Source organism: Vibrio rhodolitus (assembly GCF_003350325.1).
GTDB lineage: Bacteria > Pseudomonadota > Gammaproteobacteria > Enterobacterales > Vibrionaceae > Vibrio > Vibrio rhodolitus.
Genome location: NZ_QLYZ01000019.1, coordinates 1 through 57,671 on the forward strand (window position 1 = coordinate 1; position 57,671 = coordinate 57,671).

Annotated in this window: 51 protein-coding genes, 2 tRNA genes, 1 other RNA gene and 1 pseudogene (1 of these 55 running past the window's edge); 42 read left to right on the forward strand and 13 right to left on the reverse strand. The window is 46.5% G+C overall.

The features are described 5' to 3' along the window. Positions 1-160: pseudogene (locus tag DPF93_RS16165) on the reverse strand (IS3 family transposase); the annotation flags it as partial. Positions 161-260: 100 nt separating this feature from the next. Then, complete coding sequence (gene shyC, locus DPF93_RS16170) at positions 261-1,547, reverse strand: peptidoglycan DD-endopeptidase ShyC (RefSeq protein ID WP_114767155.1); 1,287 nt, start codon at positions 1,545-1,547, stop codon at positions 261-263. 128 nt (positions 1,548-1,675) lie between these two features. Here shyC and tyrS point away from each other — a divergent pair, with 128 nt between their 5' ends. Together tyrS and DPF93_RS16180 are read left to right on the forward strand one after the other, a co-directional pair. Continuing rightward, a complete protein-coding gene (tyrS, locus tag DPF93_RS16175) occupies positions 1,676-2,863 on the forward strand; it encodes a tyrosine--tRNA ligase (protein WP_114767156.1) in 1,188 nt (395 codons plus the stop codon). Positions 2,864-3,270: 407 nt separating this feature from the next. Then, on the forward strand, positions 3,271-4,116 hold the full coding sequence (locus DPF93_RS16180; RefSeq protein WP_114767157.1) for a magnesium transporter: 846 nt from the start codon (positions 3,271-3,273) through the stop codon (positions 4,114-4,116). On the opposite strand, the gene dacB is transcribed toward DPF93_RS16180, so the two are convergent. Both dacB and DPF93_RS16190 read right to left on the reverse strand, forming a co-directional pair. Next, complete coding sequence (gene dacB, locus DPF93_RS16185) at positions 4,095-5,528, reverse strand: serine-type D-Ala-D-Ala carboxypeptidase (protein ID WP_114767158.1); 1,434 nt, start codon at positions 5,526-5,528, stop codon at positions 4,095-4,097. The two genes, DPF93_RS16180 and dacB, sit on opposite strands and share 22 nt — an antisense overlap. A 100-nt stretch (positions 5,529-5,628) precedes the next feature. Continuing rightward, the gene (locus DPF93_RS16190) at positions 5,629-6,690 is read right to left on the reverse strand and encodes a porin (protein WP_114767159.1); all 1,062 of its coding nucleotides are present in this window, start codon (positions 6,688-6,690) and stop codon (positions 5,629-5,631) included. Positions 6,691-7,216: 526 nt separating this feature from the next. On the opposite strand from DPF93_RS16190, the gene greA reads away from it, so the two are divergent. Next, positions 7,217-7,690, forward strand: a complete 474-nt coding sequence (gene greA / locus DPF93_RS16195) for a transcription elongation factor GreA (RefSeq protein WP_114767160.1) — start codon at positions 7,217-7,219, stop codon at positions 7,688-7,690. A 68-nt stretch (positions 7,691-7,758) separates the two neighbouring features. Here greA and yhbY read toward each other — a convergent pair whose 3' ends face one another. Then, positions 7,759-8,055, reverse strand: coding sequence for a ribosome assembly RNA-binding protein YhbY (yhbY, locus tag DPF93_RS16200; RefSeq protein ID WP_114767161.1), 297 nt, complete (start codon positions 8,053-8,055; stop codon positions 7,759-7,761). Positions 8,056-8,194: 139 nt separating this feature from the next. Here yhbY and rlmE point away from each other — a divergent pair, with 139 nt between their 5' ends. From rlmE to truB, 12 genes are all read left to right on the forward strand, one after another. Beyond that, complete coding sequence (gene rlmE / locus DPF93_RS16205; RefSeq protein WP_114767162.1) at positions 8,195-8,824, forward strand: 23S rRNA (uridine(2552)-2'-O)-methyltransferase RlmE; 630 nt, start codon at positions 8,195-8,197, stop codon at positions 8,822-8,824. 107 nt (positions 8,825-8,931) lie between these two features. Then, positions 8,932-10,905: an ATP-dependent zinc metalloprotease FtsH gene (ftsH, locus tag DPF93_RS16210; RefSeq protein WP_164675383.1), complete on the forward strand. Its 1,974-nt coding sequence runs from the start codon at positions 8,932-8,934 to the stop codon at positions 10,903-10,905. A 63-nt stretch (positions 10,906-10,968) separates the two neighbouring features. Further along, positions 10,969-11,799 carry a dihydropteroate synthase gene (gene folP / locus DPF93_RS16215; protein WP_114767164.1) on the forward strand — a complete coding sequence of 277 codons (831 nt, stop codon included), beginning with the start codon at positions 10,969-10,971 and terminating at the stop codon, positions 11,797-11,799. A gap of 19 nt (positions 11,800-11,818) precedes the next feature. Next, positions 11,819-13,159: a phosphoglucosamine mutase gene (glmM, locus tag DPF93_RS16220; protein WP_114767165.1), complete on the forward strand. Its 1,341-nt coding sequence runs from the start codon at positions 11,819-11,821 to the stop codon at positions 13,157-13,159. A gap of 242 nt (positions 13,160-13,401) precedes the next feature. Further along, positions 13,402-13,740 carry a preprotein translocase subunit SecG gene (gene secG, locus DPF93_RS16230; protein ID WP_075649439.1) on the forward strand — a complete coding sequence of 113 codons (339 nt, stop codon included), beginning with the start codon at positions 13,402-13,404 and terminating at the stop codon, positions 13,738-13,740. An 11-nt stretch (positions 13,741-13,751) separates the two neighbouring features. Beyond that, positions 13,752-13,835: transfer RNA gene (locus DPF93_RS16235), tRNA-Leu, on the forward strand. Between the two features lie 56 nt (positions 13,836-13,891). After that, positions 13,892-13,968, forward strand: a tRNA-Met gene (locus tag DPF93_RS16240). Between the two features lie 209 nt (positions 13,969-14,177). Then, a complete protein-coding gene (gene rimP, locus DPF93_RS16245) occupies positions 14,178-14,633 on the forward strand; it encodes a ribosome maturation factor RimP (RefSeq protein WP_114767167.1) in 456 nt (151 codons plus the stop codon). A 35-nt stretch (positions 14,634-14,668) separates the two neighbouring features. Further along, positions 14,669-16,156: a transcription termination factor NusA gene (gene nusA / locus DPF93_RS16250; RefSeq protein WP_114767168.1), complete on the forward strand. Its 1,488-nt coding sequence runs from the start codon at positions 14,669-14,671 to the stop codon at positions 16,154-16,156. A gap of 23 nt (positions 16,157-16,179) precedes the next feature. Next, positions 16,180-18,855, forward strand: coding sequence for a translation initiation factor IF-2 (gene infB / locus DPF93_RS16255; RefSeq protein ID WP_114767169.1), 2,676 nt, complete (start codon positions 16,180-16,182; stop codon positions 18,853-18,855). 97 nt (positions 18,856-18,952) lie between these two features. Then, the gene (gene rbfA, locus DPF93_RS16260; RefSeq protein WP_075649319.1) at positions 18,953-19,348 is read left to right on the forward strand and encodes a 30S ribosome-binding factor RbfA; all 396 of its coding nucleotides are present in this window, start codon (positions 18,953-18,955) and stop codon (positions 19,346-19,348) included. Next, entirely contained in the window at positions 19,348-20,292 is a 945-nt protein-coding gene (gene truB / locus DPF93_RS16265) for a tRNA pseudouridine(55) synthase TruB (protein ID WP_114767170.1), read from the forward strand. The genes rbfA and truB overlap by 1 nt, the downstream gene beginning before the upstream one ends. A 71-nt stretch (positions 20,293-20,363) precedes the next feature. Here the strand turns inward: truB and tolC are convergent, their stop codons facing one another. Further along, positions 20,364-21,686: an outer membrane channel protein TolC gene (gene tolC, locus DPF93_RS16270; protein ID WP_114767171.1), complete on the reverse strand. Its 1,323-nt coding sequence runs from the start codon at positions 21,684-21,686 to the stop codon at positions 20,364-20,366. A 233-nt stretch (positions 21,687-21,919) separates the two neighbouring features. Here tolC and nudF point away from each other — a divergent pair, with 233 nt between their 5' ends. The 6 genes from nudF (at position 21,920) to parC (ending at position 28,883) form a co-directional block, all read left to right on the forward strand. Beyond that, positions 21,920-22,546: an ADP-ribose diphosphatase gene (nudF, locus tag DPF93_RS16275; RefSeq protein ID WP_114767172.1), complete on the forward strand. Its 627-nt coding sequence runs from the start codon at positions 21,920-21,922 to the stop codon at positions 22,544-22,546. Then, positions 22,537-22,977: a DUF1249 family protein gene (locus tag DPF93_RS16280; protein WP_114767173.1), complete on the forward strand. Its 441-nt coding sequence runs from the start codon at positions 22,537-22,539 to the stop codon at positions 22,975-22,977. The genes nudF and DPF93_RS16280 overlap by 10 nt, the downstream gene beginning before the upstream one ends. Before the next feature lie 9 nt (positions 22,978-22,986). Next, positions 22,987-23,808: a 3',5'-cyclic-AMP phosphodiesterase gene (gene cpdA / locus DPF93_RS16285; protein ID WP_114767174.1), complete on the forward strand. Its 822-nt coding sequence runs from the start codon at positions 22,987-22,989 to the stop codon at positions 23,806-23,808. 73 nt (positions 23,809-23,881) lie between these two features. Continuing rightward, positions 23,882-24,463, forward strand: a complete 582-nt coding sequence (yqiA, locus tag DPF93_RS16290; RefSeq protein WP_114767175.1) for an esterase YqiA — start codon at positions 23,882-23,884, stop codon at positions 24,461-24,463. 256 nt (positions 24,464-24,719) lie between these two features. Next, positions 24,720-26,600, forward strand: coding sequence for a DNA topoisomerase IV subunit B (gene parE / locus DPF93_RS16295; RefSeq protein ID WP_114767176.1), 1,881 nt, complete (start codon positions 24,720-24,722; stop codon positions 26,598-26,600). Positions 26,601-26,603: 3 nt separating this feature from the next. Continuing rightward, positions 26,604-28,883, forward strand: a complete 2,280-nt coding sequence (gene parC, locus DPF93_RS16300; protein WP_114767177.1) for a DNA topoisomerase IV subunit A — start codon at positions 26,604-26,606, stop codon at positions 28,881-28,883. A gap of 101 nt (positions 28,884-28,984) precedes the next feature. On the opposite strand, the gene degS is transcribed toward parC, so the two are convergent. From degS to zapG, 3 genes are all read right to left on the reverse strand, one after another. Continuing rightward, on the reverse strand, positions 28,985-30,049 hold the full coding sequence (gene degS / locus DPF93_RS16305) for an outer membrane-stress sensor serine endopeptidase DegS (protein ID WP_114767178.1): 1,065 nt from the start codon (positions 30,047-30,049) through the stop codon (positions 28,985-28,987). 111 nt (positions 30,050-30,160) lie between these two features. Continuing rightward, on the reverse strand, positions 30,161-31,528 hold the full coding sequence (locus DPF93_RS16310; protein WP_114767179.1) for a DegQ family serine endoprotease: 1,368 nt from the start codon (positions 31,526-31,528) through the stop codon (positions 30,161-30,163). Positions 31,529-31,711: 183 nt separating this feature from the next. Continuing rightward, positions 31,712-32,158 carry a Z-ring associated protein ZapG gene (gene zapG, locus DPF93_RS16315; protein ID WP_114767180.1) on the reverse strand — a complete coding sequence of 149 codons (447 nt, stop codon included), beginning with the start codon at positions 32,156-32,158 and terminating at the stop codon, positions 31,712-31,714. 191 nt (positions 32,159-32,349) lie between these two features. Here zapG and zapE point away from each other — a divergent pair, with 191 nt between their 5' ends. The 8 genes from zapE (at position 32,350) to sspB (ending at position 38,681) form a co-directional block, all read left to right on the forward strand. Further along, on the forward strand, positions 32,350-33,453 hold the full coding sequence (zapE, locus tag DPF93_RS16320) for a cell division protein ZapE (RefSeq protein ID WP_114767181.1): 1,104 nt from the start codon (positions 32,350-32,352) through the stop codon (positions 33,451-33,453). A 246-nt stretch (positions 33,454-33,699) separates the two neighbouring features. Further along, complete coding sequence (rplM, locus tag DPF93_RS16325; protein WP_114767182.1) at positions 33,700-34,128, forward strand: 50S ribosomal protein L13; 429 nt, start codon at positions 33,700-33,702, stop codon at positions 34,126-34,128. A 15-nt stretch (positions 34,129-34,143) separates the two neighbouring features. Then, the gene (gene rpsI / locus DPF93_RS16330) at positions 34,144-34,536 is read left to right on the forward strand and encodes a 30S ribosomal protein S9 (RefSeq protein ID WP_038866232.1); all 393 of its coding nucleotides are present in this window, start codon (positions 34,144-34,146) and stop codon (positions 34,534-34,536) included. 322 nt (positions 34,537-34,858) lie between these two features. Then, a complete protein-coding gene (petA, locus tag DPF93_RS16335) occupies positions 34,859-35,452 on the forward strand; it encodes a ubiquinol-cytochrome c reductase iron-sulfur subunit (RefSeq protein ID WP_114767183.1) in 594 nt (197 codons plus the stop codon). After that, positions 35,452-36,717: a cytochrome b gene (locus tag DPF93_RS16340; protein WP_114767184.1), complete on the forward strand. Its 1,266-nt coding sequence runs from the start codon at positions 35,452-35,454 to the stop codon at positions 36,715-36,717. Before petA ends, DPF93_RS16340 begins: the two co-directional genes overlap by 1 nt. Further along, positions 36,714-37,451, forward strand: a complete 738-nt coding sequence (locus tag DPF93_RS16345; protein ID WP_114767185.1) for a cytochrome c1 — start codon at positions 36,714-36,716, stop codon at positions 37,449-37,451. The genes DPF93_RS16340 and DPF93_RS16345 overlap by 4 nt, the downstream gene beginning before the upstream one ends. A 98-nt stretch (positions 37,452-37,549) precedes the next feature. Then, positions 37,550-38,185: a stringent starvation protein SspA gene (gene sspA, locus DPF93_RS16350; protein ID WP_114767186.1), complete on the forward strand. Its 636-nt coding sequence runs from the start codon at positions 37,550-37,552 to the stop codon at positions 38,183-38,185. Between the two features lie 10 nt (positions 38,186-38,195). After that, a complete protein-coding gene (sspB, locus tag DPF93_RS16355) occupies positions 38,196-38,681 on the forward strand; it encodes a ClpXP protease specificity-enhancing factor (RefSeq protein ID WP_114767187.1) in 486 nt (161 codons plus the stop codon). 67 nt (positions 38,682-38,748) lie between these two features. Here sspB and DPF93_RS16360 read toward each other — a convergent pair whose 3' ends face one another. From DPF93_RS16360 to DPF93_RS16375, 4 genes are read right to left on the reverse strand one after another with little or no spacing between them, the layout of a single operon-like run. Then, positions 38,749-39,318: a BON domain-containing protein gene (locus tag DPF93_RS16360; RefSeq protein ID WP_114767188.1), complete on the reverse strand. Its 570-nt coding sequence runs from the start codon at positions 39,316-39,318 to the stop codon at positions 38,749-38,751. Between the two features lie 4 nt (positions 39,319-39,322). Then, complete coding sequence (locus DPF93_RS16365; protein ID WP_075649299.1) at positions 39,323-39,913, reverse strand: phosphoheptose isomerase; 591 nt, start codon at positions 39,911-39,913, stop codon at positions 39,323-39,325. 3 nt (positions 39,914-39,916) lie between these two features. Further along, positions 39,917-40,285, reverse strand: coding sequence for a YraN family protein (locus tag DPF93_RS16370; RefSeq protein ID WP_114767189.1), 369 nt, complete (start codon positions 40,283-40,285; stop codon positions 39,917-39,919). Then, a complete protein-coding gene (locus tag DPF93_RS16375; protein WP_114767190.1) occupies positions 40,260-42,083 on the reverse strand; it encodes a penicillin-binding protein activator in 1,824 nt (607 codons plus the stop codon). The genes DPF93_RS16370 and DPF93_RS16375 overlap by 26 nt, the downstream gene beginning before the upstream one ends. Positions 42,084-42,146: 63 nt before the next feature. Here DPF93_RS16375 and rsmI point away from each other — a divergent pair, with 63 nt between their 5' ends. From rsmI to DPF93_RS16445, 13 genes are all read left to right on the forward strand, one after another. Next, entirely contained in the window at positions 42,147-43,010 is an 864-nt protein-coding gene (rsmI, locus tag DPF93_RS16380; RefSeq protein WP_114767191.1) for a 16S rRNA (cytidine(1402)-2'-O)-methyltransferase, read from the forward strand. Positions 43,011-43,478: 468 nt separating this feature from the next. Then, an RNA gene (gene rnpB / locus DPF93_RS16390) (RNase P RNA component class A) lies at positions 43,479-43,908 on the forward strand. Positions 43,909-44,637: 729 nt separating this feature from the next. Continuing rightward, a complete protein-coding gene (rsmH, locus tag DPF93_RS16395) occupies positions 44,638-45,588 on the forward strand; it encodes a 16S rRNA (cytosine(1402)-N(4))-methyltransferase RsmH (RefSeq protein ID WP_114767193.1) in 951 nt (316 codons plus the stop codon). Between the two features lie 6 nt (positions 45,589-45,594). Next, positions 45,595-45,912: a cell division protein FtsL gene (ftsL, locus tag DPF93_RS16400; protein ID WP_114767194.1), complete on the forward strand. Its 318-nt coding sequence runs from the start codon at positions 45,595-45,597 to the stop codon at positions 45,910-45,912. Further along, a complete protein-coding gene (locus DPF93_RS16405; protein WP_114767195.1) occupies positions 45,909-47,639 on the forward strand; it encodes a penicillin-binding transpeptidase domain-containing protein in 1,731 nt (576 codons plus the stop codon). Before ftsL ends, DPF93_RS16405 begins: the two co-directional genes overlap by 4 nt. A 15-nt stretch (positions 47,640-47,654) precedes the next feature. Next, on the forward strand, positions 47,655-49,136 hold the full coding sequence (gene murE / locus DPF93_RS16410) for a UDP-N-acetylmuramoyl-L-alanyl-D-glutamate--2,6-diaminopimelate ligase (protein ID WP_114767196.1): 1,482 nt from the start codon (positions 47,655-47,657) through the stop codon (positions 49,134-49,136). Beyond that, positions 49,133-50,491 (forward strand): UDP-N-acetylmuramoyl-tripeptide--D-alanyl-D-alanine ligase, encoded by a 1,359-nt coding sequence (gene murF / locus DPF93_RS16415; RefSeq protein WP_114767197.1) that lies wholly within the window; start codon positions 49,133-49,135, stop codon positions 50,489-50,491. The genes murE and murF overlap by 4 nt, the downstream gene beginning before the upstream one ends. Next, positions 50,488-51,570 (forward strand): phospho-N-acetylmuramoyl-pentapeptide-transferase, encoded by a 1,083-nt coding sequence (mraY, locus tag DPF93_RS16420; RefSeq protein ID WP_114767198.1) that lies wholly within the window; start codon positions 50,488-50,490, stop codon positions 51,568-51,570. The genes murF and mraY overlap by 4 nt, the downstream gene beginning before the upstream one ends. A gap of 13 nt (positions 51,571-51,583) precedes the next feature. Continuing rightward, on the forward strand, positions 51,584-52,906 hold the full coding sequence (gene murD, locus DPF93_RS16425; protein WP_164675384.1) for a UDP-N-acetylmuramoyl-L-alanine--D-glutamate ligase: 1,323 nt from the start codon (positions 51,584-51,586) through the stop codon (positions 52,904-52,906). Between the two features lie 111 nt (positions 52,907-53,017). Next, a complete protein-coding gene (ftsW, locus tag DPF93_RS16430) occupies positions 53,018-54,208 on the forward strand; it encodes a cell division protein FtsW (protein ID WP_114767199.1) in 1,191 nt (396 codons plus the stop codon). Next, positions 54,198-55,259, forward strand: a complete 1,062-nt coding sequence (gene murG, locus DPF93_RS16435) for an undecaprenyldiphospho-muramoylpentapeptide beta-N-acetylglucosaminyltransferase (protein ID WP_114767200.1) — start codon at positions 54,198-54,200, stop codon at positions 55,257-55,259. Before ftsW ends, murG begins: the two co-directional genes overlap by 11 nt. Positions 55,260-55,270: 11 nt before the next feature. Then, the gene (gene murC, locus DPF93_RS16440; RefSeq protein ID WP_114767201.1) at positions 55,271-56,728 is read left to right on the forward strand and encodes a UDP-N-acetylmuramate--L-alanine ligase; all 1,458 of its coding nucleotides are present in this window, start codon (positions 55,271-55,273) and stop codon (positions 56,726-56,728) included. Positions 56,729-56,901: 173 nt separating this feature from the next. Continuing rightward, positions 56,902-57,671 carry the 5' portion of a cell division protein FtsQ/DivIB gene (locus DPF93_RS16445; protein WP_114767202.1) on the forward strand. 22 nt of this gene lie beyond the right edge of the window, so 770 of the gene's 792 nt are visible here — the first part of the coding sequence; the start codon lies at positions 56,902-56,904; its stop codon lies off the right edge, out of view.

Below are 57,671 nucleotides of genomic sequence, written 5' to 3' on the forward strand. Positions count from 1 at the left end.
CGTGTTTTCGGAGCCACACTAATACTGTAGAACAACCTTGTATGCCGTACTTCTCTTGAGCCTGTTTATAAGTCAGTTCACCTCTTTCAACTTGGTCAACGACATCCAATTTAAAAGCGAGTGAATAGTCACGTTGGGTTCGTCTAGCTGCTGATTTCATAACACTCTCCAATTTTCTGATTGGGTTGTGTCAACCTTATTTAGGACGGGTCATTACCAATAAAAAAAGCGCTGATTAATCAGCGCTTTTTCTTTGGGTTTTAGTTGTAAGCCAGTAGTTCTCGGTAGCGTTCAAGCTTTTTCAAACGTATCTCTGCGTTCGCCATAAAGGTTTGTTTGGCTTTGCCGGTCAGAGATTTCGATTGCGGCAATTTTACTGTGCGAGCATTTTTATGTACGCCATTTACCAAAAACTCGTAGTGCAAGTGTGGTCCGGTTACGCGACCTGTACCGCCGAGCGTGCCGATAGTTTGCCCTTGTTTCACTCGTTGCCCGGTTTTAACCATGCGGCGTTGTAAGTGCAGGTACTTGGTAATGTAGGTATTGCTGTGTTTAATAAATACATAATTCCCGTTGAACTGGTTGTAACTCGATTTTTGTACAATACCGTCACCAGCTGCCCAAATCGGTGTGCCGACTGGCGCTGCGTAATCGGTGCCACGGTGTGCACGCACTTTACCTGTTACTGGGTGGCGGCGAGTTGGGTTGAAGTTTGATGTTACGCGACGAAAATCCAATGGTGAGCGCAAGAAGGCTTTTTTCATCGCGCGACCATTTTCGTCGTAGTAGTTACCAGTTTTATCATCCAAAATCGCTTTAAAGGTGTCACCTTGGTTGGTAAATATCGCAGCGATGATTTGCCCACGATCAACCACTTCACCTTCGACCAATTTCTCTTGATATAAAATCTTAAAACTGTCGCCTTCACGAATATCGAGCGCAAAGTCGATATCCCAGCCAAAAATGCCCGCAAGCTCCATAATTTGGTTGGCGGTTAAGCCTGCGCTAATCGCTGCATTCCAAAAGTTAGAGGTAATTGATGCTTCAGCATAGTTGTACTGGTAGTCAATGTCTTTGGACTGCATTTCACCTTGGTAGTCATCACCCACTTTAGTGATGACATAGGCTTGATAAGAACTCATTGGGCGTTTGATTTGCACCAATTGATTTTCAGCATCAAAGCCAAACTCCAAAATGTCGCCGGGACGCAATTTCGTCAGTTGGTCTTTGATTTCTTTACCTGAGGTCGTCAGTTGGTAGAGCAGGCGTGATGACAGTCCAGCACGTTGAAAGACAATCGCGGCACTTTCGCCAGCGCCGACAGTGAATTTTTGCCAACTAAGTTGTGCCAAAGGAGAGCTAGGCTTGTCAGCGCTTAAGTTAGCAGGATTGATGTTCAGAGAATAAGCTTTGCCTACCTCATAGACACTCTTCTCTTGACGTAAAGAGGCTGGGTCAGGCAGTGCAAGCGCAATAGCGATTAGGACGGTAAAAAGGATAATTAAAGCTCGATGAATCCTTGGTAGCCGAGCAAAAAGAGACAACATCGTATGTCCGTATTAAAAATTCGACAAAAAAAGCTAGCTGACTAGTCTAACTGGTTTCAAAAAGCATCGCTATTCAAGTAAGATGTAAAATTATCAAATTTTTGCCAAATCTGTGGGAGTGAACAAGAATGGCGAGTATTGAAGCAGCACTGGCCGAGATTAAGCGCGGTGTAGAAGAACTGATCCCTGAAGATGAACTGATTGCAAAGCTTAAAGAGGGTCGTCCTCTGCGTATTAAGCTAGGTGCCGATCCAACAGCACCAGATATCCATCTAGGTCACACAGTGATTTTTAACAAACTGCGCACGTTCCAAGAACTTGGACACGAAGTTACTTTCCTTATTGGTGACTTTACGGCAATGGTTGGTGACCCGTCTGGTAAAAATACCACTCGTCCACCACTAAGCCGTGAGCAAGTACTGCAAAACGCAGAAACGTACAAAGAGCAGGTGTTCAAAATTCTTGATCCTGCGAAAACCACTATTTCATTCAACTCTGAGTGGCTATCTGAACTAGGCGCTGAGGGTATGATTCGTTTAGCATCGAACCAAACTGTGGCGCGTATGCTAGAACGTGACGACTTTAAAAAGCGTTACGCTGGTGGTCAGCCAATTGCTATTCATGAGTTTATGTATCCGCTGCTTCAAGGTTATGACTCAGTTGCAATGGAAACTGACGTAGAGCTTGGTGGTACTGACCAGAAGTTCAACCTGCTAATGGGGCGTGAGCTGCAAAAAGCTAATGGTCAAAAACCACAGGCAGTACTGATGATGCCTCTTCTTGTTGGTCTAGACGGCGAGAAGAAAATGTCTAAGTCAGCCAACAACTACATCGGTATTAGCGAAGCACCAAGCGAGATGTTTGGTAAGATCATGTCAATCTCTGACGATCTAATGTGGAGCTACTACGAGCTACTATCATTCCGTCCACTGGGCGAGATTGAGCAGTTTAAAGCGGATGTAGCTGAAGGTAAAAACCCACGCGACATCAAGATCCTGCTGGCTAAAGAGATCATCGCTCGCTTCCATACTGAAGCGGATGCAGATGCTGCGGAGCAAGAGTTCATCAACCGTTTCGCTAAAAACCAAATTCCTGATGATATGCCAGAGTTTGAGTTTGCAGCAGAAACGCCAGTGGCAAACCTACTGAAAGAAGCGGGTCTATGTGCTTCAACTTCTGATGCAATGCGCATGGTTAAGCAAGGCGCGGCTAAGATGGATGGTGAAAAGGTTGCTGACGCGAAATTTGCACCAGCAGCAGGCACTTACGTATTCCAAGTTGGTAAGCGTAAATTTGCTCGCATCACTATCAAATAATGATGCTTGAACCGCGATAGATAGAGCGCCGTTATCGGCGCTTTTTTTATACTTAAAATGCCTGTAATTACAGCAAACTTTTGTTATTATGCGCGCGCTGCGAGCTACGCAGCGATTTTGGAGACTTTTATGAACAATACCGACCATCCCCCTAGTATGAGGGGAGAAAAATAACCCGCTTCGGTATTGGCGTTTCCACGTTTCTACCCATCGGGTAGAGCATCTTTTTGATCCCTCTTTGATTTTTCTCCTCTCTTTTCTAGATTCCAATATAGCTATCGCAATGTTGCGAGGGTGCTTTCGTGCGCATTTTTGAATTATCTTTTTCAGCGCGCTTGTATCTAACTCATTGCTATAAATAGATATATTTGATGGTCGTTACCTTAAGCTAATCGGGAGATTCGCCCATGACGGTAATGAATAACATCTATATGGAAAACTCACCAAACTTCTCTGCGGAGGAGATTGGCGCGGCACGGAATGCCTTTTTGAAATATGAACAAACCCAGCAAGTGCATCTTTTGACTGTGATGCCACTTGAAGAAGCGGTCGCGATCTTACAGCACTGCTCTTTGGGTTATGTGCAGCAATTGATCTCTCAGCTTGAAGTCAATGGTCAAGATAAATTGGCGCGTCACTACGCACACCAGTTGGGTTTGATTTACTCTGAGGTAATGCCAAGTCAAAGTTATCTTGCGACACCGGTTATCGAGCATGTTAGACAGCGTATTGGCTGGATCATTGGTTTGGCGCTAATGGGGATCTTATCTGGGCTGATTATTGCGCAGTATGAAGATACCTTGAGTCAGCTGGTACTACTGGCGGTTTATATGCCAGTGATTGCTGCTGCAGGTGGTAATACCGGCACTCAGGCGGCGACTTTAGTCATTCGAGCCTTAGCAACGGGTGAGCTGCGTAAACGGCAATGGCTATCGGTGCTGTGGAAAGAGAGTCGGGTGGCGATCTGCCTCGCTCTGGCTATCTCAGCGGTGATTGTTGCACGAGTAATGCTTTTTAGTGAGCTAGGTAGTGCGGGCGGTTTTGAGCTTGAAACGGTAGCATTAGCCATTGCTGTCGCACTGTTTGTGCAAGTGACACTTTCTACCACGCTTGGTGGCGTGCTACCGATCTTAGCGAGAGTATGCAAACTGGACCCTGCGGTACTTGTGAGCCCAGTTTTAGCATCGATTGTGGATATTTCAGGAATGTGGATCTACTTCAGTGTGGTCAATTATTTCTTAGGACTAAACTGACTGTATTTCAGTACATCCTGATAGAACATCTGTTCGAACTGAGTAATAGGGGCGATGGTCGGTTTCTCATCGCCCTTTTGGTTTGGTAGGTAGTCGGCGACAAATTGGACAAACAAGGTCGTCGGTTGACCGGATTTATCCAGGCCAAACCCTGCCATATTGTAACTGCCGTAGACCGATCCACTCTTTGCTACTAACTGCCCTTTGATTGGCGCATTGCGCATACTGCTACGGTATTTTAATGTGCCGTTTTCACCGGATGTCGGCATCAATTGAATCAAATCTAACTTATCATCGTTTTGCCAGATGTAGCGCAGCACTGCACTCATATCTTCACTGGTAAAGCGGTTATTACGCGACAGTCCAGAGCCATCAGTGATCTTGTTGCGCTCTAAATTGATCCCCGTATTTTCCAAAATAACTTGTTTGATCGCTTCTGTGCCGTTGCTGTAACTCCCCGGTAGAGAGAAGTAGCGAGCACCGAGTGCTTTAGTTAGGTTATCGGCGATTAAGTTGTCTGACTTGCGTAGCATGACGCTAAGTAGCTCTGGCAGTTTTGCCGAGTAGTGGCTTGCTACTGGGGTAAAGTTTGATGTCCTTGAATTTGGACTGCCAACACGAATGCGTCCATCGAGTTTGATATCGAGTTGGTTTAGTAAGCTGTGTAAGGTGCGCTGGGTGTAGAGCGCAGGATCTTGTACCGCGAATTTAAGTGGTAGCGGCTTGCTGCGTTCAACTAAGCAGCCCTGGAGCTGATAGTGGTTATCTGGTGACACTTGCAATTCTAAATCACAGCGGCTTGTCTTTTGCTGCTGCTTAGAAACCGCTTTAGCGCTTGAGCTGACATAAATAGGAAAGTGCTCGGGCGCATAAACACGAGTCGAGCCATCTTTGTTGGTGTAGATGGAGGCATTAACACAGTTTTCATCCAAGCTAATAGCCGATGACGGGGCGCTATAGCAAACACCGATGATATCCCAAGGCCAGCCAATTGCACGCTCATAGCCGGTAAAAGCGCTATTATCGAGCCATAAGTCGCCACGAATATGCGTCATGCCTTGCTGTTTAGCCTGTAAGAGCAGCTGTTTTAAATCGGCTCGGGCTAAGGTCGGGTCACCACTAAAACTCACTAGCCAATCGCGCTGGTTGGTTTGCAATTGGGTTTTAAATTGAAACTCATCACCAAGGGCTAATTTTGCCGCAAGAGCGGTAACAATTTTTAGCGTGCTGGCAGGGGGAAAAAACTGCTCTCGATTTGAGGTGGTTAAATAGGGCGTATCACTATTGAGTGGTTCGATAGCAATCGCCACACGGCTCCCTTGCGGCAAGTAATCGAGCGGCGCATAAGCGTGAGATTGCAAAGAGAATATACTCGCGATGCCAGCAAGTAGGAGTGAGCGAGGTAAAAACATAACAGAACTAATTAGCCAATTGACGAGTTGTGTTTTGAGTATATAAAAAAAACGCCTGCAAGCGAGCAGGCGTTTAATGTTTGTGACTGAAAGTCAGCAATTAGAAGTCGTAACGTAGACCTAGTGCTAGTTCGTCTTCTGCATCAGCTTTAGTGATGCCTTTAGCTGCATCTTCGTCTAGCAGGTTAAAGTTGTATGATACGTAACCGCGGAAGTTTGGCTTGAAGTAGTAAGTTGCATCGATAGCGATATTGTCTGCTGCATCGTGCTTGTCGCCAGTTGTTTTGTCTTTCGCTTCTAGGTAGTTATAAGTAGTGGTAAACACAGTTTGGTTCATAGTGTACGCTGCTGCGAATTCGTAACCAGTGTTATCTACTTTTTCACCTGTTGCTTTGTCTTTATCTTGACCATCAACAAAAGTACCTGCGAAGTATAGGTCGTTGATTGAGTAAGATGCCGCTAGCATGTATTCGCTACGATCTAGTAGTAAAGTGTAGTCAGTGTCATTTGGATTGGCTTTAACAGCTTGGTTGCCGTCTGCGTAACCAGCACCTAGTTTAACGCCAGTGTCACCCAGTGCGTAGATAGCTGATAGTGAGTAACCGTCAGCATCATTATCTGTGTAACCGCCAGTTTGAGTATCGTCAATGCGGTCAGCAAAGCGGTAGCTTGCTTTTACGCCAAGGTCAGCAAATTGACCTTTGTATGAAATCATGTTGTCAGAACGGTCTGCAATAGCAATTTTGTATGCTGCAGAGTTACCGTGGTATGCCATGATATCAGTGAAGTCTGTGATTACGCCTAGTGCGCCATCGTTTTTACCGTAAGTGATTTCACCAAATGCACCGCCAAGACCAGCGTATGCGTAACGGTTAGTTAGATTGTTTGCATCTGTGTCAGTTGCGCGACCGTCGTCAGACGTTGTGAATTCACCTTCGTAGAAACCCACACCGTATAGACCATCAGTGATTTGAGCTTTACCTAGGAAGTTTAGACGTACGCGAGATTTGTCGTCAGCTTTACCATCTTTAAGAGATAGACGCGCTTCTGCACGACCACCCATTTCGATAGAGTTACCATCTTGGTTGTAGATTTCAGCAGCGTTAGCACCAGTAGCAATTGCAGCAGCTGATACTGCTAGGGCAATCAGAGTTTTGTTCATCTTTATAAATCCTAATTTATTGTCCATAAATCGTGTTATTTAGAAATGAAGCTGCATTGTCCATTAAGCTTCAATTTCTCTACTTAGTGCCACGCATACGTTTGATATTTTATAAATCAATGCGTTGTTGCCGTGGCATTTCGTGAGTCAAGTTTTACCGCCAAAGTTCCCGAGCGAGTTAGTAAAACGATATAAATTTGGATTATGAACGCTGTTTTATTGTTGGTTTTGTTTTCTTAAGTTTATGTTTTTATTGTGTATTAATGGTTTTGTTTTTAGGTTGATATATCTGGTCGGATTTTGTTTTTTTTAGTCTTTTTGAGTTAACAAAAGGCTAAGGTTTACATCTTGAGCATGGAGAAATGTGACGGAAAGTAAGAACAAAACAGACACCAATGGAATTAAGATGATTTAGCAGGCAAGTTTGTTTACACTAGAATAAATTGATGAGCGTATCGACTACCTAGTTCCTTGGAGCTGGGTAGTTTTATTTTGTCCAAAGCATGCTTTGGCTTAGAGGTATATGATGGAAAAGGTTCCAATGACAGTTGCTGGCGAGCAAAAGCTGCGCCTAGAACTTGATAGACTATTAAAGTTGCGTCCAAAAATTTCTGAAGCAATTGCTGAAGCTCGTGAACTGGGTGATCTGAAAGAAAACGCAGAATACCACGCAGCTCGTGAAGAGCAGGGCATTTGTGAAGCGCAAATTCGTGACATCGAATACAAGCTATCAGTTGCGCAAGTTATTGACGTAACGCAAATGGAAAACAGCGGTAAAATCATCTTCGGTTCGACAGTGACTTTGATCGATTGCGATACAGAAGAAGAGAAGACTTACCAAATCGTTGGTGATGACGAGGCAGATATCAAGAGCGGTCGTATTTCAGTAAGCTCGCCAATCGCTCGTGGTCTGATCGGCAAGATGGAAGGCGATGAAGTGATCATCTCAACCCCTGGTGGTGAGCGTGACTTCGAAATCGATCGCGTAGAGTACATCTAATTAATCGATATTTTACCATGCAAAAAGGTCGCCTAGGCGACCTTTTTTATTGCGGTTTAATCAAGCGATTACTTACGTGGTAGCTCGATTTTGCGCTCTTCAGTTTGACGGAAAAGAATAAGTGTTTTACCAATCACTTGTACTTTTTCTGCGCCTGTTTCACGAACGATAGCGTCAACGATCAAAACTTTTGTTTCGCGATCTTCTGATGCAATCTTAACTTTAATAAGTTCGTGGTGATCCAGTGCGATTTCAATTTCCGCTAGAACAGCTTCCGTTAGTCCGTTTGCGCCTAGAAGCACGACAGGTTTTAAGCTGTGCGCTAGGCCTTTTAGGTGCTGCTTTTGTTTGGTGCTTAGGTTCATTACGCGGCCAATTTTCTATAGAATAAGGGTTGAAAAAAGCTATTTTAACGCCATCTAATGGCAAAGACTATAATTTATTGAGCTATAGGCGCTGCCTATTACAACAATAGCTCCATATTTGTCCCTTGTTGAGATTAAAATGAGTAAACAAAAACATTCGGCCAGTTCTGGTCGTTGGTTGAAGGAACACTTCGATGATAAGTACGCGAACGAAGCCCGTAAGAAAGGCTACCGCTCACGCGCTTATTTCAAAATCGAAGAGATCCAAGCTAAAGATAAATTGTTGAAATCTGGGATGACTGTCGTCGATTTAGGTGCTGCTCCAGGTGGTTGGTCTCAATATGCTGCTAAAATAGTAGGAGAGGAAGGGCAAATCATTGCATGTGACCTTCTTCCAATGGACCCAATTGCCGGTGTGAGCTTTCTACAAGGCGACTTCCGAGACGATGCAGTACTAGAAGCACTTCTAGATAGGATCCAACCAGCAATGGTGGACGTAGTAATGTCAGACATGGCACCAAATATTGCGGGTAACAACTCGGTAGACCAGCCAAGAGCTATGTATTTAGTTGAACTAGCATTGGATATGTGTCGACAAGTTCTAGCCACAAATGGTAGCTTTGTCGTAAAAGTCTTTCAGGGAGAAGGATTTGATCAATACGTGAAAGAAGTTCGTGACATGTTTACGACTGTTAAAGTTCGTAAACCTGACTCTTCGAGAGCTCGCTCCCGAGAAGTCTTTATCGTAGCCACTGGTTACAAAGGTTAACTATTTGCTTATACAAGCAGTCGTTAACACTATAGCTACAGTCTACGAACTGTAGTACCCTACCTTTAATTACAATTAGTTATCGCGAGGCTGACACCTTGAGTGACATGGCAAAAAATTTAATTCTGTGGCTTGTTATCGCCGTAGTGTTGATGTCGGTTTTCCAGAGCTTTGGGCCAAGTGAAAACAGCGGCAGAGCGGTTGATTACACTACATTCGTACAGGAAGTTGGCCAAGGCCAGATTCAGGAAGCAACTTTTAAAGACGGCGAGATCTCATTCGTTCGTCGTGGCGGCGGTGCTAAATATGTTACCTACATGCCAGTTTACGACCAGAAGCTTCTTGATGACCTAATCAATCAAAATGTGAAAGTACAGGGCACTCCACCAGAAGAGCAAAGCCTACTTGGTACTATCTTCATCTCTTGGTTCCCAATGATCTTACTGATTGGTGTATGGATTTTCTTCATGCGTCAAATGCAAGGCGGCGGCGGTAAAGGCGCGATGTCGTTTGGTAAGAGCAAAGCTCGTATGATGAGCGAAGAGCAAATCAAAACCACGTTTGCTGACGTTGCAGGTTGTGACGAAGCAAAAGAAGACGTGAAAGAGTTGGTGGACTACCTACGCGATCCAAGCCGTTTCCAAAAGCTGGGCGGTAAGATCCCAACAGGTGTGTTGATGGTCGGTCCTCCAGGTACGGGTAAAACGCTACTTGCAAAAGCGATTGCTGGTGAAGCGAAAGTACCATTTTTCACTATTTCAGGTTCTGACTTCGTAGAAATGTTCGTCGGTGTGGGTGCATCTCGTGTGCGTGACATGTTCGAACAAGCGAAGAAAGCGGCTCCTTGTATCATCTTTATCGATGAAATCGATGCTGTAGGTCGTCAACGTGGCGCTGGTGTTGGTGGTGGTCACGATGAACGTGAGCAAACACTAAACCAAATGCTGGTTGAGATGGATGGTTTCGAAGGTAACGAAGGTATTATCGTTATCGCGGCAACCAACCGTCCAGACGTACTAGACCCTGCACTACTTCGTCCTGGTCGTTTTGACCGTCAAGTTGTGGTTGGTCTACCAGATGTTCGTGGTCGTGAGCAGATCCTTAAAGTTCACATGCGTAAAGTACCGCTAGCGGGTGATGTAGAGCCTTCTCTAATTGCACGTGGTACACCTGGTTTCTCTGGTGCTGATCTAGCTAACCTAGTAAACGAAGCGGCACTGTTTGCTGCACGTGGTAACAAGCGCAACGTTTCTATGGTTGAGTTTGAGCTAGCTAAAGACAAGATCATGATGGGTGCAGAGCGTCGTTCGATGGTTCTTTCTGAAGAAACCAAAGAATCAACGGCTTACCACGAAGCGGGTCACGCTATCGTTGGCCGTTTAGTGCCAGAGCACGATCCTGTGTACAAGGTATCTATCATCCCACGTGGTCGTGCGTTGGGTGTGACTATGTACCTACCAGAGCAAGACCGCGTAAGTATGTCTCGTCAACACCTAGAGTCGATGATTTCAAGCCTATACGGTGGTCGACTTGCTGAAGAGCTAATCTATGGTGCAGACAAAGTATCGACAGGTGCTTCAAACGATATCGAACGTGCAACTGATATTGCTCGTAAGATGGTGACGCAGTGGGGCTTCTCTGAAAAATTGGGCCCGCTACTTTACGCAGAAGACGAAGGTGAAGTGTTCTTAGGTCGCAGCGTTACGCAAACTAAGCACGTATCTGACGATACAGCTAAGTTAATCGATGATGAAGTTCGTAAGATCATCGACCGCAACTATGACCGTGCGAAGAAAATCCTAGAAGAAAACATGGATATCATGCACGCGATGAAAGATGCGCTAGTGAAATACGAAACCATCGATGCAGGTCAAATCGATGATCTGATGGAGCGTAAGGCAGACATTCGTGAACCTGCGGGTTGGGCTGACAGTCTAAGCAACAAAGATGACGACAAGCCTCAAGCGAAGCCAGAAGTGAAAGCAGAAGAAAAACCTCAGCAGCCAGAAGAGACTGTTGAGCAACCAACTTCTCAAGAAAGCACTTCAGCAGAAGCGACAGAAAAAAAAGACTCTGAATAATTCGTGACTTTTAAACAAACCCCGGGGCAACTCGGGGTTTTTGCATTTATAGCCAAGTAAGCAATGAAAATTACAGCCAACAATAAATCTCTTGATCTGACCCAAGTACATGTAATGGGCATTCTTAATGTCACTCCCGATTCATTTTCCGATGGCGGCAAGTTCAACACGATTGAAAACGCGTTACAACAAGCAGAAAAAATGATCGCAGCAGGGGTGTCGATCATCGATATTGGCGGTGAATCGACTCGACCTGGTGCGCCGGATGTCTCTTTACAAGATGAGTTAGAGCGCGTTATTCCGGTTATCAAAGCGATTCGCCAGCAGCATGATGTGTGGATCTCAATCGATACCAGTAAAGCGGAAGTGATGCGTCAAGCCGTTGAGGCCGGAGCCGATCTAATTAACGACGTGCGTTCACTGCGTGAGCCCGGCGCACTTGAGGTTGCAGCACAAGCAGGTGTACCTATCTGCCTAATGCATATGCAGGGGCAGCCAAGAACCATGCAAAGTAATCCTCACTATGACGATCTAATGCAAGAAGTGTCTGACTTTCTCCAAGAGCGCATAACCGCTTGCGAAGAAGTGGGGATTAAGCGCGAGCAGTTGATCCTCGACCCGGGCTTTGGTTTTGGTAAAACCTTGCAGCATAACTACCAGATGTTAGCTAATCTTGAAGCATTCCATCAATTTGGTTTACCTGTGCTGGCGGGGATGTCGCGCAAATCAATGTTGTTTAAGCTGTTAGATAAAACACCAGCAGAATGTGTTGCAGCCAGTGTAAGTTGCGCTACCATAGCAGCGATGAAAGGCGCGCAGATCATTCGTGTGCACGATTTTGAACAAACGCTTGATGCAGTAAAAGTAGTGAGCGCTACTTTAAACAATCAATAATTAAAACAAAGGAACCCTCATGTCTGACAAAAGACGTTATTTTGGTACCGACGGAGTTCGTGGCAAAGTTGGACAGTACCCTATTACTCCTGATTTCGTACTAAAGCTTGGCTGGGCTGCTGGTCGTGTGCTGGCAAAGCAAGGCACCAAAAAAGTAATCATCGGTAAAGATACTCGTATCTCTGGCTACATGTTGGAATCAGCTCTAGAAGCCGGTCTTGCGGCTGCGGGCTTAAAAGCGACCTTTACCGGTCCAATGCCAACACCAGCAGTGGCTTACTTAACGCAAACATTCCGTGCTGAAGCAGGGATTGTGATTTCGGCTTCACATAACCCTTACTACGACAACGGTATTAAATTCTTCTCATCAGAAGGCACTAAGCTACCAGATGAGGTTGAGCTAGCGATTGAAGCGGAACTAGACAAAGATATCGAATGTGTTGAATCCGCGCTTTTAGGTAAAGCAACGCGTCTAAACGATGCGGCTGGTCGTTATATCGAATTTTGTAAAAGTACCTTCCCTTCAGAGCTAAGCCTTGCTGGTCTTAAAATTGTTGTCGATTGTGCTCACGGCGCAACCTACCACATTGCTCCATCAGTATTCTCTGAGCTAGGCGCGGAAGTCATCGCAATGGGTGTTGAGCCAAACGGTCTTAACATCAACGACGAAGTAGGCGCGACAGATGTGCGTGCACTACAAAAACGTGTAGTTGAAGAGCAAGCTCACCTAGGTTTAGCATTTGATGGTGACGGTGACCGCATCATCATGGTTGACCACTTAGGTAACAAGGTGGATGGCGACCAAATTGCTTACATCATTGCGCGTGATGCCCTGCGTCGTGGTGAACTAAAAGGCGGTGTTGTTGGTACGCTAATGACCAACCTTGGTATGGAAAATGGTCTTAAGCAATTAGGTATTCCATTTATTCGTGCAGCGGTAGGTGACCGTTATGTAATGGAAAAACTGCTTGAGAAAGGTTGGAAGATCGGTGCTGAAAACTCAGGTCACGTGATTTTACTGGATAAAGTGACCACTGGCGATGCCATCGTTGCTGCGCTGCAAGTGCTTGCTTCGGTTGTGGGCAGTGAACTTTCACTTAACGAGCTTTCGCAAGGCATGACGCTATACCCGCAAGTACTAGAAAACGTACGTTTTAGTGGTGATTCAAACCCACTTGAAGCGCAAGCGGTAAAAGACTCTGTCATTCAAGTTGAAGCAGAACTTGGCGAGAAAGGTCGCGTGTTGCTGCGTAAGTCAGGTACTGAGCCTTTGATCCGTGTGATGGTAGAAGGCGAAGATGCAGAGCTTGTGCAAAGCTCGGCACTAAAAATTGCTGATGCAGTAAAAGCGAGCTTTTAAGCAATCGCGGGATAAGTAAGAGAGAAGTGAAGGCTTCTCTCTTGTTTTTTTGATTGAAGATTTACGAATTGCCCCTTTTTTGACCGTTTGAATCTCAAGTTGTGCTTTTTTGTCAATTTTCTCTTGTCAGTATCAGTTGGTTTCGCTAGTATTGCTCCGCCTTCATTAAGGAGGTCGCTAGCCTTGTTCTGGAGTAAACTAGAGCGGCGCTGGCCTAACAATTTGGAACATAGGTGGACAACATGTTTTCAGTTCTACTTGTGATTTACCTGTTGGCAGCGGTTGGTGTAATCGGCCTCGTGTTGATTCAACAAGGTAAAGGCGCAGATATGGGAGCCTCATTCGGTGCAGGCGCATCAAACACAGTGTTTGGCGCAAGCGGCTCAGGTAATTTCCTAACTCGAATGACTGCAATTTTTGCAACAGTATTTTTTGTTATCAGCCTAGTACTAGGTAACATGTCAACTCATAAAACTGAGTCTCAGTGGGTTGACCCGACTCAAGGTCAAGTTATCGAACAAACAGCTGATGATGTAGCGAGTGATGTTCCAGCCCCTGTAGGCGAGGAAATCCCGCAATAAGCGATTACGCTGCCGAGATGGTGAAATTGGTAGACACGCTAGCATGAGGTGCTAGTGCCTTAGGTGTGAGGGTTCGAGTCCCTCTCTCGGCACCATTGATTTACAAACTTGTAAAACCTTTGTTTGAGCGTATAATGCTCAACAAGTCGGACGCGGGGTGGAGCAGCTTGGTAGCTCGTCGGGCTCATAACCCGAAGGTCGTCGGTTCAAATCCGGCCCCCGCAACCAATCCTCTGGATTAGGTCAAGTTTGCGCAGAACGCTTTGCTTTCGTTTTGCGAGTTAAACAGCTACTGTTTAACACATCAGGGTCCAGCAATAAAAAACCCCGACTATATCGGGGTTTTTTATTATCTAAATTTTTGTAACAAGAATTTAGATCTTGCTTGGAATTTAAATTGGGCTCTATGCCCTTTTTTTGTTTCTGGAGTGGTTCAAATGACTGGTTTAGAAAGACAACTGACTGAAATGCTTGAAGCGCCGGTAGAGGCGATTGGCTATGAGCTAGTTGGATTAGAATTTATTCGTGCAGGTGAGCACTCAACACTACGTATCTATATTGACCACGAAAATGGTATCAATGTTGACGCGTGTGCAGAAGTTAGCCATCAAGTAAGCGCTGTACTCGATGTAGAAGATCCTATTTCAGTGGCTTATAACCTTGAGGTTTCTTCACCAGGTCTAGAAAGACCACTATTTAAAGCTGCGCACTATGAGCAATTTATTGGTCATGAAGTGAGCATCGTTTTGAAGATGGCTGTAGGTAACCGTCGTAAGTGGAAAGGTATTATTCACTCTATTGATGGTGAAACCGTCTCTGTTACTGTTGAAGGTAACGAAGAGCAGTTTGCGTTAAGCAACATTTCCAAAGCTAACCTGATCCCTAAATTTTAGGTCCCTAAAAATTAAAAGCTTAGAGGCTATATAAAATGAGTAAAGAAATTTTAGCGGTAGCAGAGGCAGTATCGAACGAGAAAGCGGTACCTCGCGAGCGTATTTTCGAAGCACTAGAAATCGCTCTAGCTACTTCTACTAAGAAAAAGCGTGAAATCGAAATCGATGTACGCGTTGCTATCGACCGTAAAACCGGTGAGTTCGAAACTTTCCGTCGCTGGTTAGTCGTTGAAGAAGTTGAGTTCCCAACTAAAGAGATCTCTCTAGAAGCTGCTCGTTTCGACGACGAAACAGTACAGCTAGGCGACTACGTTGAAGACGAAATCGAATCAGTAACGTTTGACCGTATTACTACTCAAACTGCGAAACAAGTTATCGTACAAAAAGTACGTGAAGCTGAGCGCGCACAGATCGTTGAACAGTTCATCGATAACGAAGGCGAGCTAGTAACTGGCGTAGTTAAGAAAGTAAACCGTGAAACTATCGTACTAGACCTAGGCAACAACGCAGAAGCGGTAATCCTACGTGATGACCAACTTCCTCGTGAAAACTTCCGTCCAGGCGACCGTGTACGTGGTCTTCTATACAAAGTTGCTCCAGAAGCGCGTGGTTTCCAACTATTTGTAACTCGTTCTAAGCCAGAAATGCTTCAAGAACTGTTCCGCGTAGAAGTGCCAGAAATCGCAGAAGAGATCATCGAACTTAAAGGTGCTGCTCGCGATCCAGGTTCACGTGCGAAAATCGCAGTGAAAACTAACGACAAGCGTATCGACCCTGTTGGCGCGTGTGTAGGTATGCGTGGTGCACGTGTACAAGCAGTATCTGGCGAGCTTGGTGGTGAGCGTATCGATATCGTGCTTTGGGATGATAACCCAGCGCAATTTGTTATCAACGCAATGGCGCCAGCTGACGTTGCATCAATCATCGTTGATGAAGATGCGCACGCGATGGACATCGCAGTTGAAGCTGATAACCTAGCACAAGCGATTGGTCGTAACGGTCAAAACGTTCGTCTAGCATCTCAACTAACAGGTTGGGAACTAAACGTAATGACAGTAGAAGATCTTCAGAAGAAACACGCTGAAGAATCACAAGCGTCTATCGAAAACTTCATGAAGTACCTAGACATCGAAGAAGACTTCGCTCAACTGCTTGTTGAAGAAGGTTTCTCTACTCTAGAAGAAGTGGCTTACGTACCAGTAAGCGAGCTACTAGAAGTTGACGGTCTAAATGAAGAACTGATCGAAGAGCTACGTAACCGTGCGAAAGAAGCACTGACAACGCTTGCTCTTGCTCAAGAAGAATCTTTTGAAGGTCTAGAGCCTGCTGAAGATCTATTGGGTCTAGAAGGTCTAGAACGTGAAATGGCATTCAAACTGGCTGCGAAAGGTGTAGCAACACTTGAAGACCTAGCAGACCAAGGTATCGATGATCTAGAAGGTATCGAAGGATTAACAGAAGAGCGTGCTGGTGAGCTAATCATGGCTGCACGTAACATTTGTTGGTTCGGAGACGAAGAATAATAATTCAGCAAGGAGGAAGCGGAATGACACAACTAACAGTAAAAACTCTGAGTGAAGAGATTGGTACGCCAGTTGACCGCTTAATTGAACAACTTGCTGACGCTGGTATTAAAAAATCTAGCAGCGATGCGATTTCAGAAGGCGAGAAGCAACAGCTTCTCAGCCATCTTAAAAAAGAACACGGCGATACGTCGGGTGACTCAGCGCCTACACGCCTTACATTACAACGTAAGACTCGTAGCACACTGAGTGTCAACGCTGGTGGCGGCAAGAGTAAAGATGTTCAAGTTGAAGTGCGCAAGAAACGTACCTACGTGAAGCGCAGTGCAATTGAAGATCAAGCTAAACGTGAAGCTGAAGAAGCAGCTAAGCGTGAAGCAGAAGAAGCGGCTAAACGCGAAGCTGAAGAAGCGGCTAAGCGTGAAGCTGAAGACAAAGCGAAACGCGAAGCTGAAGAAAAAGCTAAGCGTGAAGCGGATGCACAGCGTAAAGCAGAAGCAGAGAAAGCGAATGCTGAACGCAGTGCTGAAGACAAAATTAAGCAAGAAGCAGCGCGAAAAGAGGCCGACGAGCTTAAGCGTCGTCAGGAAGAAGAAGCCAAGCGTAAGGCTGAAGAGGAAAGTCAGCGCAAGCTTGAAGAAGCTCGCGAAATGGCTGAAAAGAACCAAGAGCGTTGGTCTGCTGCAGAAGAGAAAAAGGGTGATATGGAAAATACAGATTACCATGTAACGACTTCACGTTACGCACGTGAAGCCGAAGATGAAGCAGATCGTAAAGTAGAAGGCGCAAGTCGTCGTCGTAAACAGAAGAAAATGTCTTCTAAGACTGATGATCAAGAGCGCGGCGGTCGCAATGCACGTGGTGGCAAAGGCGGTCGTCAAAAAGGTAAGTTGGCTAAGCCATCTTCAATGCAACAAGCTTTCGATAAGACAGCAGCGGTAGCAAAAGCTGACGTTGTGATTGGTGAGACGATCGTACTGTCTGAGCTTGCAAACAAGATGTCTGTAAAAGCAACTGAAGTTATCAAAGTGATGATGAAGATGGGCGCTATGGCGACTATCAACCAAGTGATCGACCAAGAAACTGCACAGCTTGTTGCAGAAGAAATGGGTCACAAGGTAATTCTTCGCAAAGAAAACGAACTTGAAGAAGCGGTACTAAGCGATCGTGATAGCAACGCTGAAGCTGTGCCACGTGCACCAGTTGTGACTATCATGGGTCACGTTGACCACGGTAAAACGTCAACACTTGACTACATCCGTCGTACTCACGTTGCTTCAGGCGAAGCTGGCGGTATCACACAGCACATCGGTGCATACCACGTTGAAACTGAGAACGGTATGATTACCTTCCTTGATACTCCTGGACACGCAGCGTTTACTGCAATGCGTGCTCGTGGTGCTCAAGCGACAGATATCGTTGTTCTAGTAGTTGCTGCAGACGATGGTGTAATGCCACAAACTGTAGAAGCGATTCAACACGCGAAAGCTGCGGGCGTACCGCTGATCGTTGCTGTGAACAAGATCGATAAAGAAGACGCGAACCCAGATAACGTTAAAAACGAGCTAGCTCAATACGACGTTATTCCTGAGGAGTGGGGCGGTGAGAACATGTTCGTTCACATCTCTGCGAAACAGGGTACAAACATCGATGGTCTTCTAGAAGCAATCCTTCTTCAATCAGAAGTTCTAGAGCTGACAGCTGTTGCTGAAGGCATGGCGTCTGGTGTTGTTGTTGAATCTCGTCTAGACAAAGGTCGTGGTCCTGTTGCAACTGTACTTGTTCAATCAGGTACACTACGCAAAGGCGACATCGTACTATGTGGTCAAGAATACGGCCGTGTACGTGCAATGCGTGATGAACTAGGTCAAGAGATCAACGAAGCTGGTCCTTCTATCCCTGTAGAGATCCTAGGTCTTTCAGGTGTACCTTCATCAGGTGACGAAGCGACTGTAGTACGTGATGAGCGTAAAGCGCGTGAAGTTGCTAACTACCGTGCTGGTAAGTTCCGTGAAGTGAAACTTGCTCGTCAGCAGAAATCTAAACTAGAGAACATGTTCGCGAACATGGCTGCTGGTGAAGTTGCTGAACTGAACGTAGTACTGAAAGCTGACGTACAAGGTTCTGTAGAAGCAATCGCTGACTCACTACTGAAACTATCGACTGACGAAGTTAAAGTTAACATCGTAGGTTCTGGTGTTGGTGGTATCACTGAAACTGACGCAGTACTAGCTGAAGCTTCAAACGCAATCATCCTTGGCTTTAACGTACGTGCTGACGCTTCTGCGCGCCGTGCAATTGAAGCAGCAAGTGTTGATCTACGTTACTACTCAATCATTTACCAGCTAATCGACGAAGTTAAACAAGCGATGGGCGGTATGCTTGCTCCAGAATTCAAGCAAGAGATCATTGGTCTTGCTGAAGTACGTGACGTATTTAAGTCACCGAAACTGGGCGCAATCGCTGGCTGTATGGTAACTGAAGGTGTGATCAAGCGTAATGCTCCTATCCGTGTTCTACGTGATAACGTAGTAATCTACGAAGGTGAGCTTGAGTCACTACGTCGCTTTAAAGACGACGTTGCTGAAGTTAAGAATGGCTACGAGTGTGGTATCGGCGTTAAGAACTACAATGACGTTCGCGCAGGTGACCAAATCGAAGTATTCGAAACAGTGGAAATCAAACGTACACTGGATTAATTGACTAAAATTGCCTTAGGGCAGTGATTGGTTGTTGAATACGCCATGGGGGGCTGGGTTAACCATCCCCCCATTCTTTCTATATAAGAGAAGAATTATGTCAAAAGAATTTAGCCGCACGCAGCGCGTAGCACAGCAGCTGCAAAAAGAACTCGCAATGATCCTTCAACGCGAAGTTCGTGATTCTCGTCTAGGTATGGTAACCATCTCAGACGTAGAAGTATCTCGTGACCTTGCTTACGCGAAAGTATTTGTTACTTTCCTATGCGTGGGTGAGCAAACGCCTGAATCATGTCTTGCTGCACTGCGCGAGCATGAAGTTCACATCCGCATGATGCTAGGTAAGCGTATTCGTCTACGTCTTACTCCTGAAATCCGTTTCCACTACGACAATACCCTAGTGGAAGGTATGCGCATGTCTAACCTTGTGACTGAAGTTGTAAGTAACGACAAGCAAAAGCAAAAAGATGCAGGTCGTGAGGACGAAGAGTAATGGCTCGTCGTCGCAAAGGTCGTCCTATTGATGGCGTGATCCTACTGGATAAGCCAACCGGTATTTCATCAAACGATGCGCTACAAAAAGTAAAGCGTATCTACTTTGCAGAAAAAGCGGGTCATACTGGCGCTCTAGATCCTTTAGCAACTGGCATGCTGCCAATTTGCCTAGGTGAAGCGACCAAGTTCTCTCAGTTCCTACTGGACTCAGATAAACGCTACCGCGTGATTGCAAAACTAGGTGAGCGCACGGATACGTCAGACTCTGATGGTGAAGTGGTTGAAACTCGCCCAGTCGACGTGGATCTGGCTAAGCTAGAAGCGTGCATCGACAAGTTCCGTGGTGAATCTGATCAAGTCCCATCAATGTTCTCAGCGCTTAAGTACCAAGGTAAGCCTTTGTACGAATACGCACGTAAAGGCATTGAAGTACCGCGTGAATCGCGCAAGATCACCGTCTACGAAATCGTACTGCATCGCTTTGAAGGCGATGAAGTTGAGATGGAAGTACACTGCTCGAAAGGCACTTACATCCGTACTATCGTTGATGATCTTGGTGAGATGCTGGGCTGCGGTGCTCACGTGACTATGCTGCGCCGTACCGGTGTTGCGAAGTACCCATACGAACGTATGGTAACGCTAGAGCAGTTGAATGAATTGCTTGAGCAAGCACACCGTGAAGAGGTTGCGCCGCGCGATTTACTTGATCCGCTGCTGCTACCGATGGATACCGCAGTCGAAGACCTACCAGAAGTGAACATGAATGCCGAGTTAACTGATTTGGTTCAACATGGTATGCCAGTACAAGTGGCGGGTTCTCCTGCAGAAGGTACGGTTCGTATGACCAGTGGTGAAGAAAAGCTCTTTATCGGTGTTGCGCAAATTGATGACAATGGTCGCGTCGCTCCGAAACGCTTAGTTGTGTTCCGCGAGCAAGAGTAATCATTGCCTCAAACGCAAGACGAAAAAAAACCTGCTCATTGAGCAGGTTTTTTTATATCTAAAACAGCGAGTTACTTCGCGGCTTTTAGACCAGCGTTGATATCAAGGATATCTTGTTCGCTTAGTGTACCTACCGCTTGGCGTAGGCTTAGCACACTTAAGATGTAGTTGTAACGAGCGTTAGATAGGCTCTTATTCGCATCGTATAGGCGACGAGTTGCGTCTAGCACGTCAACGATAGTACGTGTACCTACATCAAAACCAGCTTCAGTTGCCTCAAGTGCTGATTCAGCAGAAATCACCGTCTGTTCAAATGCGCGTAGCGCACCGATAGAAGCGCTGATATCGTTATTTGATGCGCGAACGTCTTTAACTACGCTACGGTAAGTTTTTTCTAAATCTTGGCTGGCTGCAACATAAGCGAATTCAGCTTGTTTGGTTGCTGAGGTAACCGCACCACCGGTATACAGAGGGACGTCAAGCTGTAAGCCTAAAGCTAGTGTGTCTGTTTCTGCATTATGGCTAGGCAAACCGTCGGTATCGCTATCCATATCTGATAGGGAATAACCGCCAGTAAGGTTTAGCGTTGGTAAATGACCAGAGCTAGCATTTGAGATGTTGTCTTTAGCGATATCTTGAGAAATACGTGCCGATAATAGGCTTAGGTTCTTTTGTTGTGCTTCAGACAACAAAGCATCGATAGTTTGAGCTGTTTTGCTGGCAGAGAAACGCTTAGTATCAAGAACATCTAGGTTTGCGTGTTCTTGACCTGTAATTTCGCGTAGACCTTCGTAGCTGTTAACTAGATCGTTCTCTGCTAAAACTTCATCTGCTAGTACTGCATCGTATTGAGCTTGTGCATCATGCACATCAGTAATCGCTGATAAACCCACTTCAAAACGCTGTTTAGTTTGCTCTAACTGACGACCAACTGCGGCTTTTTCTGCGCGAACAAAAACCAAATTATCTTGGGCACGTAGTACGTCGAAGTATGCTTGAGATACACGTAAGATAAGTCCTTGTTGGCTTGCTGCATAAGCTGCATCTGCCTGGCGAGCCGTTTTCTCAGCAGTATCAAGCGTGATCCAACTTGAGCGATTGTAAAGCTCTTGGGTAAAGTTTATACCAGCTCTCCAACCATCAGAATCAGTCTTGATGTTATTGTTTTCAGTACGACTAATGTCGTAACCAGCTGAAAGAGCTATTTTTGGTAGTAAGCTTGCGCGAGAAGAGTTGATCGCTTCAAATGCTCGATCTCGAGTAGCGGCTGCACTCAAAAGTGTTGGATCATTCTCTTTAGCTTGGTTGTAAATATCTGCCAGAGTATCAGCCCAAGCAGAAGTACTAAGGCCACCTAGCGCTGCACTGATAAATAATGGAAGCAGTTTTTTCATGGGTTCGATTCCTGCTAGATAAAATTATGGGTTTAGCTGTACAAGAGTTTAACTCAAATTGACGCTAATTCATTCTAAACTTTGCATTCTTTTACACATAATTGTCCGGCTGTGCAATAAAAAGCTGAGAAATTTAAATTTTAATAGAAGATTTGTACAAAAAGTTGAGCTGCGTCGATAGCACAACTCTAACTCTATAAGTAAACTATATGGTTCATTACCAGAGGTGCCAAATGCAACAGTCGAATAATGATTCACCACAGTTTTCCACACATGATGTCGAAATAGTCTCAAAAGAGACCTTGTTCCAAGGTTTTTTTCGGATGGTGAAGTACCGTTTTAAACATAGACTGTTTAATGGTGGTTGGAGTGACGTGATCGAGCGAGAAATGTTCGAGCGTGGACACGCCGCCGCGTTACTGCCGTATGATCCTATAACCGATCGCGTGGTACTTGTTGAGCAAATTCGAGTTGGCGCGCTAGAACATGCGCAGCCTTGGCAGTTGGAAATTGTCGCGGGCATTATCGATACCAACGAGAGCGCCGAAGAGGTTGCACGCCGCGAAGCAATTGAAGAAGCGGGCATTACGATTGGCAAATTGGCAAAGGTTACCTCTTATTACCCATCTTCAGGGGGCTGTTCTGAACGACTGGATGTTTTCGTCGGTGAAGTGGATGCTTCAACCGCACATGGCGTTCATGGTTTAGACTATGAAGGTGAAGATATTCGTGTTCACGTGGTGAGCCGCGAACAAGCCTACCAATGGGTAGAGAATGGAAGATTTGAAAATGGGGCGTCAATCATTGCATTGCAGTGGTTACAGCTTAATTACCAACGTTTAAGAAAAGAATGGCAATAGCAGCAAACAGAAAACCGTATCACGTTGATTTGGCTGAACTGATGCGAGTGTATGAGACTAACTACGCCAAATTGAACGCTTTGTTGCCAACGCAACCAAGTGTCGGTGATGTGCGCTGTTATCAAGCTGCCAGTATGTCGTACCAAATACAAGTGGGCGAAGTCACAAAGTACACAACTTTGGTCGATATTTGTCAAAGCGATGACGTTCCAATATTTCCATTGCCGAAAATGTCTGTCAGGCTTTATCACGATGCTCGAGTAGCAGAAGTGTGTAGCAGTGAATACTTAAATCGAGTAAAAGCTCGATACGATTATCCGAATGACAAAATGGTTCAAAAAGACGAAAAAGCACAATTGAACCGTTTTCTAGGTGACTGGCTGTCGTTTTGTTTACGACATGGAATCAGCCGCACACCGCTGAATATTTAGGTTTTAACTTTGAAAGTAACGTCGAACACCACAGTGAAAGACACAATTAAGCTACTACAAATTACCGATACTCATCTGTTTGAAGCGGAAGATGGCAGCCTGCTCAGCGTTTGTACTAATGATAGTTTTAACGCTGTGGTTGATGCTGTACAGCAAGAAGCGTTTGAATTTGAAGCTATTCTAGCGACTGGTGACATCTCTCAGGATCATACTGACGTCTCCTATCAACGCTTCGCCGACGGGATCAAACCGCTACAAAAACCATGTTATTGGTTACCGGGCAATCACGATTACAAACCAAGTATGAGTACGATACTGCCGTCTGAGCAAATCGTTCAGGTCGAGCATGAGTTGCTTGGCAAGCATTGGCAAATGATCTTGCTCGATTCGCAAGTCGAGGGCGTGCCGCATGGTCGCCTTAGCCAACAGCAGTTAGACCTACTTGAGACAAAACTCGCGGAGTACCCTGAGCGCCATTCATTAGTCTTGCTCCACCACCATTCATTATTGGTAGGCAGTGCGTGGCTAGATCAGCATACGCTTAAAGACGCTGAGCAGTTTTGGCAAGTTGTTGAGCGTCACAGCAACGTCCGCGCGATCCTCTGCGGTCACGTACATCAAGATATGCACAAAGTGCATCATGGCGCCTCGGTGATTGCCACGCCATCAACTTGTGTTCAGTTTAAACCGAACAGCGATGATTTTGCCTTAGATACCTGTTCTCCTGGTTGGCGTGAACTGGAACTGCATGCCGATGGTAGTTTTGATACCCGAGTGAAACGCTTAGAAGAAGGCTTATTTTCCCCAAACTTTGACTCCAACGGTTACTAATCCGTTGGGGGTTGCCCCAATTTTGTATCACAATGATTTGCGTTGACGATACCAATAGTCAGAGAGTACCCCTATGAAACCCTCTTTATTGTTGTATATTCACGGATTCAACAGCTCTCCGTTGTCGCATAAAGCTAATGTGATGAAAGAGTACTGTGCTCAGCATCGCACTGATATCAAAGTCGTGGTACCGCAATTACCTTGTTTTCCTGAGCAAGCAGCGCAGTGTTTATTGGACATGGTTGAGCAGTATCGCAATGATTATCAGATCGGCTTGGTTGGGAGCTCATTAGGCGGCTATATGTCGACTTGGCTCAACAGTCAGTTTGGCTTTAAAGCGGTGGTCGTCAACCCTGCAGTTAAGCCCTATGAACTCTTGCTTGATTATTTGGGCGAACAAGAAAACCCGTATACCCACGAGCGCTATATACTAGAGCCTCATCATATTGATGAGTTGAAAGCCCTCGATGTGGCAGAATTAAGCAACCCGAGTGACTTTTGGTTGTTGCAGCAAACCGAAGATGAAGTGCTTGATTATCGCCAAGCGGTAGAGAAGTTCGCGCAGTCGAAACAGACGGTAGAACCAGGTGGTGATCATAGCTTTGTTGACTTTGAAAGATACCCGCAACAGATTATCGAGTTTTTAGCTCTATAATTTGTCTGATGAATTTTCCCTTAGTGACTTGTTCAAAAAATTGCCATTCATTGAGGGAAGAGTCATAAATTTACTCGTTACTTACGTATCTCGCTTGACATGAACAGGTCTCTTCCAGACTATGTTCACCCTATACTATTGCAGTTTAAATGCGCTGAAGTATTCAGCAATTGTCGCTAGTTATTGCGACATCGTTGGTGTTTAACCGCCGCCCTGCAAAGTAACCAATTCAATTTCCATAACGAATTTCCGTATTATGACTGAACAATATAATGCTGGAGCCATTGAGGTTCTTAATGGCTTGGAGCCAGTACGTCGCCGACCAGGGATGTATACGGATACAGCGCGCCCAAACCACTTGGGTCAAGAAGTCATCGACAACAGTGTCGATGAAGCGCTTGCCGGACATGCCTCTAAGGTACAAGTGATTCTGCATGCAGACCAGTCTCTAGAAGTCATCGATGATGGCCGTGGTATGCCTGTTGATATCCACCCTGAAGAAAAAGTTTCAGGCGTAGAACTTATCCTTTGTAAACTTCACGCTGGTGGTAAGTTCTCTAATAAGAACTACCAATTCTCAGGTGGTCTACACGGGGTAGGTATCTCGGTAGTAAACGCACTGTCAAAGCGTGTTGAAGTTACGGTAAGACGTGATGGTCAAGTTTACGAAATCGCGTTTGAGCACGGTGATAAAGTATCAGACCTAACGGTAACCGGTACTTGTGGTCGTCGTAATCGCGGTACCAGCGTACATTTCTGGCCAGATGCTAAGTACTTTGACTCAGCGAATTTCTCGGTAACCCGTTTGGTTAACAACCTACGTGCTAAAGCGGTACTGTGTCCGGGGCTAGAGATCACCTTCACTGATAAAGTGAACGGAAACGACTATCAGTGGTACTACGAAGATGGTCTTAAAGACTATCTTGCTGAAGGGGTAAAAGGTTACACCCTGCTGCCTGAAGAGCCATTTACAGGCGAATTCTCGGCGGAAACCGAAGCGGCTAACTGGGCGGTAATTTGGCAGCCAGAAGGCGGCGAAATGATCACCGAGAGTTATGTAAACCTGATCCCGACAGCCCAAGGTGGTACCCACGTTAACGGTCTGCGCCAAGGCTTGTTGGATGCAATGCGAGAGTTCTGTGAATTCCGCAACTTGCTACCACGTGGCGTGAAGTTGACTGGTGATGACGTCTTTGACCGCTGTTCATACGTACTGTCAGTCAAGATGCAAGATCCGCAATTTGCCGGTCAAACCAAAGAGCGTCTTTCTTCGCGCCAAACCGCTGCGTTTGTCTCGGGTGTGGTTAAAGATGTCTTTAGCTTATGGCTAAATGAGAAACCGCAGTTGGCTGAACAACTGGCAGAAGTGTGTATTGCTAATGCCCATCGTCGTATGCGCGCCAGCAAAAAAGTGGTACGTAAGAAAGTGGCTTCAGGCCCTGCGTTGCCAGGCAAGCTAACAGACTGTTCAGTACAAGACTTAAATCGCACCGAAATCTTCTTTGTGGAAGGGGACTCGGCGGGCGGTTCGGCGAAGCAAGCGCGCGATCGTGAGTTCCAAGCGGTGATGCCACTGCGCGGTAAGATCCTCAATACTTGGGAAGTCTCTGCCGATCAGGTACTCGCTTCACAAGAAGTGCACGATATCTCAGTTGCTTTGGGTATCGACCCAGACAGCGACAACCTAGAGAGCCTACGTTACGGTAAAATCTGTATCCTAGCCGATGCGGACTCGGACGGTCTACATATCGCTACGCTACTGTGTGCGCTGTTTACTCGTCACTTCCGAGCTCTAGTTGAAGCTGGTCATATCTATGTAGCGATGCCACCTCTATATCGTATCGATTGCGGTAAAGAAGTCTTCTATGCCCTTGATGACGATGAGAAAGAAGGCGTGTTGGAGCGTCTATCGAAGAAGAAAGCCAAGATCAACGTACAGCGATTCAAAGGTCTAGGTGAGATGAACCCACTGCAATTGCGTGAAACGACCATGGATCCTAACACTCGTCGCTTGGTTCAGCTGACTATCGATGATAGTGACGCGACCATGGAGATGATGGATATGCTGCTTGGTAAGAAGCGTGCAGATGATCGTCGCGCATGGCTTCAAAACAACGGCGATATGGCAGAGGTTTAACGGATGTCTACAGAAATCACTTATGATGGCGTTGAACAGTTGCCGATGCGCAAGTTCACTGAAGACGCTTATCTAAACTACTCGATGTACGTAATCATGGACCGTGCGTTGCCATACATTGGCGACGGCTTAAAACCGGTTCAACGTCGTATTATCTACGCGATGTCGGAGCTTGGTCTTTCGGCATCAGCAAAATACAAAAAGTCAGCACGTACCGTTGGTGACGTGCTGGGTAAATACCACCCGCACGGTGACTCTGCTTGTTATGAAGCAATGGTATTGATGGCTCAGCCGTTCTCTTACCGCTATCCACTGGTAGATGGTCAAGGTAACTGGGGTGCGCCAGATGATCCGAAATCATTCGCGGCAATGCGTTATACCGAAGCTAAACTGTCTAAGTTTGCCGAAGTACTGCTAGGTGAGTTGGGTCAAGGCACGGTGGAGTGGCAACCAAACTTTGATGGCACAATGAAAGAGCCGCAAATGTTGCCAGCACGTCTGCCGCATATCCTGCTTAACGGCGTAACGGGTATCGCAGTTGGTATGGCGACTGACATTCCACCTCATAACGTACGTGAAGTGGCAGAAGCAACAATTCACATGATCGACAACCCGAAAGCGGAGTTGGCGGATGTGATGCAATTTGTGAAAGGTCCGGATTACCCAACAGAAGCGGAAATCACTTCGCCTCAAGCGGAAATCGAAAAAATTTACCGCACAGGTCGCGGCAGCATCAAGATGCGTGCAGTGTGGCACAAAGAGGGCTCTGATATTGTTATCACCGCTCTGCCACACCAAACGTCAGGTGCAAAACTGCTTGAGCAGATCGCCAACCAGATGCGTGCGAAGAAACTGCCAATGGTAGAAGACTTACGCGATGAATCGGATCACGAGAACCCAACCCGTATCGTTGTGGTGCCGCGTTCAAACCGTGTTGATTGCGATCAGTTGATGAACCACCTGTTTGCTTCGACCGATTTGGAAAAGAGCTTCCGTGTTAACTTGAACATGATCGGTTTAAACGATCGTCCACAAGTTAAAGGTCTTGTGCAAATTCTGTCTGAGTGGATTGAGTTCCGCCGTTCGACTGTGACGCGTCGTCTGCAATACCGTCTAGATAAAGTGCTAGCACGTCTGCACATCTTAGAAGGTTTGTTGGTTGCTTATCTCAACCTAGACGAAGTGATTGAAATCATCCGTACCGAAGATGATCCAAAAGCTGTGCTGATGGCGCGCTTTGGCATCACGGATATTCAAGCTGACGCGATTCTTGATACCAAACTTCGTCATCTTGCCAAACTGGAAGAGATGAAGATCCGTGGCGAACAAGACGAGCTAGAGAAAGAGCGTGAGAAGCTAGAACAGCTACTTGGTTCTGAGCGCCGTCTGAACACGCTGCTGAAAAAAGAGATCAAAGCGGACGCCGAGAAATACGGTGACGATCGTCGTTCTCCGCTGGTGGAACGTGCGGAAGCGAAAGCACTGACAGAGCGTGATTTGGTACCAAGTGAACCAATTACCGTTGTATTGTCAGAAAAAGGCTGGATCCGTCATGCGAAAGGGCACGACGTTGATGCCGAAGGCTTGAGTTACAAGTCGGGTGACCAATACCTCGCCCATGCTCGCGGTAAGAGCAATCAACAAGCGGTATTCTTGGGCAGTGATGGTCGTAGTTACTCGCTTGAGTCACACTCACTACCATCGGCACGTAGTCAGGGTGAGCCGATCACTGGTCGCTTAAATGTTGCGGCTGGCACTTCAGTTCGCCAAGTGATCATGGGTGAAGAGGCTCAATTGTGGCTGATTGGCTCTGACGCTGGTTATGGCTTTGTGTGTAAAGGTAGCGAACTGTTGTCGAAAAACCGCAGTGGTAAAGCGCTGGTGACTCTGCCGCAAAACTCGCAAGTTATGACGCCGCAAACCATCAGTGATTTGGACAGTGATGAAATCTTAGCCATTACTAACCAAGGTCGTATGTTGCTATTCCCAATTAAGGAACTGCCACAACTTGGTAAAGGTAAGGGCAACAAGATCATCAATATTCCGGCAGCGAAAGCGAAAGAGCGTGAAGAAATTGTCTCGCATCTGATTTCAATTCCAAAAGATTGCTCAATTACCTTGTATGCAGGTAAACGCAAGTTAGGCTTGAAACCGTCAGATCTTGAAAACTTCCGTGGCGAGCGTGGTCGTCGTGGTGCTCTGTTGCCTCGTGGCTTACAGCGTGTTACGCGCATAGAGATTGACTCTGGCGATGAGCCGAGTGAAGAAAGCGCGAGCGAATAAGTATAAAAAAACCAGCCTTAGGCTGGTTTTTTTATCTGTTTAATGAGCTGAAGAAAGGTGACTTTTTACGCTCGTGGTCATCCAAGAAGCTATTTGCGAAACTATTCGCGCGTATCTTCTGCGACGGTAACCGGAATGGTGAGCTCTTCACCTTTTCTCAGCACTAAAATATCTACCGTGGTTCCAGGGCGCAGTTCGGTGACAATCTCCATCACGCTTTGTCGACCGTTAATTTTTTGCCCATCAATTTTCAAGATAATATCTTGCGCCTGAAAACCTGCTTCAGCAGCAGGACCATTAGGATCAACTCCGAGTACAATAATGCCACCAAGGTGCTCATTGCCAAGTAGGCGCGCGGCGACCGAAGTAATATCTTGCCCATCAACCCCGATATAGCCACGGATCACACGACCGTCGGCGATGATTTTGTTCATGATCAGGTTAGCCAACGAGTATGGGATAGCAAAAGAGATCCCATAGGTTTCTAAGTCGGTGGCTTGCTGGAATGAGGCGGTGTTAATGCCCACTAGCTCTCCGCGAGTATTGACCAAAGCGCCACCAGAGTTACCTTCATTAATTGCCGCATCGGTTTGGATAAACGCCTGACGTCCACCGGCACTGATAGAAGAGCGGCCAGTAGCTGAGATAATACCAAAGGTCGTGGTTTGCCCAAGGTTGTATGGGTTACCGATCGCCAGTACTACATCGCCCACTTTGGCTTTGTAATCAGGGTTTAGTGGGATCACTGGGAGGTTGCTGCCTTCAATGCGCAGCACGGCAATGTCGGTACGACGATCTTTACCCACTAATTGCGCGGCGGCGACGCGTCCATCTTGCAATGCAACGATGATTTGGTCGGCTTGCGCGACAACGTGGTAGTTAGTGATGATATAGCCTTTTTCACTGACAATAACTCCAGACCCCAGTCCTTGAGTGAGCAGTTTCGAGCGATCTTCTTCGGTGTATTTGCGGCTATAGATGTTGACTACCGCAGGGGCAGCTTTGCGCACCGCATCATTGAAAGAGAGCTGCAGTGAAGTGATATCACTGATTGGCTGCGTGATATTTTCAGGGAGTACCTTGGTGCGTAGTGATGGAACCGCTACCAACAGCAGTGCTGCTGTTGCGAGACCAAGTCCCACTGAACGCAAAAGAAAACCGAGCATACCTTCCCCAAATTAATCACAGATAGAACAAAATCAGAAGGATAGCATTATATAAAAAAGACAGCGAATTTCTCCGCTGTCCTTGTTAATTAATAGCGTGCTTTGTCAAATTTAACGCACAACGAGGTAGATGGTGCGGTCAGCACGTTGAATATTTAGTGCCAGAACCCCTTTGTGTTTTTCGACAATCGCACGGAACTCAGCAAGATTCTTCACTCGCTGGCGGTTGACGCCGATGATGATGTCATCTTTTTGTAACTGATAACCTTCTGCCGGTGAGCCTTTTGCCACTGAAGTGACCTTGACCCCTTGGACTTTGTCGCTGGCATTGGTGTTGGTGAGCTCTGCACCTGCTAGACCTTCATGCAATTTGTCTGCGGTGGTTTTAACGTTGGTTTGTTCACCAAGAACCACATCAAAGCTCTTTTCTTTACCGTCACGCAAGATGCCAAGTTCGACCTCTTTGCCTGCGCCTAACGTGCCGATCTTGGCGCGTAATTCATGGAAGGTACTGATTGCCTTACCGTTAACTGAGACGATGATATCACCCGCTTTTAAGCCTGCTTTTTCAGCTGCGCTGTCAGGCATCACTTGGCTAACAAACGCACCTTTGCTCGACTCATAGCCAAGTGCTTCGGCAAGTTCAGAAGTGACTTCACCGCCTTGAACCCCGAGCATGCCGCGTTTCACTTCACCAAACTCTAGGATTTGCTCGGTCAGGTTCTTCATCATATTTGATGGAATAGCAAAGCCGATACCGACGTTGCCACCGTTGGGACCAAGAATCGCGGTATTAATACCGATGAGTTCACCATTAAGGTTAACCAGAGCACCGCCAGAGTTACCGCTGTTAATTGCTGCGTCAGTCTGGATAAAGTTCTCGAAGTTTTCGATATTCAGCCCGCTACGACCTAGCGCTGAGACGATGCCTGAGGTCACGGTTTGACCTAGACCAAATGGGTTACCGATAGCGACACTAAAATCGCCAACGCGCAGTTGATCAGAGTCGGCAAGTTCAATTTGAGTCAGATTCTTGGCTTCTTCTAGTTTGAGCAAGGCGATGTCAGACATTTCATCACCACCAATAAGCTCTGCATCGTACTCGCGTCCGTCATGCAGCTTAACGCGAATTTTCTCAGCGCCTTTGATGACGTGGAAGTTGGTAACGATATAGCCTTTTTTCGCATCGACAATCACCCCAGAGCCTAAGCCTCTAAATGGGCGCTCTTGCAATTGCTCAGCAGGAAAGTCCGGACCGAAGAAAAAGCGGAACTGTTCTGGAATTTGCTGGCGCGAGACTTGTGTGCCTTCGACATCAATGCTGACTACCGCTGGGGTGACTTTTTCTAGCATTGGCGCCAGGCTTGGAAGTTGTTCGCCGTTTACCGCAAGTGGAAGTGCGGCAGTGGCGGGTAAAGATGTGATGATAGAACTTAAGCTTAGCGATAGGGCGGTTAAGACAAGCAAAGGTTTTTTCATCGAATAACTCCTATAACGTAATGACCGATTAAGAGCCAACTCGCGGTGTGCGATGGTTGGCTCCTCAGCGTTCTACTTATTTGCATAATTATTTACGTAACAAATAGCAGAACAATAGTTACTTATGGGAGATATGACTCGAAAAAAATCACTTAGTTCACAGAATAATGAAGATATTCTCTGTTAAGACGCTTTTTTCTCAGTGCTCTGCTCAGGTGAGTCTAAGTACTCTTTTTTCTCTTCACGTAGTAGACCAGTTGCGCCGTTAGCGTAATCTTTTGGTGCATCTTCTAGTGATTCGTCGTTACTGTTTTGCGCGCTATTTTGCTGCGCCACTTTTTGAGCAAATGGGTTGTCTTGCTCAGGCATGTTTGGCAGTAGTTCAGATGAGGTCTTCGCCATATGTTGGTATAGCTTAGTGTACTCTTTGCCTAATGAATCGAGCATTTCTGCTGTCTGCGCAAAGTGATCAGTGAGTTCTTGTTTTTGTTGCTCAAGCTCGAACTTCGCGGTTTCTAAATCTTTGTAGAGGTTTTTCTGTTTCTTGTAATTAGGTGCGGTTAGACGAGAAATAATGAATCCAATCACTGCGCCAACCAGCAAACCAGCAAGGGCATAAATCCAAGGCATAATTGCTCCTTATTATTTTGTTTTACATGTTGTTTACCGAGTGGTTACACATGCTCATGTCACATGGTACTATGAGAAATTAAACCAATAAAGAAAAATGCGTGTGACCCTATCCAGCGAAACTGCGCAAAAATTAGTATAGAGCAGAGTGAGTGGATATCTAGGCGCTGCAGTGAATCAAAGGTCTAGCCATGACGCCATTACAAAGATACAAATCTGATATTGAATTGCACAGCTTTCAACAAGACAGTGCTCAGCTTCAAGCCGTTCAAGCCCTCGATAATCTTTACCATCAGTTTATTGATTACCAGCAGACGCCGGTAGCATCTCAACCTAAATGGAAGAGCTGGTTTGGTAAAAAAGAGCTGCAACCGCAAGCGCCTCAAGGACTTTATTTTTGGGGCGGTGTAGGGCGCGGAAAAACCTATTTAATGGATACCTTTTATGATGCGCTCCCGAGCGACAAAAAAATGCGCGTCCATTTTCACCGCTTTATGCTGCGAGTTCATGATGAGCTAAATAGCTTAGGCGATACCAGCGACCCGCTGAATGTGGTGGCGGACAAATTTAAACAGCAAGCGGATATCATCTGTTTCGATGAGTTTTTTGTCTCGGATATTACCGACGCAATGATACTAGGCACCTTATTTCAAGCTCTGTTTGAACGAGGCGTCATTCTGGTTGCCACATCTAATATCCCTCCGCATGATCTCTATCGTAATGGCTTACAACGGGCGCGCTTTTTACCTGCGATCGCGCTAATTGAGCAGAATTGCCTGATCATGAATGTCGATAGTGGCATCGATTATCGCTTGAGGACCTTAGAGCAAGCGGAGATTTATCATTATCCCATTGATCAGGTGGCACACGACAACATGCAGCGTTATTACTCGCAATTGGTTGGTGAGGGTAAGAGCAGTAGTAGTGAAATTGAGATCAACCATCGTCAAATTGCGGTAGAAAAAGCCGCTGATGGCGTATTGCACGCAACTTTTGCCCAGCTTTGCCAAACCGCACGCAGTCAAAATGATTACATTGAGTTGTCGCGTATCTATCACACAGTGTTGCTTTCTGAGGTAGCGCAAATGGATCACAGTATCGATGATGCGGCACGCCGCTTTATTGCATTGGTGGATGAGTTTTACGAGCGCAACGTCAAGCTAATCATCTCTGCGGAAGTCGAATTAGCAGCGCTTTATACTAAAGGTCAGCTTGAGTTTGAATTTAAGCGTTGTATATCGCGTTTAACAGAGATGCAGAGCCATGATTACTTAGCGCTAGAGCATTTGGCCTAAGTAAACAATTTTTTCGCGATTAAGGTAAAAAGTGAGATCTTTCTTAAAAAAAAGAGATGATTTTTTCAGCTCACTTCAATATAATCCTGCGACCCACCGTTACTGCAGACCTGATATCGAAGTTATTTCGGAATTTGGTCGAGAGTGCCAACCGCTCGAAGGGGTGATGACTGGGCTCTTAGACAGTGTGGGAGTACATGGGTACTCCTGTAAAGTTTAAACTTAATTTAACGGGTTATTATTAGCATGAAAACTTTCGTTGCTAAACCAGAAACTGTAAAACGCGACTGGTACGTTGTAGACGCTGAAGGTAAAACTCTTGGCCGTCTAGCAAGTGAAATTGCATCTCGCCTACGTGGCAAACACAAAGCTGAATACACTCCACACTGTGACGCTGGTGACTACATCATCGTTATCAATGCGGAAAAAGTTGCTGTAACTGGTAACAAAGCTAAAGACAAAGTGTACTACCGTCACTCTGAGTTCCCTGGTGGTCTTAAATCAATCACTTTTGAAAAGCTGATCGATCGTAAGCCAGAAATGGTTCTTGAACTAGCGGTTAAAGGTATGCTACCACGTGGTCCTCTAGGCCGTGCTATGTACCGTAAGCTAAAAGTTTACGCTGGCGCTGAGCACAACCATGCTGCTCAACAACCACAAGTACTAGACATCTAATCGGGGATTTCGAAAATGGCAGAGAATCAATACTACGGCACTGGCCGTCGCAAAAGCTCAGCTGCACGTGTTTTCATCAAACCAGGCAGCGGCAACATCGTAATCAACAAGCGTAGCCTTGATGAGTACTTCGGTCGTCCAACTTCTCGCATGGTTGTTAAACAACCTCTTGAGCTAGTTGAACTAACTGAGAAACTAGACCTATACGTTACTGTTAAAGGTGGCGGTATTTCTGGTCAAGCTGGTGCGATCCGTCACGGTATCACACGTGCTCTAATGGAATACGATGAGTCTTTCCGTCCTGCTCTACGTGCAGCTGGTTACGTTACTCGTGACGCTCGTTGCGTTGAACGTAAGAAAGTTGGTCTACGTAAAGCACGTCGTCGTCCACAGTTCTCTAAGCGTTAATCTTTTTACAAAGATTCGCTTCCAGTTTTACTGGATGTGGCTTCAAAAGCCTGGCTTTATGCCAGGCTTTTTGTTTTTCTGCGTAAAGTAAATCCTTTCCCCATCTCATCTTCAAAAATCCTCTCCACATCAATGTTCTGCTTTTGTGACGACTTTAGCGTTTGTATTCATAAATGTTGCAAAAAAGTAGCTTTACCTTGTCAAAAAGTAGGGTTTTAATTATCATTTGCGCTCAAATAAATACAACAAAACTCAATTTGTTAGCCATGCTCTTGGTAAGGAATAACAATAATCCATAAGGAGCAAATGGGAGAATGTTTGGATGAGCAATGCGCCTTTAAATAACGGTCGCAGACGCTTTCTGACTGCTACAACTGCGGTTGTGGGTGGTTTGGGAGCAGCAGCGGTTGCCGTGCCTTTTATTAAATCTTGGAACCCAAGTGAAAAAGCGAAAGCAGCAGGTGCCCCAGTTGAAGTTGATATCAGCAAGCTGGAAGAGGGGCAAATGGTGCGTGTGGAGTGGCGAGGTAAACCTGTATGGGTGGTTCGTCGTGCACAGACTGTAGTCGACACACTAAAAGATCTTGATAGCCAACTCAGTGACCCAGCATCTGGCGTTGAGCAGCAACCTGTTTACGCACAGAACGCCTACCGTTCAATTAAACCGGAATACTTCGTTGCCGTAGGTATTTGTACTCACCTTGGCTGTTCTCCAACCTATTTGCCTGACAGTTTCAATGAGCAGGTTCAAGGTGTGAAATCGGGCTTCTTCTGCCCATGTCACGGTTCAAAATTCGATATGGCTGGACGCGTATTTGCAGGCGTACCGGCACCATATAACTTGGTTGTGCCTAAGCATATGTACTTAAGCGATACCAAGATCATGATCGGTGTTGATGAAGAAGGGGAGGCATAATGCAAGCTCTACTGGATTGGGTAGAAAAACGCTTACCCGCAATGAATGCGTACAAGAAGCACCTTTCTGAATATCCAATGCCAAAGAACTTTAACTTTTGGTATTTATTCGGCTCACTCGCGATGTTGGTGCTTGTTAACCAGATCCTGACCGGGATTTGGCTAACCATGAGCTACGTGCCTTCTGGTGAGGGCGCATTTGCTTCGATTGAATACATCATGCGTGATGTGGAATACGGTTGGTTGCTGCGTTACATGCACTCAACTGGCGCATCAGCATTCTTCGTTGTTGTTTACCTGCACATGTTCCGTGGTTTGATCTACGGCTCATACCAGAAACCACGTGAGCTACTGTGGGTATTTGGTATGTTGATCTTCCTTGTGTTGATGGCTGAAGCCTTCATGGGCTACCTACTACCATGGGGACAAATGTCTTACTGGGGTGCTCAGGTAATCATTTCGCTATTTGGCGCGATTCCGGTTATCGGTGATGACCTAACACTTTGGATTCGTGGTGACTACGTTATTTCAGGCGCAACGCTAAACCGTTTCTTTGCCCTACACGTAATCGCTCTACCAATCGTTCTACTACTGCTTATTGTGCTGCACGTATTGGCGCTGCACGAAGTGGGTTCAAACAACCCTGATGGTATCGAGACCAAACTGCCAAAAGGCACGATGGGCGAAGATTACCAAACTCAGTTCAAGTTCCACGATTACTACGCGAAGAAGTACGACATTATCGATTCTATCCCGTTCCATCCTTACGGCACGGTAAAAGACTTGGTGGGTGTCGCAGGCTTCCTGTTCTTGTTCTGTTACGTACTGTTCTTTAACCCAGAGATGGGCGGTTACTTCCTTGAGCCACCTAACTTTGAAGCGGCTAACCCGCTGAAAACACCTGAGCATATCGCTCCTGTTTGGTATTTTACGCCGTTCTACGCAATTCTACGTGCGGTTCCAGACAAGCTGATTGGTGTTATTGCAATGGGCGCGTCAATTGCGGTGCTGTTTATCTTGCCTTGGCTTGACCGTTGTAAAGTTCGCTCTTACCGCTACCGCAGTAAGTTCCACTTGTTCAATATCATCCAGTTCACCATTAGTTTCATCGCGCTGGGTGTCTTAGGTGCACTCCCAGCAACAGATTTGTATACCTTACTGGCTAGAATCTTCAGCTTAGGTTACTTCATGTTCTTCGTTCTACTGTTCTTCTACAGCAAAAACGAAGCGACGAAACCATTACCAGAGAGGGTGACATTCAAATGAAAAAGTGGATTTTAGTTTTGTTTGCTATGTTGCCATCATTGGCGATGGCAGCGGGCGCAAACGTACCTTTAGACAAAGCAAACAACGATCTGACTGACCAAGCATCACTGCAAAATGGCGCTAAGCTATTTATGAACTACTGTTTTGCTTGTCACTCAACCCAGTATCAGCGTTACGAGCGTGTTGCGCGTGACATTGGTATCCCAGTTGATTTGATGAAAGATAACCTGATGTTTGATCCGAATGCTAAAGTCGGTGATCTGATGGAAAACGCGATGCCAGAGAAGCAAGCGGCTAAATGGTTTGGTGGCCCTGCGCCAGATTTAACCTTAGTGGCTCGTGTTCGTGGTACGGATTGGCTATACACTTACTTGCGCTCATTCTATGAGGATCCTTCGCGTCCATTCGGCGTGAACAATGTGGTCTTCCCAAGTGTGGGTATGCCACATGTGCTGGAAGAGCTACAAGGTATTCCTACACCAATTATGGGCACGAAAGTGGTTGATGGTGAAGAGGTACAAGTTGTGGTTGGTATCGAGACAGATGGTTCAGGTGAGCTAAACTCAGAAGAGTACGATGATGCTGTTCGTGATTTGGTTAACTTCCTTGAGTATTCTGGCGACCCAGTGAAACTTGAACGTCACACCTTAGGTTGGTGGGTAATGGGCTTCTTAGTCATCTTCACTATCGTGGTGGTGCTGCTCAAGAAAGAGTATTGGCGTGATGTGCATTAATTGTGCTATCATGTCGTGCTAATTACCATATTTGACTGTTTACAATGGAGGCTTAGCCTCCATTGTTTTTTATTTCTGTAAGTGTGCTGGAGGGCTCCATGGCTGTAGCTGCCAATAAACGTTCTGTGATGACTCTATTCTCAAGTGCATCTGATATGTATAGCCATCAGGTGCGTATTGTTCTCGCTGAAAAGGGCGTAAGCGTTGAGGTTGAGCTAGTTGATGAAGCGAACTTGCCTGCGGAATTGATTGAGTTAAACCCATACAAAACTGTTCCAACTCTGGTTGATCGCGAGCTAGCTCTATATGACTCAAAAATCATCATGGAGTACCTAGATGAGCGTTTCCCTCATCCACCTCTAATGCCTGTTTACCCAGTTGCTCGTGGTAACAGCCGTCTAATGATCTACCGTATCGAAAAGAACTGGTACTCACTAGCAGAGAAAGTGGTAAATGGTACAGCGGAAGAATCAGAAGCTGCGCGTAACAAACTACGCAACGACCTACTAACACTAGGTCCAGTATTTGCAGAATTTGAATACTTCATGAGCGAAGAGTTCAGCCTAATCGACTGTTACCTAGCACCGCTACTATGGCGTTTGCCTCAACTAGGTATCGATCTAGTAGGTCCTGGTTCTAAAGAACTAAAAGTGTACATGAACCGTGTATTTGAGCGTGATTCATTCCTAGCTTCACTAACGGAAGCTGAACGTGAAATGCGTCTAGTTCGTTAATATTGCGCGCATGGATATTTCTAATATGACACCACGCCGACCATATTTGCTTCGCGCATTTTATGATTGGCTGGTGGATAACGATCTCACTCCTCACCTTGTTGTTGCGGCAACTTTGCCTGGTGTTCGTGTTCCTGAAGAATTTGTTCAAGATGGACAAATTATTCTTAACGTGGCACCTCGCGCAGTCGGCAACTTGCAGTTAGGTGATGATGAAATCACTTTTAATGCTCGCTTTAGCGGACGTCCACATCTAGTGATTGTGCCTCTTTATGCTGTTCAAGCAATTTATGCGCGCGAAAATGGCGCGGGTACGATGTTTGACCCTGAAGAAGCCTACATGGATGTGTTTGACGACGCAGAGGATGGTTACATCGAAGAAGTAGAAGAAGGCTCTAGTCTGTCTCTTGCCGAAGAGTCAGTGGAAGAGAGTGCTTCATTTGATGATGAACCACCAAGACCAAAAGGACGTCCTAGCCTACGTGTGGTGAAGTAGCACTTGGCTTAACGTTATAAATAAAAAGCAGCGTATTTACGCTGCTTTTTTGATCGTGACGGAAAAGTTATTCGCCGTATTGGAAGGCTTTAATCACTTGTTTTACGCCGGAAATATTACGCGCAATCTCCGCAGCTTGATCGGCATGCTCACGTGAGACATAACCAAATAAGAACACTTCTCTATCTTCAGTGATCACTTTGATTTTAGTGCTACTCAATTGCTTATCAGTCACTAACGCTGATTTTACCTTGGTAGTGATCCAGCTGTCGTGGCTCACTTCACCAATTGAGAGTGGCTGCTTGATGCGCACTTGATTATGAACTTGTTCCAAGCCAGGTACTTTGCGAGCTTGCTGTTCAAACTCATTCAGTAACTGTTGGTTGCTTGCTTGCCCCATCAATACGACTGTACCTTGATAAGAGCTTGCGCTGACTCGTAGTTGACCACGATATGGCGCTTTGTTGGTTAAACCCGCAACCTCAAACTCTATATTGTTATCATTCCAGATCTCTTTGGTGGTTCGAGTATCCGTAACGATATTGACTGTCGTTGCCGCACCAGCAACAAACAGTCCAGCACATCCAGTGCTAGAGAGGAGAACTAAGCTAACAAATAGGGCTTTAACAAATTTCATTGAATTACTCTTCGTGAGCTGGGAATAGAACTTGGTCTATCAAATCACATAAGCAGTGTAAGGTCACCATATGCACCTCATGAATTCTCGCCGTTCTGTGAGACGGGATGCGAATTTCAACGTCATGCTCACCAAGTAAACCTGCCATTTCACCACCATCTTTACCGGTTAGCGCGATGATGGTCATATCACGCGTTACTGCCGCTTCCATCGCTTTGATGATGTTCTTGCTGTTACCGCTGGTTGAAATCGCCAGTAAGATGTCACCAGGTTGACCAAAGGCACGAACTTGCTTTGAGAAGATCTGCTCGTAGTGGTAGTCGTTTGCCACTGCCGTTAGCGTCGTATTGTCAGAGGTTAACGCCATTGCCGGCAGGCTAGGGCGTTCAGTTTCAAAACGGTTTAGCAAACAAGAAACGAACTGCTGTGCATTGGAAGATGAACCGCCATTACCACAACATAAAATTTTATTACCGTTTAATAAGCTAGATACCATCGCTTGAGCTGCGTGGGTGATCGCATCAGGTAGTGCTTCGGCTGCTGCGATTTGGATTTGAATGCTTTCTGTAAAGCTCTCTTTAATGCTATCGAGCATCAGTTATCCTTGCGTAATTGCGTTTTTTATCCATTCTACTTGTTTACCATTTTGATGAATAGCCACTAAGTCAAAACGAATATCGGTTGAATGTATGGACAGTCCTTGTTTAAGGAGCCACAAATTGGCTGCCTTGATTAGCCTTTGCTGTTTAATGAACGTAACAGTCTCTGCAGCATGTCCATAATGTTGATTTTTACGATAACGCACTTCAACAAAGACAATGCTTTGTCCATCTTGCATTATCAGATCGAGCTCTCCGCCTTTGATGCGAAAGTTTCGGCCCAGACAAGTGAGCCCACAAGCGGACAAATATTGTTCCGCTTGTGACTCAAAGAACAATCCTTTACTGAGCTTGCTCAGCAGCGCCATGTTCTGCCCAGCTAATTTCACGCTGTACCACACAGTGGTCATCGATGCTCAACACGCCCGTATTACCTTGTACGGTTGCACCGTGAATCACTTTCATCTGTGGCAGTTGCTCCATTAACAAGTAAGCATCCATCCCGAGCGCTTGTAGGCGTTTCTCTGCGTTAGAACCTTTTGGCCACATTTGGTTCATTTGCGCTTCGATTGCTGAGTTAGGTTGGATCAGCAGTGGAATGTCACTGTACATCACGCCGGTAAGATCTTCGTACTGTTGACGACCGCTGTTGCTGCGAGAATTTGAGAACAGCTTTGGTGGATTGGTATCTGGGTTAATCGCCACTTCAATAAATGGCTTGATTAGCGTCAGTTCACTGCTGCCCGCGACGATATAGACCGCATCAATATCACGACGGCTACGAGGTTGGCTTTCAAGCGAAATACCTAATAGAGATTCCATCTGTGCGATATGCTGTTGGCTATCTTGCAAGCCAAATGCGGTATTGATGTTGCGTTGCAGTTGGCGTTTGTCTGTAAACAGATTAACGGCTACTTTATTGCTGCTGTATTTGTTCCACTCTTGATCAAATGCTTCTACCACACGCTGACCGAGGCGACCTTGCGGCGCTAAAATAAGCGGGTAGCGATAGCCTTGCTCAAACAGATGTTTTGCAGCTTGGGCAACTTCTTGCTCTGGTGACAGCGCTAGGTAACAAATGTTGGTGCCAGATTGAACGTCATCAGGAATATTCAGCGCAAGCATCGGTAGGGGAGCGCCCGTTGCGGTTTGTGCTTGTTGCAGCGCAGCAATGTTACCTTTGATTAAAGGACCGACAACAAAGTCGATATTCTTATCAATGAAGGTTTGTTGCAGCGTCGCAGGATCGTTAACGTTGGTATCAATCACCGTCAGAGTCGCATTCGGATCGCGCTGCTCATCATTCATCATTTGTAAGATGAAACCATCACGTATTAGCTGTGCTTGCTTGGCAAATTTGCCTGACAGCGGCAGAAGCAGTGCTGTATTGAGCGGTTTGGTGATCTCAAGATTTAAGATTTCTTGAATCGACTGTGGCGTGTAAAGCGCCGCTGGGTGGCTTGGATTTTCAGCCAACCATTGCTCTAAAGTACGCTTTAGCTGCGGAACATTGTTCGCCAGTGTGGCTTGATAGACAGCAAGTTGCAGCCAACCATCAAACTCAGCTTCGTTAACGGGTACCGAAAACTGGGTAATTTCCTCTTCTGAGTACTGGCTTAGGTTTTCCCAGATCCCTTGTGCTAGATAAGGCTGCTGAGATTTATCTTCAAAGTTTGCCAGCTGTGATAGTTCACGTGCTGCGGCAAAGTAATTTTGCTGCTTGGCAAAAAGATCAGCAAGAAGCTGGTGGTAATCTTTCCATTGTTCATTGGCTAGGCGCCATGATGAACGGAAATTAAGCAGTTCACTTGCTTGCTCAAATTGCTCGTTGTTGTACATCATTTGCGCACGAGCCAGTTGCCACTCGGCTTGTTGCATGTCGGTCAATGGTTGACGTGATAGGCGGTTTATCAGCAGCTGCGCTTGGTTTACGTCATTCGCCTCGACAGCGGCTTTGAGAGCCATGATCAGCCAATCACTCTGCAAACTGCCTTCGCTACTGTCTGCGCGCATCAGGTAGTTAGTCACAGATTGAGTTGGATCACTAGTGATATCGACCGTTCTTGGTGTCGATGAAGTAGACGAACACGCCGCTAAAACGACCGCGAGGGCTACAGGAGTGAGTAAGCGTGGTACACTTAATCGCTTTTGGTTATTCATGGCCATGAGTTCTTCGTTAATTCCGTATAAGATTATGTCTATATTAATCGTTGAAGTGATGCTAAACAAATGACAGATAACAAATCCTTACCTGCACAGATCCCAACTCTATTTATTGTTCCGACTCCAATTGGCAACTTAGGCGATATCACCCAACGTGCTATTGAAGTACTGAACAGCGTGGATCTTATTGCTGCGGAAGATACACGTCATACAGGTAAGCTGCTAGCTCACTTTAATATTTCGACCAAAACCTTTCCATTGCATGATCATAATGAGCAACAAAAAGCACAAGTTTTGGTCGAAAAATTATTGTCTGGTCAATCTATCGCATTAGTCTCTGATGCGGGTACACCATTAATTAGTGATCCAGGTTACCACCTTGTCTCTCAATGTCGTCAAGCTGGCGTCAAAGTTGTGCCACTTCCTGGTGCGTGTGCAGTGATTACCGCGCTGAGTGCATCGGGTTTGCCATCAGATCGCTTTAGCTTCGAAGGCTTTTTACCACCAAAAAGCAAAGCAAGAAAAGATAAGTTACTCGAAATTGCTAAAGTAGAGCGCACTTGTATCTTTTATGAGTCACCTCATCGTATTTTAGACTCATTAGATGACATGCTCGACATTCTTGGTCCTGAACGTGAAGTGGTACTTGCGCGTGAGCTAACTAAAACCTTTGAAACCTTCCAAGGTCTACCACTAGGTGAGTTGGTTGAGTGGGTGAAAGCCGATGAAAACCAACAGCGCGGTGAAATGGTGTTGCTGGTTCACGGGCATCGCGAAGTTGCTGACAATACGTTACCGGATGAAGCGCTGCGCACTTTGGCTATTTTGACCAAAGAACTGCCACTTAAGAAAGCGGCAGCTTTGGCAGCAGAAATCTACAATCTGAAAAAGAACGCACTCTACAAGTGGGGTTTGGAGAACTTGGACTAAGTTCATTGGAACGCTGCGCTTCGGGATGCGGGAACAGACTGCGTCCTACGGAACGTTTTGCTTCCCGACGTAGTAAAGGGCGTTGCACTAGTACGCGCTAATCTAAGATTTGTCATTCCATAGAGCGCGTCAGCGCGAGTAGGGAATCTTGTTTTTTGTGTGAAAGCGAGATCCCCAACTCGCTCGTTCCTCGCTCTTGAGGATGACAAATATATCAAGTGCGTCGCTCTTGAGAGTGCTAAGGTTTGAGGCTCACTATCAATGACTAAAAACCATTGACTCAGCTTGTTCTCTAGAAGACAAAATATCCCGCATCCCGCATCCCGCATCCCGCATCCCGCATCCCGCATCCCGCATCCCGCATCCCGCATCCCGCATCGCCCACTTTCTAATCACTTAAACCGCTCATGACACCTTATTTGTGATCTTGCTAGACAGGGTGTGCCTAACTCTATACAATCCGCCCTCGGAGTTGACTGGGTAGTCGCTGCTTTGTTGATGTCCTTCGGGAGACTGACGTTGAGGTCCTTTGGGAAACTGACGTTGACGTCCTTCGGGAGACTGACAAAGGGGAGGAAAGTCCGGGCTCCATAGAGCAGGGTGCCAGGTAACGCCTGGGGGGCGCAAGCCTACGACAAGTGCAGCAGAGAGAAGACCGCCGATGGCCCGCAAGGGATCAGGTAAGGGTGAAAGGGTGCGGTAAGAGCGCACCGGACGACTGGCAACAGTTCGTTGCAGGGTAAACTCCACCCGGAGCAAGACCAAATAGGCCTCCACATTGCGTTGCTCGCGTAAGGAGGCGGGTAGGTTGCTCGAGCCAGTGAGCGATTGCTGGCCTAGACGAATGGCTACCGCCGCGCAAGCGGAACAGAACCCGGCTTATATGTCGGCTCCAAATCTTCGGATTCACAAAGCCTCGCAGCAATGCGGGGCTTTTGTGATCTTAGCGCAGACAAATTTCATCGTATCCTTTCTTAATCCACGCTAGCACCGTTTCTTAGCGACTCGGCAGTAACCGTGCGGCTTACATGGTTTTTACTGTTGAACTATCCAATAGCGGATGAATTATTTGTTAAATAAATCACCACTTGGGTCAGATTAAACTAAAGTATTAGTAGTGTCTCAATGTTTAAGTGCTAGGGTTGTAGCGTTTGTTTAGCGAATAGGGCAACGCGATCCCCCGTGTATTGCCCGAAACTGAGCATTCAATCGCTCGAAGAGTGATTCGATGCCAATATCTTTATGCCGCCTTGATTAATTGGCGGCTTTTTTTTGTTTAACTTAAATGTGAGAGTTAACCGAGCATTTACCCACCTAGCTTAGGTATGGTAACCTCGCCGTCGCTTGAAGAGTGGTAGTAAATACTGCCAGCAGAGGGTGGGAACGAGAGTGGTTTAGGTAGATAAAGTCCTACACCTTGGTTTCATTTTGCTGCGATACCTATTCGAGACCCATTGTGACGTATTCGTTATAATGGGTTTTTTGCTTTTTATTGACGAAAATTATTCCGCAAGCAATAAACTTAGCGCAATATCACGTGATGCTTCCTTGAGAGGGTGGCGTTGAATGATGAAATCAGTACACTGAGAGTGAGCGTTATTTAATACGCCAGCTAGATGAGATAACTATGACAGACGCATTTAAACACATATCTGTATTACTAAATGAATCAATCGATGGATTGGCAATCAAGCCGGATGGCACATATATCGATGGTACATTTGGTCGTGGTGGCCATAGCCGCACTATCTTATCTAAATTGGGCGAAAATGGTCGTCTATTTAGTATTGACCGTGACCCTCAAGCGATTGAAGAAGCGAAAAAAATCGATGATCCGCGCTTTACGATTGTCCATGGTCCATTTTCTGGCATTGCGACCTATGCTGAGCAGCATGGTCTAGTTGGTCAGGTTGATGGCGTATTATTTGACCTTGGCGTGTCATCACCGCAACTTGATGATGCTGAGCGTGGCTTTAGCTTTATGAAAGATGGCCCGCTAGATATGCGTATGGATCCAACGTCGGGTATCCCAGTATCACAGTGGTTACTAGAAGCGGATTTGGATGATATTACTTGGGTGATTCGCGAGTTTGGTGAAGATAAACACGCTCGTCGTATTGCTAAAGCTATCGTAGCGTATCGTGAAAACGAAGAGAATGAGCCGTTAACTCGCACTGGGCAGTTGGCTAAATTGATCTCTGAAGCGGCACCAAAAAGCTTTAAAGAGAAAAAACACCCAGCAACGCGTGCATTCCAAGCATTCCGTATTTATATCAACAGTGAGCTAGAAGAGATTGATACTGCACTAAAAGGTGCGGCGAGTATTCTTGCACCTGAAGGTCGCCTGTCGGTGATTAGCTTCCACTCACTAGAAGATCGTATGGTAAAACGTTTTATCCGTAAAGAGAGCAAAGGTCCGGAAGTGCCTCATGGCATCCCACTAACGGAAGAGCAGATCAAAGCTTTAGGCAGTGCAAACCTTAAAGCGGTTGGCAAAGCGATCAAGCCAAGTAAACAAGAAATTGAGCTTAATGCACGTTCACGCAGCTCAGTATTACGTATTGCTGAAAAACTTTAAGATCTTATGAGTAAAAACACCGTCAACCTTGCCAAATTAATTGGTCTCGACCTACTTACGGTCGGACGCTGGCCCTTGATAGCGTTACTGCTTATCTTTGCAAGTGCGATGGCGGTGGTATTTACCACTCACCTGACTCGCGCCGCGATATCGGAAAAAGACCAAGCGTTAGTAGAGCGTGAACGTCTTGATGATGAGTGGCGTAACCTGCTGTTGGAAGAAACAGCGCTGGCGGAGCACAGTCGTGTGCAAACCATCGCCAAACAAGATTTAGAAATGAAGCGCCCAGATTCAGATAAAGAAGTGGTGATTGATTTACCATGAGTTCTGCGAAAAAAGCCAAACCGAGCACCAAATCGACCCCAATTGAACCGCCACAACTAATTCGCTGGCGGTTTTATCTAGTTCTATTCTTTGTTTTCCTTATCTTTGCCGCACTTGTTGCGCGCATCGGCTATATCCAAATCATCGAGCCTGACAATCTGATCAAGCAAGGTGATATGCGCTCTATTCGTGCGAAAACACTCTATTCTGCCCGCGGCATCATTTCAGATCGCAATGGTGAGCCATTGGCGGTCAGTGTGCCAGTGGAAGCCGTATGGGCTGATCCGGTGACGATTTTCAAAGAAGAAGGTCTTGGCGACGTTGATCGCTGGCATGCCTTAGCTGACGTGCTTGGTCTCGATCGTCAGGAAATGCTGGATAAGATTAATCTCAATAAGTCTCGTCGCTTTATTTATCTGCAACGTCAGGTAAGCCCGGCGATGGCGAACTATATTCGCGAGTTAAAACTTGCCGGGATTGGCTTAAAACCTGAGTCACGTCGTTACTATCCTGCGGGTGAGGTTAGCGCTCACTTAGTTGGTGTAACGGGGATTGATGGACATGGACTGGAAGGGGTTGAGCGCAGTTACGACAAATGGCTGACCGGTGAAGCAGGCAAACGCATCATTCGTAAAGATCGCTATGGTCGCGTGGTTGAAAACATTGCCCTTGAAGAGCGTGAAGAAGGGAAACCCTTAACTCTGACTATTGACCAGCGTTTGCAAGCGATCGCTTATCGCGCAGTGAAACAGGCGGTTGCCGACTATCGCGCCACTTCTGGCTCTGCGGTTGTGCTGGATGTGAAAACCGGTGCCGTGCTTGCTATGGTCAATGCGCCATCTTATAACCCGAATAACCGTGCCGATTTGCAATCTGCCAAAATGCGTAACCGCGTGATCACCGATGCGTTCGAGCCGGGCTCAACCGTCAAACCTTTCGTGGTACTCGCAGCACTGGAAAATGGCGTCGCGGATGAGCATACCGTCATTGATACTGGTAACGGCATTATGCAAATTGGCGGCAGCCGCGTGCGTGATACCTCTAAAGTCGGCAAGGCGGACTTAACCACCATCTTGAAAAAATCCAGTAACATCGGTGTGGCGAAACTGGCCCTAGATATGCCTCTAGAAGCGTTATTGGGCATGTACAGCTCGGTCGGCTTTGGTTCTCGCTCGGGACTTAACCTCGTTGGTGAAACGGAAGGTATTTTTCCTAATCGTCGTCGCTGGTCACAATTTGAAATTGCTACCTTGTCCTTTGGTTATGGCTTAACGATTACTCCGTTGCAGCTTGCTCACGCTTACGCGACCTTAGGTAATCTCGGTGAATATCAACCCGTGCATATTATCGAGAACAACGAGCAAGACTTTTCGCGCCAAGTGATCGACAAAAAATACGCGCGTATGGTGTTAGATATGTTGGAAACGGTGACTCAACCGGGCGGTACGGCGACCAAAGCGGCCGTTCCTGGCTACCGTGTTGCAGCGAAAACCGGTACCTCACGTAAAGCGATTGCTGGTGGTTATGGGGATGAATACTTTGCCTATACCGCAGGTGTTGCGCCAGCGAGCGATCCTCGCGTGGCATTAGTGGTTATCGTCAACGAGCCACAAGGTGATAACTATTATGGTGGTTCGGTTGCCGGTCCCGTGTTCTCTGAAATCATGAAAGGGACACTGCAAATTCTCAACATTGCACCGGACGAAAACAAATTTAAGCAGGAATAGAGTGAGACCTTCTCAATGTCGTATAGCCTCACAGTAGAACAATTATTGGCACCTTGGTTGAGTGTGCCGCAGCCGCTGGCAACGCTGTTAGTCAGTCAGTTGGAACTCGATAGCCGCCAGATCCAAACTGGCGTCACGTTTGTGGCGATCAAAGGTCATGCGGTGGATGGACGCAAGTTTATTACCTCAGCGATCAATCAAGGGGCGAATGCCGTGATTGCGCAGGCGTGTGAGACTAAACCGCATGGTTTAATTGAATATCAAGCTGATGTGGCCATCATCTATATTGCCGACCTTGCTGACATTCTTTCAGAGTTGGCAGGCAGACTGTATGCCAAACATGACAATCAGCTCATTGCTGTCACGGGCACCAATGGTAAAACGACCATTACGCAGCTTATTGCGCAGTGGCTAGAGCTGGTTTCACATCGCGCAGCGGTAATGGGCACGACAGGAAATGGTTTTCTTGATGATCTTCAACCGGCAGCGAATACCACAGGTAACGCAGTTGATGTTCAGCGCACCATCGCACAATTGGCCGAGCAAGGCGCGCAATACACCGCATTGGAAGTCTCTTCGCATGGTTTAGTGCAAGGGCGCGTTAAGGCGCTGCCTTTTGCCGCAGGTGTATTTACCAACCTTAGCCGTGACCACTTGGATTACCATGGCACGATGGAAGAGTATGCTGAAGCGAAATTTAGTTTATTCAGTCAGCATCTATGTCAGCGTGCGATCATCAATATTGATGACGCAGTTGGTCAGCAGTGGTACGAGCGTCTAGAGAGGGCTATTGCGGTCTCTTTGCATCCACAAACCAATGACAATTCGGTATGGGCTAAGTCAGTCAGTTACTCAGAACAAGGTATTGAGATTGAGTTTGATGGTCAATTTGGCTCAGGGCAATTTAAGGTTGCTTTGATTGGTGAGTTTAATGCTTCCAATGTGTTGCTTGCCTTTACCACCTTACTTTCTCTCGGCATTGATAAACAATTGCTGCTCGATAGCGCGCCTCATTTAGTGCCAGTGTTAGGACGTATGGAGCTGTTTGCTAACTCAGGTAAGGCTAAAGTTGTGGTCGATTACGCTCATACTCCAGATGCGCTAGAGAAAGCTTTGCAAGCGCTGCGAGTGCATTGCCACGGCAAACTGTGGGCGATTTTTGGATGCGGTGGTGACCGTGACAAAGGTAAGCGCCCGATGATGGCTGAAATTGGTGAGCGCCTTGCGGACAAGGTGATTCTTTCCGATGATAATCCGCGTAGTGAAGACCCCGCAGAGATTGTGCAAGATATGTTGGCAGGCATGACGCAAGCAGAGCGTGCCATTGTCGAACACGATCGTTTCAAAGCACTGCAGTTCGCCATTGAGCATGCCCAAGAACAAGATATTATTTTGTTGGCAGGTAAAGGTCATGAAGATTACCAAGTGCTTGCTCATCACACCATTCACTACTCTGACCGAGAGTCTGCTCAGCAACTATTAGGACTTGCCTCATGATCCCACTCTTTTTAAGCCAGTTAGTTGACTGCCTGCACGCCGAATTAATCGGTGAGGATTGCCAGATCACGCAAGTATCCACCGATACCCGCAATATCGAGTCTGGTTCACTGTTTGTTGCGTTGATTGGCGAGCGTTTTGATGCCCATGATTTTGCCGCACAAGCGATTGAAGCTGGTGCTACTGCACTGCTGGTCTCTCGTCAGCTTGACGTTGCGATCCCGCAATTGGTTGTGGCAGATAGCAAGGTGGCGCTTGGGCAGCTTGGCGCATTTGTTCATCAAACGTGCGCGACACCAAAGGTAGCGATCACCGGCAGTTGTGGCAAAACGACAGTGAAAGATATGACGGCAAGTATTATGGCGCAGCAAGGTCAGGTACTGTTTACTGCCGGCAACTTTAACAATGATATCGGCGTACCGCTTACCTTATTGCGCTCAACGCCAAGCGATGATTACGCAGTGATAGAACTGGGTGCTAACCATATTGGTGAGATTGCTTATACGTCCGCTTTGGTGCAGCCAGATGTCGCGCTCGTTAACAATGTCGCGGCAGCGCACTTAGAGGGTTTTGGCTCGATTGATGGGGTTAAGCAAGCGAAAGGTGAGATCTACCAAGGTTTGAAATCTGGCGGTGTGGCGATTGTTAACTTAGAAAGCCATGGTGGTGAGTATTGGCAAGCGGCGTTGGCGGACAAGCAAGTTAAAACCTTTTCAACCCAAGATACCAGTGCAGACTATTTTGCTGACAACATTGGTATTAATGCCCAAGGCGAAGCGCACTTTACCATGCACACTCCGCTTGGTACGGTGCAAATCCAGTTAGGTATTATTGGTCAGCACAACGTAGCCAATGCACTGGCTGCTGCTGCGCTGGCGAGTGAACTTGGCGCGGATCTCAGCACGATTGCCTCTGGGCTGGCACACTTAGCAAAAGTGAAAGGGCGAGTGGAAGTTGTTGAATTAAGCGATAACCTTAAGTTGATTGATGACAGTTACAACGCCAGTGTGCCTGCCATGAAAGCGGCTGCGGATCTTTTAGCTGGATTTAGCGGCACTCGCTGGCTTATTTTGGGGAATATGGCAGAGTTAGGCGATGAAAGTCTTGAACTTCACCGTCAAGTCGGGGAACATGCAGCCCCATTTAATTTCGAGCAAGTGCTAACCTATGGCGCTGATGCAAAAACGATCAGTGATGTATGTCGTGGTAAGCATTTTGACTCACATGACCTAATGATTGAATTTATTACACAGCAGTTGCCACATCATGCAGGTCCTCACACTTTGTTGGTTAAGGGTGCGAACAGCGCTGGAATGAGCAAAGTTGCAACTGCATTGAAGGAGATTTATTCATGATTATTTGGCTTGCAGAGCTGCTACAGCCATATTTTTCATTCTTCCGCTTATTTGAATACCTATCGTTTCGCGCGATTGTCAGTGTGCTGACGGCATTAGGTCTTTCATTGTGGATGGGACCACACTTGATCCGTCGTTTGCAAATGTTGCAAATCGGACAAGTGGTCCGTAACGAAGGTCCTGAATCTCACTTCAGTAAGCGTGGTACGCCAACCATGGGGGGCGTGATGATCCTCGCTGCGATTATTACGACGGTACTGCTATGGGCAGATCTGAGTAACCCTTATGTTTGGGCGGTGATCTTTGTCCTAGGTGGCTATGGTGCGGTTGGTTTTGTCGATGACTACCGTAAAGTGGTGCGTAAGAATACCGATGGCTTAATTGCGCGTTGGAAGTACTTCTGGCAGTCAGTGATCGCACTTATTGTCGCGTTTGCGCTTTATGCTCATGGTCACGATACCAGCGCCACTCAGCTTGTGGTGCCATTTTTCAAAGAAGTCATGCCGCAGCTCGGTTTGATGTACATTGTTCTGACCTACTTTGTGATTGTTGGTACCAGTAATGCGGTTAACTTGACCGATGGTCTGGATGGTCTGGCGATTATGCCAACTGTCCTGGTGGCGGCAGGTTTTGCAGCGATTGCTTGGGCTACGGGTAACGTTCAGTTTGCCAGCTACCTACATATTCCTCATGTACCATACGCATCGGAATTGGTGGTTGTATGTACCGCGATTGTCGGCGCAGGTTTAGGCTTCCTATGGTTTAACACTTACCCGGCACAAGTGTTTATGGGAGATGTTGGCTCACTGGCTCTTGGTGGTGCGCTAGGCACAATTGCTGTGCTAGTACGTCAAGAGTTTGTCCTAGTTATTATGGGTGGTGTTTTTGTAATGGAAACATTATCGGTGATTCTGCAAGTCGGCTCTTACAAGTTACGTGGTCAACGCATTTTCCGTATGGCACCGATTCACCATCACTACGAGCTAAAAGGTTGGCCAGAACCTCGCGTTATTGTGCGTTTTTGGATCATCTCAATCGTTCTTGTTCTTATTGGTCTAGCGACACTGAAAGTACGTTAAGGAAATAAACACCATGACCATGCAGCATTGGCAAGGTATTGAAAAAGTTGTGGTAGTAGGGCTCGGTATCACCGGGCTCTCTGTTGTTAAGCATCTTATGCGTTTGCCTGTTGAGTTGCAGGTCAAGGTTATCGATACGCGTGATAACCCGCCTGGTAAAGAAGAACTACCTGCGCAGGTTGAATTACATGCTGGTGGTTGGCGCTGCGATTGGTTACTTGATGCCGATCTAGTCGTCACTAATCCGGGGATCGCACTCGCGACGCCCGAAATTCAACAAGTACTGGCTGCCAACATTCCGGTGGTTGGCGATATTGAGTTGTTTGCTTGGCAGGTGACAAAACCTGTCGTGGCGATTACTGGCTCAAATGGTAAAAGCACAGTGACTGACTTAACTGGCGTGGTCGCGAAAGCGGCTGGTTTAAACGTTGGGGTTGGCGGGAACATTGGTGTCCCTGCGCTTGATTTATTGGCATTGGATGCTGATCTCTACGTACTTGAGTTGTCCAGTTTCCAGTTGGAAACTACCTCAAGCTTATCTTTGGTGGCAGGCGCGTTTTTGAACCTCTCTGAAGATCATATGGATCGCTATCAGGGCATGGACGATTACCGTCAGGCTAAGCTACGTATTTTCGACCATGCTCAGGCTTGTATTGTCAATGCTGACGATAAGCAGACCTACCCAGATGTAGAGAAAAACGTGGTTGAGTTTTCGATTGAAGCAGAGGCGCAAGCGTGTGTGACTGAGCTTGACGGACGTGAATACCTCACCTTTGCCAAGCAGCGAATTTTGCCAGTCGATGAGCTTAGCCTAGTAGGGCGTCACAACGTGGCGAACGCGTTGGTTGTCATCGCGCTATTGGCAAAAGCAGGCGTTGAGGTCGAGAAAGGGGTAGATGCAATGAAATCTTACCGCGGTCTGACACATCGATGCCAAGTTGTTGCCGATAATCAAGCGATTAAGTGGGTCAATGATTCCAAAGCAACCAATGTGGCGAGCACATTGGCAGCGCTTTCTGGTCTAACTCTTGCAGGAAAACTCTACCTTATGGTGGGTGGTGATGGCAAAGGGGCGGACTTTAGTGAGCTTGCCCCAGCTTTAGCACGATTGAACGTGCAACTGTGCTGTTTTGGCGCGGATGGTGATAAGTTTATGTCACTGCATCCGTCGGCAAAACGTTTTGACACCATGCAAGAGATTGTTGAATGGGCAAAGCCTCAGCTCAGCGCGGGCGATATGGTGTTGCTATCACCCGCTTGCGCGAGTTTTGATCAGTTTAATAACTTTATGGCGCGTGGTGATGCGTTTGCTGAATTAGCCAAGCGCTACGCCTGATCCCAATCTCTTACACAAGAGTTTGGTCGTCTGGTTTGTGAAACAGCGAACCAGACGTAACACCGCTTACGGATAAGTTTGGCTAGAAAATATAAGAGATAACGATATACCATGCCGCTGCGCGAACAAGTCGCTAATTTTAAACATTGGTTTACTCACCCAGCTCCCCAAGCGCTTTTTGACCGTCAATTAGTGTGGATTTCGCTCGGTTTGATGTTAACGGGTTTAGTGATGGTGACGTCCGCCTCGTTTCCGATCAGTTATCGCTTAACCGGACAGCCGTTTCACTTTATGTTTCGCCACGCCGTTTTTCTATTGTTGGCGATCTCGACGGCAGCCGTTATTTTGCAAATTCCGATGAAGCACTGGCTAAAATACAGTTCGGTGCTTCTTGGTATTGCGGTGTTCTTATTGATAGTGGTGCTGGTTGGCGGCAAATCAGTTAACGGTGCATCACGTTGGATCCCCCTAGGTCTGTTTAACCTGCAGCCGGCAGAAGTTGCCAAATTATCGCTGTTTATCTTTATGGCGGGGTATTTGGTACGTAAACAGGATGAAGTTCGCGCGACCTTCTTCGGTGGTTTTATTAAACCGATTTTAGTGTTCGGTACGCTCGCGGTATTGCTCTTGTTTCAGCCAGACTTGGGTACAGTGATCGTAATGTTGGTCACCCTGTTTGGCATGTTATTTATTGCGGGCGCGAAGTTGACTCAGTTTCTCGCGTTGGTGGTGGTCGGCATTGGTGCGGTGATCGCATTGATTGTCGCAGAGCCTTACCGTATGAAACGTGTGACTTCATTTCTTGACCCTTGGGAAAACCCATTTGGTAGCGGTTATCAGCTCACCCAGTCGCTAATGGCATTTGGACGCGGGGATTGGTTCGGACAAGGGCTGGGTAACTCAATTCAAAAGCTCGCTTATTTGCCCGAAGCGCATACCGACTTTGTCTTTGCCGTTTTAGCCGAAGAGCTAGGTTTTATTGGCGTTGTGCTCGTTTTAATGTTGATTTTTAGCTTAGTGCTGAAAGCGATTTTTATCGGGCGCAGAGCGTTTGAAAGTGATGAATTTTTTGGTGGCTATCTCGCATTTGGTATCGGGATTTGGTTCGCATTCCAAACATTGGTAAACGTGGGGGCTGCGGCAGGGATTGTCCCAACCAAAGGTCTGACTTTGCCTTTGATCAGCTACGGTGGCTCAAGTTTGATCATTATGTCGGTCGCCGTATCGATTTTACTGCGTATCGATCATGAATGCCGTCTTAAAGCACAGCAATTAGAAAAGAATACAGAAGATGAGCAATAAAAAACGTTTAATGGTGATGGCTGGTGGAACCGGCGGTCACGTATTCCCAGGATTGGCGGTGGCAAAGAAGCTTCAACAACAAGGTTGGGAGATCCGTTGGTTAGGAACTGCTGACCGTATGGAAGCTGACTTAGTGCCAAAACATGGTATTGAGATTGATTTTATTAAAGTAAAAGGACTTCGTGGTCAGGGCGTGATGCGTTTACTTGCGGCGCCTTTCCAAATTATTAATGCGATTGGTCAAGCTCGTCGTCATATGAAAGCGTGGCAGCCAGATGCCGTGCTTGGTATGGGCGGTTATGTCAGTGGACCGGGTGGTATTGCAGCATGGCTTTTGGGCATTCCAGTCGTTCTGCATGAGCAAAATGCAGTTGCGGGTTTGACTAACCAATGGTTAGCGAAGATTGCAAAGAAAGTCTTTCAAGCGTTTCCTGGCGCTTTCCCAAGTGCGGAGGTTGTGGGCAACCCCGTGCGTGAAGATGTCGTTGCCTTGCCTGAGCCGCAAGTGCGCATGCAAGACCGTCAAGGACCCATTCGTATCTTGGTTATGGGTGGTAGCCAAGGGGCACGCATTCTTAACCAAACCATGCCACAAGTTATGGCACAATTAGGTGACGGTTACCAAGTGCGCCACCAAGCGGGTAAAAATAGCCAGCAAGAAGTGGCAACAGCCTATGAGGCTAATCAAGTTACGCAAGCAGAGAGCATGGAATTTATTGACGATGTTGCTGCAGCGTATGAATGGGCAGACTTATTGGTGTGCCGCTCAGGTGCGTTGACCGTTTCAGAAGTTTCGGCTGCAGGGGTAGGCGCTATCTTTATCCCATTTATGCATAAAGACCGACAGCAAGCGCTAAATGCTGACCACTTGGTTGAGTGTGGCGCTGCAAAAATGATTGAGCAACCAGAGCTGACTGTCGAGAAGCTAGCGAATGAGATCCTGTCGTTGGATCGTAACCAGCTACAACAGATGGCAATCAAAGCTAGGGGCGCTGCTAAGTTAGAAGCGGATCGTGTCGTTGCAGATGCGATTATCGCGCTAACCAAATAACGAGAAATACAATGACCGTAAAACACACACAAGATTTGGCTCAGATCCGAGCTATGGTGCCAGAAATGCGCCGCGTTAAGTCGATTCACTTTATTGGCATTGGTGGTGCTGGTATGAGCGGTATCGCAGAGGTTCTTCTTAACGAAGGCTACCAAATTACCGGCTCTGACATTGCAGAAAATGCGGTAACTGAGCGCTTAACTGAAAAAGGCGCCACGGTATTTATTGGACACCAAGCTGAGAACGTTGCGCAGGCGAGTGTGGTTGTTGTCTCAACGGCAATTAACGAAGAAAACCCGGAAATTAAAGCCGCACGTGAAGCGCGCATACCGGTGGTGCGTCGTGCTGAAATGCTGGCAGAGCTGATGCGTTTTCGTCATGGTATTGCGGTTGCTGGTACACACGGTAAGACCACGACCACTGCACTTGTGACACAAATCTATTCGGAAGCGGGACTTGATCCAACGTTTGTCAATGGTGGTCTAGTTAAAAGTGCTGGCACCAACGCTCGCTTGGGTTCAAGCCGCATCTTGATTGCAGAAGCGGATGAGAGTGATGCTTCGTTTCTTCACTTGCAGCCAATGGTAAGCATCGTCACCAATATTGAAGCAGACCATATGGATACCTATGGCGGTGACTTTGAAACCTTAAAGCAAACCTTTATCGATTTTCTCCATAACCTGCCGTTCTATGGTCAAGCTATCCTATGTATTGATGATCCGGTTGTACGTGAGTTAATCCCACGCGTAAGTCGTCAAGTGATCACTTATGGTTTCTCGGAAGATGCAGATGTACGCATTGAGAATTACCATCAAGAAGGTCAGCAAGGTAAGTTTACCGTGGTTCGTAAAGGACGCGCGAATCTTGATATCACGCTAAATATCCCAGGGCGCCACAATGCGCTTAATGCATCGGCAGCGATTGCGGTGGCGACAGAAGATGATATCTCTGATGAGGCTATTTTGAGCGCTATGCTAGGCACCCAAGGCACGGGTCGTCGTTTTGATCACCTTGGCGAGTTTGAGACTGGCAATGGTCAAGCAATGCTGGTGGACGACTACGGTCATCACCCAACAGAAGTGGGTGTGACGATTCAAGCAGCACGAAGTGGTTGGGCTGATAAACGCTTAGTGATGATTTTCCAACCGCACCGTTATAGCCGCACTCGCGATCTTTATGACGATTTTGCTAATGTGCTTGAGCAAGTTGATGTCTTGATTATGCTAGATGTATACGCTGCAGGCGAAAAGCCAATTGCAGGCGCTGATGGTCGCTCATTGTGTCGTACCATTCGCAGTCGAGGCAAGATTGACCCAATTTTTGTGCCTGATAGTGCAACCTTGCCAACTGTGCTCGCGAATGTATTGCAAGATGGTGACTTAGTTTTAACGCAAGGTGCTGGTGATGTAGGTAAAATTGCCAAACAACTTGCTGCGCTAGAGCTGAATATTGCGAAAATGCAGGCTTGAAAATGAGATTTTTGAAGATTTAGCGCATTTCTTGCGTTAAAAAAACGATTTCTCACTTTCAACGTTTGATACTTTTTACGACCCCAGTATAATCCGAGGGTTATAGTTAATGCTTTTGCCTATGCGAAGGGATAGGATTAAGAATTGCGAGCGTATAACAAGGACAACGGACTTTGATTAGCACATCTTTTCTCCAAGACCGTCGTCTGCGAGATTTTCCGGCGATAAAAACACACCTTGTCGGTGGCAGTTTCTTTTTAATCGTGGTGATTCTCATCGGCTCTTTGCTTTTCTCGACCATTTCTTGGATGTGGGACGATCAGCGACTGCCATTATCTAAGCTAGTTCTTCAGGGCGAGCTGGAATATGTCACTGCGCTGGATGTTCAGCGCGCATTTTCTACTTTAGAGCATGTTGGCACATTTATGTCCCAAGATGTCGATGCGCTGCAAGACGTTATCGAACAGATCCCATGGGTTGCCCATGTTTCGATTCGAAAACAGTGGCCTGATACCGTAAAAGTATTTCTGACTGAGCATCACGCCAAAGCTATTTGGAATGGGGATGCTCTGCTTGATGATAATGGTCGAATTTTTAATGGCGATCTTGGCAAGTTAAAAGGGGATAGAGTCAAACTCTATGGCCCTAAGGGTACCAACTTGGAAGTACTCGACACTTGGCAAAGAATCAGCCAGCTGTTTGAACCTTTGGGTTTAACCATTACGTCATTAGTATTAAATGATCGACGAGCGTGGCAGATTATTCTCGATAACGGTATCCGTTTAGAGCTAGGTAAAGAGTCACTCGATGAGCGAATTAATCGTTTTATCTCGTTGTATAACAGCTTAGGTAGTGACGCTCAGCGAGTAAGCTACATAGATCTCCGATACGATACGGGAGCCGCAGTAGGTTGGTTCCCTGAACAAGAGTCACAACAAGAGAG

What these genes read in the sequence shown, in the direction of transcription:
- shyC (WP_114767155.1), bottom strand. Translation starts at nt 1,547, where the DNA reads ATGTTGTCTCTTTTTGCTCGGCTACCAAGGATTCATCGAGCTTTAATT.
- tyrS (WP_114767156.1), top strand. Translation starts at nt 1,676, where the DNA reads ATGGCGAGTATTGAAGCAGCACTGGCCGAGATTAAGCGCGGTGTAGAA.
- DPF93_RS16180 (WP_114767157.1), top strand. Translation starts at nt 3,271, where the DNA reads ATGACGGTAATGAATAACATCTATATGGAAAACTCACCAAACTTCTCT.
- dacB (WP_114767158.1), bottom strand. Translation starts at nt 5,528, where the DNA reads ATGTTTTTACCTCGCTCACTCCTACTTGCTGGCATCGCGAGTATATTC.
- DPF93_RS16190 (WP_114767159.1), bottom strand. Translation starts at nt 6,690, where the DNA reads ATGAACAAAACTCTGATTGCCCTAGCAGTATCAGCTGCTGCAATTGCT.
- greA (WP_114767160.1), top strand. Translation starts at nt 7,217, where the DNA reads ATGGAAAAGGTTCCAATGACAGTTGCTGGCGAGCAAAAGCTGCGCCTA.
- yhbY (WP_114767161.1), bottom strand. Translation starts at nt 8,055, where the DNA reads ATGAACCTAAGCACCAAACAAAAGCAGCACCTAAAAGGCCTAGCGCAC.
- rlmE (WP_114767162.1), top strand. Translation starts at nt 8,195, where the DNA reads ATGAGTAAACAAAAACATTCGGCCAGTTCTGGTCGTTGGTTGAAGGAA.
- ftsH (WP_164675383.1), top strand. Translation starts at nt 8,932, where the DNA reads ATGGCAAAAAATTTAATTCTGTGGCTTGTTATCGCCGTAGTGTTGATG.
- folP (WP_114767164.1), top strand. Translation starts at nt 10,969, where the DNA reads ATGAAAATTACAGCCAACAATAAATCTCTTGATCTGACCCAAGTACAT.
- glmM (WP_114767165.1), top strand. Translation starts at nt 11,819, where the DNA reads ATGTCTGACAAAAGACGTTATTTTGGTACCGACGGAGTTCGTGGCAAA.
- secG (WP_075649439.1), top strand. Translation starts at nt 13,402, where the DNA reads ATGTTTTCAGTTCTACTTGTGATTTACCTGTTGGCAGCGGTTGGTGTA.
- rimP (WP_114767167.1), top strand. Translation starts at nt 14,178, where the DNA reads ATGACTGGTTTAGAAAGACAACTGACTGAAATGCTTGAAGCGCCGGTA.
- nusA (WP_114767168.1), top strand. Translation starts at nt 14,669, where the DNA reads ATGAGTAAAGAAATTTTAGCGGTAGCAGAGGCAGTATCGAACGAGAAA.
- infB (WP_114767169.1), top strand. Translation starts at nt 16,180, where the DNA reads ATGACACAACTAACAGTAAAAACTCTGAGTGAAGAGATTGGTACGCCA.
- rbfA (WP_075649319.1), top strand. Translation starts at nt 18,953, where the DNA reads ATGTCAAAAGAATTTAGCCGCACGCAGCGCGTAGCACAGCAGCTGCAA.
- truB (WP_114767170.1), top strand. Translation starts at nt 19,348, where the DNA reads ATGGCTCGTCGTCGCAAAGGTCGTCCTATTGATGGCGTGATCCTACTG.
- tolC (WP_114767171.1), bottom strand. Translation starts at nt 21,686, where the DNA reads ATGAAAAAACTGCTTCCATTATTTATCAGTGCAGCGCTAGGTGGCCTT.
- nudF (WP_114767172.1), top strand. Translation starts at nt 21,920, where the DNA reads ATGCAACAGTCGAATAATGATTCACCACAGTTTTCCACACATGATGTC.
- DPF93_RS16280 (WP_114767173.1), top strand. Translation starts at nt 22,537, where the DNA reads ATGGCAATAGCAGCAAACAGAAAACCGTATCACGTTGATTTGGCTGAA.
- yqiA (WP_114767175.1), top strand. Translation starts at nt 23,882, where the DNA reads ATGAAACCCTCTTTATTGTTGTATATTCACGGATTCAACAGCTCTCCG.
- parE (WP_114767176.1), top strand. Translation starts at nt 24,720, where the DNA reads ATGACTGAACAATATAATGCTGGAGCCATTGAGGTTCTTAATGGCTTG.
- parC (WP_114767177.1), top strand. Translation starts at nt 26,604, where the DNA reads ATGTCTACAGAAATCACTTATGATGGCGTTGAACAGTTGCCGATGCGC.
- degS (WP_114767178.1), bottom strand. Translation starts at nt 30,049, where the DNA reads ATGCTCGGTTTTCTTTTGCGTTCAGTGGGACTTGGTCTCGCAACAGCA.
- DPF93_RS16310 (WP_114767179.1), bottom strand. Translation starts at nt 31,528, where the DNA reads ATGAAAAAACCTTTGCTTGTCTTAACCGCCCTATCGCTAAGCTTAAGT.
- zapG (WP_114767180.1), bottom strand. Translation starts at nt 32,158, where the DNA reads ATGCCTTGGATTTATGCCCTTGCTGGTTTGCTGGTTGGCGCAGTGATT.
- zapE (WP_114767181.1), top strand. Translation starts at nt 32,350, where the DNA reads ATGACGCCATTACAAAGATACAAATCTGATATTGAATTGCACAGCTTT.
- rplM (WP_114767182.1), top strand. Translation starts at nt 33,700, where the DNA reads ATGAAAACTTTCGTTGCTAAACCAGAAACTGTAAAACGCGACTGGTAC.
- rpsI (WP_038866232.1), top strand. Translation starts at nt 34,144, where the DNA reads ATGGCAGAGAATCAATACTACGGCACTGGCCGTCGCAAAAGCTCAGCT.
- petA (WP_114767183.1), top strand. Translation starts at nt 34,859, where the DNA reads ATGAGCAATGCGCCTTTAAATAACGGTCGCAGACGCTTTCTGACTGCT.
- DPF93_RS16340 (WP_114767184.1), top strand. Translation starts at nt 35,452, where the DNA reads ATGCAAGCTCTACTGGATTGGGTAGAAAAACGCTTACCCGCAATGAAT.
- DPF93_RS16345 (WP_114767185.1), top strand. Translation starts at nt 36,714, where the DNA reads ATGAAAAAGTGGATTTTAGTTTTGTTTGCTATGTTGCCATCATTGGCG.
- sspA (WP_114767186.1), top strand. Translation starts at nt 37,550, where the DNA reads ATGGCTGTAGCTGCCAATAAACGTTCTGTGATGACTCTATTCTCAAGT.
- sspB (WP_114767187.1), top strand. Translation starts at nt 38,196, where the DNA reads ATGGATATTTCTAATATGACACCACGCCGACCATATTTGCTTCGCGCA.
- DPF93_RS16360 (WP_114767188.1), bottom strand. Translation starts at nt 39,318, where the DNA reads ATGAAATTTGTTAAAGCCCTATTTGTTAGCTTAGTTCTCCTCTCTAGC.
- DPF93_RS16365 (WP_075649299.1), bottom strand. Translation starts at nt 39,913, where the DNA reads ATGCTCGATAGCATTAAAGAGAGCTTTACAGAAAGCATTCAAATCCAA.
- DPF93_RS16370 (WP_114767189.1), bottom strand. Translation starts at nt 40,285, where the DNA reads ATGGCGCTGCTGAGCAAGCTCAGTAAAGGATTGTTCTTTGAGTCACAA.
- DPF93_RS16375 (WP_114767190.1), bottom strand. Translation starts at nt 42,083, where the DNA reads ATGGCCATGAATAACCAAAAGCGATTAAGTGTACCACGCTTACTCACT.
- rsmI (WP_114767191.1), top strand. Translation starts at nt 42,147, where the DNA reads ATGACAGATAACAAATCCTTACCTGCACAGATCCCAACTCTATTTATT.
- rsmH (WP_114767193.1), top strand. Translation starts at nt 44,638, where the DNA reads ATGACAGACGCATTTAAACACATATCTGTATTACTAAATGAATCAATC.
- ftsL (WP_114767194.1), top strand. Translation starts at nt 45,595, where the DNA reads ATGAGTAAAAACACCGTCAACCTTGCCAAATTAATTGGTCTCGACCTA.
- DPF93_RS16405 (WP_114767195.1), top strand. Translation starts at nt 45,909, where the DNA reads ATGAGTTCTGCGAAAAAAGCCAAACCGAGCACCAAATCGACCCCAATT.
- murE (WP_114767196.1), top strand. Translation starts at nt 47,655, where the DNA reads ATGTCGTATAGCCTCACAGTAGAACAATTATTGGCACCTTGGTTGAGT.
- murF (WP_114767197.1), top strand. Translation starts at nt 49,133, where the DNA reads ATGATCCCACTCTTTTTAAGCCAGTTAGTTGACTGCCTGCACGCCGAA.
- mraY (WP_114767198.1), top strand. Translation starts at nt 50,488, where the DNA reads ATGATTATTTGGCTTGCAGAGCTGCTACAGCCATATTTTTCATTCTTC.
- murD (WP_164675384.1), top strand. Translation starts at nt 51,584, where the DNA reads ATGACCATGCAGCATTGGCAAGGTATTGAAAAAGTTGTGGTAGTAGGG.
- ftsW (WP_114767199.1), top strand. Translation starts at nt 53,018, where the DNA reads ATGCCGCTGCGCGAACAAGTCGCTAATTTTAAACATTGGTTTACTCAC.
- murG (WP_114767200.1), top strand. Translation starts at nt 54,198, where the DNA reads ATGAGCAATAAAAAACGTTTAATGGTGATGGCTGGTGGAACCGGCGGT.
- murC (WP_114767201.1), top strand. Translation starts at nt 55,271, where the DNA reads ATGACCGTAAAACACACACAAGATTTGGCTCAGATCCGAGCTATGGTG.